This is a genomic window from Pseudooceanicola nanhaiensis (genome assembly GCF_020171315.1).
Taxonomy (GTDB): Bacteria; Pseudomonadota; Alphaproteobacteria; order Rhodobacterales; family Rhodobacteraceae; genus Pseudooceanicola; species Pseudooceanicola nanhaiensis_A.
Map to the genome: position 1 here is coordinate 225262 of NZ_JAIUZP010000008.1, position 57671 is coordinate 282932.

General features: G+C 67.8%; 43 protein-coding genes (2 of these 43 only partly in view). 17 read left to right on the forward strand and 26 right to left on the reverse strand.

Annotation, left to right across the window (positions count from 1 at the left end; all coding sequences use genetic code 11):
* From LCM32_RS15095 to LCM32_RS15125, 7 genes are all read right to left on the reverse strand, one after another.
* Positions 1 to 840, reverse strand: partial view of an ABC transporter ATP-binding protein gene (locus tag LCM32_RS15095; RefSeq protein WP_224821908.1) — the 5' portion only. The gene continues 171 nt to the left of window position 1, outside the view; the window shows 840 of its 1011 coding nt (coding positions 1-840); its start codon is at positions 838 to 840; the stop codon falls past the left edge of the window.
* Positions 837 to 2012 (reverse strand): ABC transporter permease, encoded by a 1176-nt coding sequence (locus LCM32_RS15100; protein WP_224821909.1) that lies wholly within the window; start codon positions 2010 to 2012, stop codon positions 837 to 839. Before LCM32_RS15100 ends, LCM32_RS15095 begins: the two co-directional genes overlap by 4 nt.
* Complete coding sequence (locus LCM32_RS15105; protein WP_224821910.1) at positions 2009 to 2179, reverse strand: hypothetical protein; 171 nt, start codon at positions 2177 to 2179, stop codon at positions 2009 to 2011. The genes LCM32_RS15100 and LCM32_RS15105 overlap by 4 nt, the downstream gene beginning before the upstream one ends.
* Before the next feature lie 178 nt (positions 2180 to 2357).
* Positions 2358 to 3368 carry an ABC transporter permease gene (locus tag LCM32_RS15110; protein WP_224821911.1) on the reverse strand — a complete coding sequence of 337 codons (1011 nt, stop codon included), beginning with the start codon at positions 3366 to 3368 and terminating at the stop codon, positions 2358 to 2360.
* 95 nt (positions 3369 to 3463) lie between these two features.
* On the reverse strand, positions 3464 to 5503 hold the full coding sequence (locus LCM32_RS15115) for an ABC transporter substrate-binding protein (RefSeq protein ID WP_224821912.1): 2040 nt from the start codon (positions 5501 to 5503) through the stop codon (positions 3464 to 3466).
* Positions 5504 to 5733: 230 nt separating this feature from the next.
* A complete protein-coding gene (locus LCM32_RS15120; RefSeq protein ID WP_224821913.1) occupies positions 5734 to 6888 on the reverse strand; it encodes an acyltransferase family protein in 1155 nt (384 codons plus the stop codon).
* 2 nt (positions 6889 to 6890) lie between these two features.
* Positions 6891 to 7769, reverse strand: coding sequence for a glycosyltransferase family 2 protein (locus LCM32_RS15125; RefSeq protein WP_224821914.1), 879 nt, complete (start codon positions 7767 to 7769; stop codon positions 6891 to 6893).
* A gap of 138 nt (positions 7770 to 7907) precedes the next feature.
* On the opposite strand from LCM32_RS15125, the gene LCM32_RS15130 reads away from it, so the two are divergent.
* The gene (locus LCM32_RS15130) at positions 7908 to 8048 is read left to right on the forward strand and encodes a hypothetical protein (protein WP_224821915.1); all 141 of its coding nucleotides are present in this window, start codon (positions 7908 to 7910) and stop codon (positions 8046 to 8048) included.
* A gap of 307 nt (positions 8049 to 8355) precedes the next feature.
* Here LCM32_RS15130 and LCM32_RS15135 read toward each other — a convergent pair whose 3' ends face one another.
* Entirely contained in the window at positions 8356 to 9060 is a 705-nt protein-coding gene (locus LCM32_RS15135) for a sugar transferase (RefSeq protein ID WP_224821916.1), read from the reverse strand.
* Positions 9061 to 9416: 356 nt separating this feature from the next.
* Between LCM32_RS15135 and LCM32_RS15140 the strand changes: the two genes are divergently transcribed.
* From LCM32_RS15140 to LCM32_RS15160, 5 genes are all read left to right on the forward strand, one after another.
* Positions 9417 to 10904 (forward strand): oligosaccharide flippase family protein, encoded by a 1488-nt coding sequence (locus tag LCM32_RS15140; protein WP_224821917.1) that lies wholly within the window; start codon positions 9417 to 9419, stop codon positions 10902 to 10904.
* Positions 10901 to 11689 carry a methyltransferase, TIGR04325 family gene (locus LCM32_RS15145; RefSeq protein ID WP_224821918.1) on the forward strand — a complete coding sequence of 263 codons (789 nt, stop codon included), beginning with the start codon at positions 10901 to 10903 and terminating at the stop codon, positions 11687 to 11689. Before LCM32_RS15140 ends, LCM32_RS15145 begins: the two co-directional genes overlap by 4 nt.
* Before the next feature lie 351 nt (positions 11690 to 12040).
* Positions 12041 to 12190: a hypothetical protein gene (locus LCM32_RS15150; protein ID WP_224821919.1), complete on the forward strand. Its 150-nt coding sequence runs from the start codon at positions 12041 to 12043 to the stop codon at positions 12188 to 12190.
* A complete protein-coding gene (locus LCM32_RS15155; protein WP_224821920.1) occupies positions 12190 to 21981 on the forward strand; it encodes a non-ribosomal peptide synthetase/type I polyketide synthase in 9792 nt (3263 codons plus the stop codon). The genes LCM32_RS15150 and LCM32_RS15155 overlap by 1 nt, the downstream gene beginning before the upstream one ends.
* The gene (locus LCM32_RS15160) at positions 21978 to 24746 is read left to right on the forward strand and encodes a condensation domain-containing protein (protein WP_224821921.1); all 2769 of its coding nucleotides are present in this window, start codon (positions 21978 to 21980) and stop codon (positions 24744 to 24746) included. Before LCM32_RS15155 ends, LCM32_RS15160 begins: the two co-directional genes overlap by 4 nt.
* A gap of 29 nt (positions 24747 to 24775) precedes the next feature.
* Here LCM32_RS15160 and LCM32_RS15165 read toward each other — a convergent pair whose 3' ends face one another.
* Entirely contained in the window at positions 24776 to 25489 is a 714-nt protein-coding gene (locus tag LCM32_RS15165; RefSeq protein ID WP_224821922.1) for a 4'-phosphopantetheinyl transferase family protein, read from the reverse strand.
* A 77-nt stretch (positions 25490 to 25566) separates the two neighbouring features.
* On the opposite strand from LCM32_RS15165, the gene LCM32_RS15170 reads away from it, so the two are divergent.
* The gene (locus LCM32_RS15170; RefSeq protein ID WP_224821923.1) at positions 25567 to 27333 is read left to right on the forward strand and encodes a CocE/NonD family hydrolase; all 1767 of its coding nucleotides are present in this window, start codon (positions 25567 to 25569) and stop codon (positions 27331 to 27333) included.
* 434 nt (positions 27334 to 27767) lie between these two features.
* On the opposite strand, the gene LCM32_RS15175 is transcribed toward LCM32_RS15170, so the two are convergent.
* From LCM32_RS15175 to LCM32_RS15185, 3 genes are all read right to left on the reverse strand, one after another.
* Entirely contained in the window at positions 27768 to 28877 is a 1110-nt protein-coding gene (locus LCM32_RS15175) for a glycosyltransferase (protein ID WP_224821924.1), read from the reverse strand.
* Positions 28870 to 31065 (reverse strand): GumC family protein, encoded by a 2196-nt coding sequence (locus LCM32_RS15180; protein WP_224821925.1) that lies wholly within the window; start codon positions 31063 to 31065, stop codon positions 28870 to 28872. The genes LCM32_RS15175 and LCM32_RS15180 overlap by 8 nt, the downstream gene beginning before the upstream one ends.
* A gap of 341 nt (positions 31066 to 31406) precedes the next feature.
* Positions 31407 to 32810: a hypothetical protein gene (locus LCM32_RS15185; RefSeq protein WP_224821926.1), complete on the reverse strand. Its 1404-nt coding sequence runs from the start codon at positions 32808 to 32810 to the stop codon at positions 31407 to 31409.
* Positions 32811 to 33168: 358 nt separating this feature from the next.
* On the opposite strand from LCM32_RS15185, the gene LCM32_RS15190 reads away from it, so the two are divergent.
* Positions 33169 to 34812, forward strand: coding sequence for a hypothetical protein (locus LCM32_RS15190; protein ID WP_224821927.1), 1644 nt, complete (start codon positions 33169 to 33171; stop codon positions 34810 to 34812).
* Positions 34813 to 34881: 69 nt separating this feature from the next.
* On the opposite strand, the gene LCM32_RS15195 is transcribed toward LCM32_RS15190, so the two are convergent.
* Complete coding sequence (locus LCM32_RS15195) at positions 34882 to 36039, reverse strand: polysaccharide pyruvyl transferase family protein (RefSeq protein WP_224821928.1); 1158 nt, start codon at positions 36037 to 36039, stop codon at positions 34882 to 34884.
* Between the two features lie 158 nt (positions 36040 to 36197).
* On the opposite strand from LCM32_RS15195, the gene LCM32_RS15200 reads away from it, so the two are divergent.
* The gene (locus LCM32_RS15200; protein ID WP_224821929.1) at positions 36198 to 37496 is read left to right on the forward strand and encodes a glycosyltransferase family 4 protein; all 1299 of its coding nucleotides are present in this window, start codon (positions 36198 to 36200) and stop codon (positions 37494 to 37496) included.
* Positions 37497 to 37508: 12 nt separating this feature from the next.
* Here LCM32_RS15200 and LCM32_RS15205 read toward each other — a convergent pair whose 3' ends face one another.
* Positions 37509 to 38384, reverse strand: a complete 876-nt coding sequence (locus LCM32_RS15205; RefSeq protein ID WP_224821930.1) for a LysR substrate-binding domain-containing protein — start codon at positions 38382 to 38384, stop codon at positions 37509 to 37511.
* Positions 38385 to 38489: 105 nt separating this feature from the next.
* Here LCM32_RS15205 and LCM32_RS15210 point away from each other — a divergent pair, with 105 nt between their 5' ends.
* From LCM32_RS15210 to LCM32_RS15225, 4 genes are all read left to right on the forward strand, one after another.
* Entirely contained in the window at positions 38490 to 39662 is a 1173-nt protein-coding gene (locus tag LCM32_RS15210) for a 2-aminoethylphosphonate--pyruvate transaminase (RefSeq protein ID WP_224821931.1), read from the forward strand.
* A gap of 118 nt (positions 39663 to 39780) precedes the next feature.
* Positions 39781 to 41040: a phosphonoacetate hydrolase gene (phnA, locus tag LCM32_RS15215; protein WP_224821932.1), complete on the forward strand. Its 1260-nt coding sequence runs from the start codon at positions 39781 to 39783 to the stop codon at positions 41038 to 41040.
* Positions 41037 to 42485, forward strand: a complete 1449-nt coding sequence (gene phnY, locus LCM32_RS15220; RefSeq protein ID WP_224821933.1) for a phosphonoacetaldehyde dehydrogenase — start codon at positions 41037 to 41039, stop codon at positions 42483 to 42485. Before phnA ends, phnY begins: the two co-directional genes overlap by 4 nt.
* A 203-nt stretch (positions 42486 to 42688) precedes the next feature.
* Positions 42689 to 43237: a pseudouridine synthase gene (locus tag LCM32_RS15225; RefSeq protein ID WP_224821934.1), complete on the forward strand. Its 549-nt coding sequence runs from the start codon at positions 42689 to 42691 to the stop codon at positions 43235 to 43237.
* Positions 43238 to 43391: 154 nt separating this feature from the next.
* On the opposite strand, the gene LCM32_RS15230 is transcribed toward LCM32_RS15225, so the two are convergent.
* The 9 genes from LCM32_RS15230 to phnG all read right to left on the reverse strand — a co-directional run bounded on the left by LCM32_RS15230 (position 43392) and on the right by phnG (position 50407).
* Positions 43392 to 44570 carry an alpha-D-ribose 1-methylphosphonate 5-triphosphate diphosphatase gene (locus LCM32_RS15230; RefSeq protein ID WP_224821935.1) on the reverse strand — a complete coding sequence of 393 codons (1179 nt, stop codon included), beginning with the start codon at positions 44568 to 44570 and terminating at the stop codon, positions 43392 to 43394.
* Positions 44557 to 45129 (reverse strand): phosphonate metabolism protein/1,5-bisphosphokinase (PRPP-forming) PhnN, encoded by a 573-nt coding sequence (gene phnN, locus LCM32_RS15235; RefSeq protein ID WP_224821936.1) that lies wholly within the window; start codon positions 45127 to 45129, stop codon positions 44557 to 44559. Before phnN ends, LCM32_RS15230 begins: the two co-directional genes overlap by 14 nt.
* Positions 45126 to 45809 carry a phosphonate C-P lyase system protein PhnL gene (gene phnL / locus LCM32_RS15240; protein WP_224821937.1) on the reverse strand — a complete coding sequence of 228 codons (684 nt, stop codon included), beginning with the start codon at positions 45807 to 45809 and terminating at the stop codon, positions 45126 to 45128. Before phnL ends, phnN begins: the two co-directional genes overlap by 4 nt.
* A 157-nt stretch (positions 45810 to 45966) precedes the next feature.
* A complete protein-coding gene (gene phnK, locus LCM32_RS15245; RefSeq protein ID WP_224821938.1) occupies positions 45967 to 46797 on the reverse strand; it encodes a phosphonate C-P lyase system protein PhnK in 831 nt (276 codons plus the stop codon).
* A complete protein-coding gene (locus tag LCM32_RS15250) occupies positions 46794 to 47675 on the reverse strand; it encodes an alpha-D-ribose 1-methylphosphonate 5-phosphate C-P-lyase PhnJ (protein WP_224821939.1) in 882 nt (293 codons plus the stop codon). Before LCM32_RS15250 ends, phnK begins: the two co-directional genes overlap by 4 nt.
* Entirely contained in the window at positions 47672 to 48283 is a 612-nt protein-coding gene (locus LCM32_RS15255) for an HAD family hydrolase (RefSeq protein ID WP_224821940.1), read from the reverse strand. The genes LCM32_RS15250 and LCM32_RS15255 overlap by 4 nt, the downstream gene beginning before the upstream one ends.
* Positions 48280 to 49374, reverse strand: coding sequence for a carbon-phosphorus lyase complex subunit PhnI (locus tag LCM32_RS15260; protein ID WP_224821941.1), 1095 nt, complete (start codon positions 49372 to 49374; stop codon positions 48280 to 48282). Before LCM32_RS15260 ends, LCM32_RS15255 begins: the two co-directional genes overlap by 4 nt.
* Complete coding sequence (gene phnH, locus LCM32_RS15265; protein WP_224821999.1) at positions 49374 to 49937, reverse strand: phosphonate C-P lyase system protein PhnH; 564 nt, start codon at positions 49935 to 49937, stop codon at positions 49374 to 49376. The genes LCM32_RS15260 and phnH overlap by 1 nt, the downstream gene beginning before the upstream one ends.
* Complete coding sequence (gene phnG, locus LCM32_RS15270; RefSeq protein WP_224821942.1) at positions 49937 to 50407, reverse strand: phosphonate C-P lyase system protein PhnG; 471 nt, start codon at positions 50405 to 50407, stop codon at positions 49937 to 49939. The genes phnH and phnG overlap by 1 nt, the downstream gene beginning before the upstream one ends.
* A gap of 97 nt (positions 50408 to 50504) precedes the next feature.
* Between phnG and phnF the strand changes: the two genes are divergently transcribed.
* The 3 genes from phnF to LCM32_RS15285 all read left to right on the forward strand — a co-directional run bounded on the left by phnF (position 50505) and on the right by LCM32_RS15285 (position 53273).
* Positions 50505 to 51254: a phosphonate metabolism transcriptional regulator PhnF gene (gene phnF / locus LCM32_RS15275; RefSeq protein ID WP_224821943.1), complete on the forward strand. Its 750-nt coding sequence runs from the start codon at positions 50505 to 50507 to the stop codon at positions 51252 to 51254.
* A 145-nt stretch (positions 51255 to 51399) separates the two neighbouring features.
* The gene (locus LCM32_RS15280; protein WP_224821944.1) at positions 51400 to 52581 is read left to right on the forward strand and encodes an alpha-D-ribose 1-methylphosphonate 5-triphosphate diphosphatase; all 1182 of its coding nucleotides are present in this window, start codon (positions 51400 to 51402) and stop codon (positions 52579 to 52581) included.
* A 188-nt stretch (positions 52582 to 52769) separates the two neighbouring features.
* Positions 52770 to 53273 carry a c-type cytochrome gene (locus LCM32_RS15285; RefSeq protein ID WP_224821945.1) on the forward strand — a complete coding sequence of 168 codons (504 nt, stop codon included), beginning with the start codon at positions 52770 to 52772 and terminating at the stop codon, positions 53271 to 53273.
* Between the two features lie 3 nt (positions 53274 to 53276).
* Here LCM32_RS15285 and LCM32_RS15290 read toward each other — a convergent pair whose 3' ends face one another.
* Positions 53277 to 54182, reverse strand: coding sequence for a LysR family transcriptional regulator (locus LCM32_RS15290; protein ID WP_224821946.1), 906 nt, complete (start codon positions 54180 to 54182; stop codon positions 53277 to 53279).
* Between the two features lie 97 nt (positions 54183 to 54279).
* Here LCM32_RS15290 and metF point away from each other — a divergent pair, with 97 nt between their 5' ends.
* Positions 54280 to 55146: a methylenetetrahydrofolate reductase [NAD(P)H] gene (metF, locus tag LCM32_RS15295; RefSeq protein ID WP_224821947.1), complete on the forward strand. Its 867-nt coding sequence runs from the start codon at positions 54280 to 54282 to the stop codon at positions 55144 to 55146.
* A 218-nt stretch (positions 55147 to 55364) separates the two neighbouring features.
* On the opposite strand, the gene LCM32_RS15300 is transcribed toward metF, so the two are convergent.
* Positions 55365 to 56426: a DUF2235 domain-containing protein gene (locus LCM32_RS15300; RefSeq protein WP_224821948.1), complete on the reverse strand. Its 1062-nt coding sequence runs from the start codon at positions 56424 to 56426 to the stop codon at positions 55365 to 55367.
* Positions 56407 to 57671 carry the 3' portion of a xanthine dehydrogenase family protein molybdopterin-binding subunit gene (locus LCM32_RS15305; RefSeq protein ID WP_224822000.1) on the reverse strand. Its footprint extends 1030 nt past the window's final position, so only the last 1265 of its 2295 coding nucleotides appear in the window; its start codon lies off the right edge, out of view; the stop codon is at positions 56407 to 56409. The genes LCM32_RS15300 and LCM32_RS15305 overlap by 20 nt, the downstream gene beginning before the upstream one ends.

Sequence of the window (57671 nt, forward strand, 5' to 3'; positions counted from 1 at the left end):
GTCGCCCGGCACCGGCGTCAGCGGCGCGTCGAGGTCCGACAGCTTGGGCAGCGCGTCGATCAGGCCGCGGGTATAGGGATGCCCCGGCGTGCGGATCACCTGCCGCACGGTCCCGGTCTCCACCAGCTTGCCAAGGTACATGACCGCCACCTTGTCCGCCGTCTGGGCGATGACGCCAAGGTCGTGGGTGATGAAGAGGATGCCCATGCCGAATTCGCGCACGAGGTCCTTCATCAGGTCGATAACCTGCGCCTGGATCGTCACGTCCAGCGCGGTGGTGGGCTCATCCGCGATCAGCAGCTTGGGCGAGGTCGAGAGCGCCATGGCGATCATCGCCCGCTGCCGCATCCCGCCCGAGAACTCGAAGGCATATTGCTCGAACCGGCGCGCGGGATCGGGGATGCCGACACGGTCCAGCATCTCGATCGCGTGTTTCCGGGCCTGCGATTTGGTCATCTTGGTGTGGATCAGCAGCTGTTCCACCATCTGCTGGCCCACGGTGATCGCGGGGGCGAAGGAGGCCATCGGCTCCTGGAAGATCATCGAGACGGCACCGCCCCGGATCGGCCCCATGTCACGCTCGCGCTTGAGCGAGAGCACCTCGACCGGCGCCTCGCCCGGCACGCCAAGGGTGATCGTGCTGCGCTCGTCATAGCGGGTGTTGCCGCCGTTGAGGCGCATCAGCGCCTTGGCGGTCACCGATTTGCCCGAGCCGCTTTCGCCCACCAGCCCGAGGATCTCCCCCGGTGCGATGTCGAAGGAGACATCCTCAACGGCGGTGATCAGGCCTTCGTCGGTGGCAAAGCGGATGGTCAGGTCCTGGACGGAGATCAGGCTCATTTCTTCGTCCCTCCGTAGGGATCGGCGGCATCCCTGAGCCCGTCACCCACGTAGACGAAGGCCATCACGAGGGCGATGAAGAAGAGCACGGGGATGAAGTACCATTGATAGTTCAGCAGGACATCGGCGGAGGTCGTATTCTGCAACATGACGCCAAGCGAATTGACCGGGTCCTTCAGCCCCAGCCCGATGAAGCTGAGCGCGGTTTCGGACAGCACGATGTAGGGGAAGGAAATCACCAGATCGACGATGATGTAGCTGGTGAAGGAGGGCAGCAGGTGCTTGCGGATGATATGACCCGCAGGCGCGCCGCAAAGCTGGGCCGCCAGCACGTATTCCTGGTTCCGCTCCACCAGCAGGTGCGTGCGCACCCGCCTTGCCAGCGTCGGCCAGTTGATGAAACCGATGATGATCGAGATGAAGAAGAACCGGGTTTCCGAGGACCATTCCTGCGGGATGAAGGCGGCGATCGCCATGAAGAGCGGGATCACCGGCACGGTTCGGATCGCATCCGTGACCATCTGGATGATCCCATCCGTCACGCCCCCGAAATAGCCGGACACCCCTCCGATCACGAGGGCGAGGACAAAGCTGATCAGCACCCCCAACGTGCCGACCGCCAGCGAGGTGTAGATCGCGTGCAGCGTGCGCGAGAAGATGTCCTTGCCGGTGTCATCGGTACCGAAAAGGTGGATGAAGCCCTTGTCCACGCCGAAGAGGTGGCGGTTGAAGGTCAGCGGCCCGAGGTCGTATTCCCAGCCTTCGACGAAGAAGTGGACATAGCGCCGGTCGGTCGGATCGACCTTGGTCACCCAGCGGAAGTTCGTCGCAAGCGACCGTTCGCGGGTCACGCCATAGATGAAGGGCCGCATGGAACAGCCCTGCTCGTCACAGAATTTCGGGATCTGGGGCGCGCCGTTGGTGTAGTCCTTGTCACGCCCCGCAACCGTCGGGTTGTAGGGCGACAGGAAGGGCGCGAAGAGCCCCATGAGCACCAGCACGATGAGGATCGTGGCGGCGACCATGGCGGTGCGGTTCTTCTTGAAACGGGCCCAGATGAGCTGTCGCTGCGAGGCGGTGAAATAGGCCTCGCGGGCGCGGCGGGCGACGGCGTCCTCGGTCTCGACGATCTCGACGTTGGGGCCTGTGGTGGCGGGGATTTTCTCGCTCATGTCGGGGCTCCCTTGGTCGTGTCGCAGGCCTTGGTCGGCGGGGTGGCGCGCTGCAGCGGCAGGTAGAGCGCCTCGGCGCGGGTCATCATGGTGTGCATCACGCGGCCCTCGCGATCCGGCAGGCGGGGCCATGGGTTGCGGTGCGCAGGGGACCGGTGCGATTGCATTCACGCAGTGCCGTCGCACGGCTCACCGTCTGCGGGCCATCAAAGTGGCTCTTCAGCGCAGGGCCAAGGCCCTGCGCCGCGCCCGACCCTCCCCCCAGGGAGGGCGCTCTGCGCCCCCCCTCGGGTCGGGCGCGCGGCGGCAGATGAACGGTGATCTCGCATGGCTTCAGGCGCATCCTCATCCCCCCATCACCGATTTCCGGACCCGCGGGTCGATCAGCGCAAGCGCGATATCGGTCACGAAGTTCAGCCCCACGATGGTCGCCGTCAGCAGGAAGATGATCGCCCCCGCCAACTGCTGGTCATTGGACCGCGCCAGCGACTCCAGCAGGAGCGAGCCCGCCTCGGTCAGGGTCAGGATCATCGCCACGATGGGCAGCTCGTTGAAAATCCGGTTCAGGTCGAAGCCGAGCGAGTTCACGATCGGCCCGAGCGCATGGCGCGCCGGATAGCGCCAGAGCAGCCGTCGGCCAAAGAGCCCGCGCGCCCGGGCCGCAGTGACATAGAGCTTGTCGTTCTCGTCCAGCATCAGCGCCCGCACGGTCTGCAGCGCAAAGGCCGTGGCCGACCAGCCGAGGATGAAGACCGGTAGCCAGGCGCGGCTCAGGAAATCGCCCAGCTTGGCCAGGCTCCAGGGCGCATCCCGGTAGGCGTTGGAGAAGAGGCCGGTCATGGAATCCCCGAACATCACCGTCGAGAAGAGCATGATCATGAGCGCCAGAAGGAAGTTCGGCATGGCGAGGCCGAGGTAGCTGACAAAGCGCAGCGAGCCGTTGAGGAAGGCCGACCTTGATGAGGCCGACAATATCCCCACGGGTATCGCGATCAGGTAGGCCAGGATCAGCGAGGCGAAACAGATCGCCGCCGAGATCAGGAACTTGTCGCCCAGCAGGTCATTGATGTTGAGCCGCAGGATACAGCTGTCCCCGAACTCGCCCTTCAGGAAGACATTGCCGACCCAGCTGCCCCAGCGGATCAGGAACGGCCGGTCGAGGCCGAGACGACGTTCCTCCGCCTCGATATCGGCGATGGAGATGCCCGACCCTTGGGTGTTCTTGAAGGCGAGGTAACGTTCGGCACATGTCCCCGGCACAAGCTCCATGAGCGAGAAGACGATGAGCGAGACAAGCAGCAGCGTGAACAGCGCCATGGCGGCGCGCACGGCGGCGAAACGGGCGAATTGCAGCATGGGCTCCGATCCGGCTGGGGGCGGCACGCGTGCCGCCACGTGGCGGAGGCCCCGGGCGGTGACGCCGCCCGGGGTCGGGTCTTACGAGGTCCGGATCACTCGTCCAGCCACCACTGGGCGGCAAGATAGGGATAGGTCCGGTAGTATTCGTAGGACTGGGTCTTGAACTCGGCCATGTTTTTCAGGGCGTTACGCGAATAGATCACGTTGGGCGCCTGAACCGTGCCGATGAAGAGCAGGTTCTCGGTCATGGTCTTGGCCATCTTGGCGCCGATCGCCGCCTGCTCTTCCGAGCCGGGGGTTGCACCCTGGAAGGCGTTCACGTCGTCCATCAGCTCCTTGACGAAGGCCGGCGGCTCGACACCGCTGGCGCCGCCGCTTTCGACCCATTCGGCCCACAGCATGCCGGTGCGGTGCGCAAAGTAGTTCTCGAAGGGCGGCACCCAGAGCTCGTTGTTGCCCAGAACGATGGCGACCGGCTGGCCCTTCTCCCACATGCCCACGTCGAGCTGGTTGGAGGATTGCGCCGAGCGGTATTCGTCCGGGGTGACTTCCTTGACCGCGGTCTGCACGCCCACGTCGGCCCAGTACTGGGCGACCAGTTCGACAACCTCGCCGCCGATGCCCTGCGTGGCGAACTGCATGTTCAGCACGATCTTCTCGCCGTTGGGCAGCTCGCGGTAGCCGTCCCCGTCGGTGTCGACCATGCCGATGCCGTCCAGCATCGTCTTGGCGCTCTCGGGGTCATATTCGGCATAGAGCGAGGTCAGCTCGGGGTCGACGAAGCTGGGCGTCGGCGAGAAGCCGATGAACTGCTTGGGTTCGCCCTGACCGAAGAAGGAGGTCTCGTTAAGCTCGTCGCGGTTGATGGCGATCGACATCGCCTTGCGGAACTCGAGATTGCCGAAGACCTCGCGCTTGCCCTCGTCGGCCGAGGTCACGTTGAACGAGAAGGTCGGCATCGCGATGGTCGGCTTCAGCTGGATCGCGTAATCGCCTTTTTCCTGGCTTTCCAGAAGGATAGGCGCCGCAGCTAGCGTAAGGGATTGAGATTTGTAATCCACTTCGCCGTTGACCAGCTTCAGGATCCGCACCTCGTTGTCGTTGGCGTAAAGCTCATCCTGACGCGAGATGTAGGGCAGCTGCTGGCCGGTGGTGTCCACCATGAAGAAGTAGGGGTTGGCCACCAGCTTGCGGCCCTCGGTGGTCTCCGAGACGTAGATGTGGCTTTCCAGCGTCGGATAGGTGTCCTTGGCCAGTTTGCCCACCTTGTCGGGGCTGTTCAGCATCGGCGTCGGCGTGTCGGTCCAGTCCGAGTTGCCGAAGTAGGCGGTGATCACGGCAAGGCCGTTCTCGAAGCCCGCTTCCTGCGCCAGCTTGTCCGCGTCGGGGTTGATGTCGGGGTGATACTGGCCAAGGAAATGCTTGGGCAGGAAGGCCTGCGCGAAGGTGGTGGCGAAGTGTGCCAGCAGGCCCGGCTTGGGCGACGGCAGGTTGAAGATGACGGTTTCGTCGTCGGGCGTTTCCAGCGTCATCGGCTCGCCGGCCACAAGGACGTAGTCCTTGGGCTTCTCGATCACCTTGGGATCGAGGGCGATGTTGTCATACCAGAACTTCACGTCGGCCGAGGTGAAGGGCGCGCCGTCCGACCACTTGTGGCCCTTGCGCAGGTGGAAGGTCAGCTGGGTGAAATCCGCGTTCCATTCCCACGACTTGGCCACGCTCGGCACGATGGTCTGCAGGTCGTCGGCATAGCGCACGAGGTTCACGTGACGCACCGACAGGAAGTCGGAGGTGCCCGCCTCGGTCGCGTTGGAGAGCGCGCGCAGCGTCCCGCCATAGCTGCCGACGGAGGCATAGGGCACGACCACCAGCGGCTCTTCCGGCAGGCGCTCGGCCAGCGGGGGCAGCTCGGGGTTGCCGCGGATCGCGGCGTTCAGTTCGACCATCTCGGGGTTTTCCGAGAAGGTCATCTCGCAGCTTGCGGCGGCGGTGAAATCCGCCAGTTCCATCTGCTGGCTGAAATCGCCGGGCGTGACGCCCATCATGTCAGCCTGGGTGACCGCAGGACATTCGGCAAATGCCGTGCCCGCCATCAGCGAACCGGCAGCTGCCGTCAGCAGCAGAGTCCTCATGCGTGTCGTCATTGGATTTATTCCTCCATTCCGTGGGATCATGGCCAGGTTTGTCCCGGTCCTTGATGTCACTCGCGTGACACGGGTGATCTGTGTACACCTCGCGAGGATGTTGCGAGGGCCCGCGCCCACGCGTCAAGCATCACGCGAATGAGAGCGGCGGAATGAAGTTCGTGCGCGAACGAATTGGGCAGCAAGACGGTTGACCCTGCGGCAGGTCCACACGGGCGTCAGCGACGCGGCAGAAGCACCCGGCGCAGCCGGCCCTGAAGCCAGGGTTCCGGCCCGCGCGTAATGACATAGGCCAGCCCCAGCGTGGCGGCCAGCGTTACGCCGATCACGACGAGCGACTGGTCCGTGTAGCGCTCCAGCAGCGGCACGAGATACATGCCGAGCGTGAAGTGACACAGGTAGATCGGGTAGGACATCAGCCCCAGCAGCGGCGAAGTCCGGGCCATCGGCAGGGCCGCGATCCGCCGGTTGGCCACCACGCTGACTTGCAGCGCCAGCACCATGGCCAGGAAGATCGTCAGCGGCACGAGGGAGCCCTGCCCCATGCCCGACTTGGCATAGATCTCGCCCATGCCGAAGATGATGGCGATGCGGAAGGTCGCCAGCCGCAGCGGCGTCTCGCCCAGCCGGTGCATCGCGGAAAGCGCCATGCCCGCGGCGAAGAACACCCCGTGATGGAGCAGGACAAGCTTGAAGCCGAACCAGCTGAGCTGTGCCTGAAGCGCCGGGGCCTTGATCGCGCTCAGGACATAGAGGCCGAGGAAGGCCGCACTGAACAGCGTGAGCAGCAAGGCCCCGACATCCAGTGTGACCCGCCGTGCGATCCCCATCTTGCCGGTCAGCCAGATCGCGGTGCCGATGAGGATGTAGAACACGCCCTCCACCACCAGCGTCCAGACCACCCCGTCAATGTAAGGGCCCTTGGGAGAGAGGAAAAACGCCCGCAGCCAATCCGCGAGGCGGGCGTCCAGCGGCTCCCCCCAGGCGAGCCGGATGAAGAGCGCCAGCGTGGTGCAAATCCAGAGCGTCGGCAGGATCCGCACCGCCCGCTTGCCCGCGAAACGCGAGACACTGCCCTGCCGCAGGCTGGCCGAGATCACGTAGCCGGAGATCACGAAGAAGACCTGCACCCCGACCCAGCCGGCCCATGTCAGCTGCGACAGGACCGGAAAGGCGCGCTCGTCGATGGGCGGATCGAAAACCGGCACATCGGCGCCATAGGTGCCCATGTGGTAGAAGACGACCATCATGGCCGCCGCAAAGCGCATGAGGTCCATGCCATAGATATGAGACTGCGCCGCCGTCCCGGCCGTCGCGTCAGGCCCGCTCAGGGAGCCGGTACCGATCGTCTGGACGTCACTGCGCATCGTCATCTTTACATCTCCAGCACTCGGGTCGGATCAATCCGGCCCCGCGCGACATCCGCGAGGGCCAGAAGGTTGCCTTTGAGCCGCCCCCAGCGGTCGACCCAGGGTTCGGGGAACGGGGTCCGCAGGATATTCTTGCCGAGGTTCCCCAGCATCAGCCGGAAGGCGCGGCGCGGGGCCAGCGTGCCCTTGCGGATCATGTAGACGGGGTTGATGATCTGCGAATAACCCAGCTTCTTGCCCGGCGAGCGCCCGGTCTTGGTGCCCAGGTGGACGCCGCGCGTGGCCTCTGCCTTCACGATCCGGCCATGGGCCGCCAGCCGGCGCGAGAAATCCACGTCCTCCAGCCAGCCATAAAGCGGCAGGTCCTCGTCAAAGCGCAAATCGTGGGCAAGCGCCGGGCCGGTGCGGAAGGCCATATTGCAGCCATAGCCGTTGTAGGCCTCGCTCAGCCCGCTGCCCGCAGGCTGGCGCAGCCCCTCTGCAAGGCGATCCCGCCCCATTTCATGGTCGAAGCCCGCCCCGCCGATCCCGTCGGCCAGCACCGTGCCGGTCAGCATCACCACATCGGCGTTGGCGGCAAAGATCTCCTCGCAGCGGCGCAGGTAATCCGGGGCCAGCAGGAAATCGTCGTCGATCATCATCACGACATCCTCGGGGCCGCAGGCCTCGATCATGCGATTTCTCTGCTTTGTCAGCCCCTTGGGCCCTTCCAGCACCTCGACCGGGAACGGCAGGCCCAGCACGGCCTCCGGCTCCAGATCGCCCTCGCCGCCGACGCTCAGCAACAGCGCATCGGGCAGCCGCTCCTGCAGGGTCAGGGCGCGGATCGTCTCCGTCAGGATGGGCGCACGGCCCGTGGTGGCGATGCCGACAAGCAATCTCATTTTGAACACATTCCGGTCAACCTTACGCTCCGAATCGTCTGCTTTAAGGAGGCTACCAACGAAGCGGCCCTGCTTCCGACCCAAAGTTCCTCAAGTGGCCCCCACCACCGGAACCCAAAGACCGAAGGACAGACCCAGATGGCATATGTTGCTGATCTCACCTACAAGGCCTCCTCCGAGAAACGCTCGGACGCGTCGACCGGTCGTCTGATGCGGCTGGCCGTGGTTGCGGGTTGCGCCGTCTTCTGGGGCGGCATGGCGACGGTCGTCTTCGGCTGACACAGCCCTCCGGAGGGCCCTTTCAAGGGCAGGCTCCGGCAGGCCCCGCGCGGCGGGGCAACGCCTTTGAGGCACGACGGTCTCAGAGGCAGAGGTGCAAAGGCGGATCACCGCGGCGCACCGAGGAAGCAAAGGCTTCACCGCCAGACATGGCGACAGAGGCATCCGGACTTGGGATCGGCCCGAATGAAAATGGGCAGAGGATCGTGAGCCCCTGCCCTGATCTTCAGACAAATTTGATAGATTGCGAGACCCGGGGCCGGATCAGCTGCCGCACGTCAAAACGCGCAGCCTGTGTCGGGATGGGTCAGCGGGCGCCAACCTGGAACAGAACGATGATGGCCGTCTTTGCCATGATCCGCAGATCGCCGACGAACGTGCGGTTTTCCACGTAATCCACATCGAGGTCCACACGTTCAGCGTAGCTGGTGTTGGAGCGGCCGGAGACCTGCCATGCGCCGGTCAGGCCGGGACGCACGGATTTGTAGGCTTCGAAGTGATCGCCGTAGAAGCGGGCCTCTTCAGCCACCACCGGGCGCGGGCCAACGATCGACATGTCGCCGCGCAGCACGTTGATCAGCTGGGGCAGTTCGTCGAGCGAGCTCTTGCGCAGGAAATTTCCGAGGACGTGCAGACGCGGATCCTTGGTCAGCTTCCGCTGGGTGAGCCATTCCTGACGAATGACCTCGTCCTCTTCCAGAAGCTTGGCAAGACGTGCGTCGGCATCGCGCACCATGGTGCGGAACTTGAGGCATTTGAACGGCTTACCGTTCAGACCCACCCGCTCATGCGCAAAGAGGATCGGGCGACCGTCGGCAATCCAGATGACAAGCGCCACGCCCAGAAGGAACGGAGCAAAGAACAGGAGTGCGGCCGCAGACAAAACAACATCAGTCAGGCGCTTCGGGTCGAGTTTCCGCGACCGGGCCTGCCCGCTGGTCGGCACAGGACGGAGCATCCCGAAGGGACGCTTCGCCTCGAACGCCGTGAGGTGATAATCTTCAACAGACATGAGCAGCTGGTCGCCGAAACGACCCCTTCCTATCAAATGTGCCCCCACACACCGAACTGGATAACGACGAGTTAACCTGTTGGGACGATTCACGCGACCGTTTCGAGATGGACAAACTGTTCACGTCACAAAAACAATCCGTTTAGGTCACCCTGCCAACACATTCTCGCCATGTTTCAGGGAGCTTAAACATAGTCGCTTTGTAATATGTGCCGCCACTGCTCTTCGGTATAGGTCAGCTACCCCGTTGAACACATTGACAGCTCGCAACCGCAAACGTTACTCCGGCTGCATCTACAGGCCTTCCCTAAACAAAACAAGGACTCTGGCGATCAAGCCCGAGTGAGCAACGCAACGTGACGAGCGCCAAAGGTTCTGCCCCGTCCCGCCGCAAGGGGCTGATCGGGTCCGGTGTGATGACCGCGCTCGAGCGGGTGATTTCCCAAGCCTGCCAGCTGGCCATTTTCATCATTGCGGCGCGGCTTCTGTCGCCTGCCGAATTCGGCGCCTTTGCCCTTGTGTCCGCCATTGCCATCATCCTGCTGCGCGTGGCCGAGGTCGGATGGGCACCCTACATCATGTCCTGGTCTGGCGATTCCCGCGTGCCCCGGCAGGTGCTGGCGCTTGCGATCCTCGCCGGTCTCGTCGTCGGCGCGGCTGGCGTGGCGATCGGCTATGCCCTGCCGCTGGCCGGGCTGGCGGTGGAGACGGGCCACCTCTTCTCCCTCTTCTCGTTCTGGGTCTTCCTCGCCACGATCTCCTCGGCGCAGAAGGGCGTGATGATCTGGGAGAGCAAGCTGAAGGCCTCCGCCATCTGCGAGATCACCGGGGAACTGGCCGGGCTGGTCGTCGCGGTCACGGCGCTTCTGCAGGGCGCGGGGCTCTTCTCGCTGGCCTTCGGGCGGCTTGCCTATCAGAGCACCCATCTCGCGCTCAGCTTCGTCTTCACCCGCATGGCCCCCAGCCTGGGGATGCCCAAGGCCGAGCGGCGCGATCTCTGGGCCTTCTCTGCCCGGATGTTCACCAGCCGGCTGATCATCAACGTGCGCCTCTACGTGGCGACCTTCATTATCGGCGGGTTCCTCGGGCCGGCGGCCGTCGGCTATTACCGCGCGGCGGAACGGCTGGTCGGCGCGGTCGGAGAGATCGTGTCGGTGCCAACGCAGGTGCTGGCGTGGAACCTCTTCCGTCAGGCCCGCGATGCCCATGACGGCACAACCGCCGGGTTCCAGTCCGCGGCCAACATCTTCTTCAAGATCCTCGCCGCCATCGCCCTGCCCGTCTTCATGTGGGTGGCCGTCATGGCCGGGGACATCGTGCATGGCCTGCTGGGCGAGGAATGGTTGCCCGCGCTGCACGTGGTCGCCATCCTCTCTGCCGCCCGGGCGATCGCCCTCGTCGGTGTCGTGACCGAGCCGGTGCTGACCATCGCCGGAGAGGTCGGGCGCCTGCCATGGCTCACCGCGCGGCTGATGATCGTCACCGTCGCCCTGACCCTTGGCGCCGCCACCACGGGCGGGCTGCTGGCCGTGGCCTGGGCTCAGGTGGCGATTGCGGCGATCACCCTTGTGATCACCCTGCCGATGCTGCGCCGCTATGCCGGGATCGACGGGCTGGAGGTCGCGGGCCATTGCACCCGCCTGCTGCTGCCCCTGGCGGCCGCGGCGGCCATCCTGCTCTGGGAGCGCGAGGCCGACCTGCTGCCGCAGATCAATCCGCTGCTCCATGCCTTCGTGGTGGCCCTGCCGTCGCTCGTGGTCTACGTTGCCCTGACCTTGTTGGTGGAACCCGCGCTGCGTGCCCCGATCCTCGCACGGCTGCGCCGCAGGAAGGGCGCGGCATGAGTATTTTGGGACAGATGAAGCGCGGCGCAAAGCGCGCCGCCGAACCGGTGACGGCCGCCCTCGCGCGGGCCTCGGTCCATGGTCCGCGACCGCCGCGCTTTGCCGGGGCCTTTGACAGCTACGAGGCCGCTCTCGCCTCGCTCCCCGCCCGGACACTGGCCGGATACGACCACGACGAGGTGGCCGAGATCTCCTTCGAGGCGATGACGCGGGTCGAGCTTTGGGATTATCCCGTGTTCCACTGGATCGGCGCCCTGCTGCCCGAGGGCGGGTCCCTAGTCGATTTCGGCGGTCACATGGGGACCAAGCATATCGCCTTCGCCCCCTACCTCGACATGGCGCGCTATGACTGGACGGTCTGCGACCTGCCCGCGATCATCCGGGCGGCGCGGCGCGCGCAAGCCGCCGGTCGCCTGCCGGAAGCGATCCGCTTCGAGGATGACCTCGCGGCCTGCCCCGCGCCCGATCTCTTCCTCGCCTCCGGCGTGATGCAGTATTTCCCCGGCGGCCTCGGTGCCGTCCTCGCCCCGCTGGCCGCCCTGCCCGCGCGGGTGATCCTGAACAAGGTCGCCCTGCGCGACGGCCCTCAGGTGGTCACGCTGGAGAAGATCGGCGCCGCCCGCGTGCCCTATCAGATCCGCTCCGAGGCGGCCTTCGTTGCCGAGATCGAAACGCTGGGCTACCGCATCGCCGACCGCTGGGAGATCGAGCCCCTGTCGCACCGCATCCCCACCCATCCGCGACTCGGATCCAGCCGCAGCACCGGCTTTGTTCTGACACGGTAAGGCCCGGTTCCCGGCGAAACGCCGCCGATTGCCCGGACGAATTTCAACAGACCGGCAATTCAGGCGGAACTGTGCAGAACGGGGTCAACCAAGGCGAAAGTGTGGCGACGGTATGGCCTTTGCCCGACACCTGCCTGAACAATTTGTTGATCGGCGTGAAATTCCCTCGATTACACATACTTATGCCCTGATCCCAGGGAATGATCATCACCTGTAACTATCTGTTTGCCCGGGTTTCGGGTATAAGGTGACGAATTGATTAAACCGCGCTCCCCAATTGTTTCCCAGATCGCGCCGCGACGGGCTTTCCCCCGACCAGCGACGGGTCATCAACCCGCTATGAGGTCTCCCATGACCGTGAAGATCGACCACAAGCCGGACACGGCAAGAAAGATTGCTGCCCAGATCAAAGCAACCTCCGCGTGTGCGGCGGCCTATAATTTCTCCTTTGCCTTCAAACCCGCGCACAAGCCGGTGCGCGCCCCGTCCAGGAAGCACTGATGGCCCCTGACATGGACCTGCGGCTGGCCTTCGACCCTGCCGCCCCGATCTATCCGCAGTTCGCCCGGATCGCCGCCCTGCGCGGTGAGGCGCCCGCGCTGCTGACCAGCGCCGGTCCCGTCTCCTATGCCGACCTCGCGGCACGGGCCGAGGCGGCGGCAGGCTGGCTGGTGGATCAGGGCGTCACCCGGGGGGCCTTCGTGGGCTTCCTCGGCGGTCGCTCGGTCGAGGCCGTGGTTGCCATGCTGGCCTGTTTCCGCGCAGGCGCCGCCTGCGTGCCGCTGGACCCGACCCATGCGCCGGAACAGCTGTCCTTCATCGCGGGCGACTGTGGGCTGGCGGCCTGTTTCCTCTCCACCGCCCATGCCGATCTGGCCGGTGAGACCCTCGCGCCCGACACCCCACGCATCGCGCTGACCGAGGCCGCGGCCCTGCCGCGCACGGCCCGCGACTGGCCCGAAGGGCACGGCGATGACGTGGCCTATCTCCTTTATACCTCCGGCACCACCGGCACGCCCAAGGGGGTGCTGACCCCGCAGCGCGCGGTGACGGCGCTCGTCCTCGACCAGACGCTGACGCAGGTGCAGCCTCAGGACGTGATCCTGCACGCCTCCACCATCGCCTGTGACGGCGCGATCTACGACATCTGGGGCGGGCTTCTGACCGGGGCACAGGTTGCCGTGGTCGAGGCGGCCTTCCCCTCGCTCGACGACGTCGCCGCGGTGATGAAACGCAACCATGTAACCGTGGCGGGCTGGTACGCGGGCGTGCATCACCTGATGATCGAACATCACGTGGATGCCTTTGCCACCATGCGGCTGTCCATTGCCGGGGGCGACGTGATGTCGCCACCCCATGCCGCCAAGCTGGTGAAGGCCTGGCCGCAGATCACGCTGTGCAATGTCTTCGGGCCCACGGAATGCACCACCGACAGCCTCGGGCTGAAGGTCACGCCCGAACTGGCCGCCGCAGGGCCGCTGCCCATCGGCACGCCGCTAGCGCAGACCTTGGCCTTCGTGGTCGATCCCGAGGGTGTGCCCCTGCCTGCGGGTGAGGTGGGCGAGCTGGTCATCGGCGGCCCCGGTGTAGCGCTCGGCTATCACGGGCGGCCCGAGAAGACCGCAGAGGTCTTCATCCCGGATCCGCGCCCCGGCCATGACGGCATCGTCTATCGCACCGGCGATCTGGCCATGGAACGCGCCGACGGTGTCTTTGAATTCCACGGTCGCGCCGACCGTCAGGTCAAGCTGGCCGGTCGCCGGATCGAGCTGGACGGGGTCGAGCATGAGATCCGCACCGCCCCCGGCGTGGCCGATGCCATCGTCGACGTGACGGGCAGCGGCGAGGCGAAACATATGATCGCCTTCCTGCGCCCCGAGGCCCCCGTCACCGACGAGGCCGCCTTCACCCGCGCCGTGCTGGCCCATGCCGCGCAGAGCCTGCCGGAAACCACGCTGCCCCGCACGCTGCACCTGCGCGAGAGCTTCCCCCTGACGCCCGCGGGCAAGGTCGACCGCCGCGCCCTGCGTGAGAGCCTGCCAAAGGCCACCGCCCCCGCGCCCCACGCCAAGGCGCAGGGCATCCGCGCCATCGTCGGCGCGGTCTGGGACGAGATCCTGCACTGCGGCCCGGTCGCGGACGATGTCACCTTCTTCGAGGCCGGTGGCACCTCCATGGACCTGATCCGCGCCCATGCGGCGCTGGAAAAGCGGCTGGATACGAAATTCTCCATCACCCTGCTCTTCGAAGTGCCCCGCTTCGGCGCGCTCTGCGAGCGGCTGGCGAAGGCCGCGCCCGAGGTCTCGGGCCCGCTGCGCACGCGGGTGAAGGCCAACGAGCCCATCGCCATCATCGGCATGGCGGGCCGCTTCCCCGGCTCCAAGGACATCGCCGCCTTCTGGGAGCACCTGAAGGCGGGCGACAACCTGATCCCGCATTTCTCGCCCGAGGAGATCGAGGACAATTATTCCCCCGCCGAACGCGCCATGGCGGCCTATGTCGCCGCGCGCCCGTGGCTGCCGGATGTGGACCTCTTCGACGCGAAGTATTTCAACATGCTGCCGCGCGAGGCCAAGGTGACGGACCCGCAGGGGCGCATCTTCCTTGAGGTCTGCCACGAGGCGCTGGAACAGGCCGCGCTCGACCCCACCCGCTATCGCGGCGCCGTGGGGGTCTATGCCGGGTCGACCCAGTCGACCTACCTGCTCAACAACGTGCTGCAAAGCCGCGCGGAACTGGATCGCTTCCTCACCGGCTTCCAGGTCGATGACTACACCCAGCTGACCGGCAACGACACCGACAGCATGGCGACGCGGATTTCCTACCGCCTTGGCCTCACCGGGCCTGCGCTTTCGGTGAACACCGCCTGCTCCACCTCGCTGGTGGCCATCGGTCAGGCCGTGGCCGCCCTGCGCGGCGGGCAGACCGACGTGGCGCTTGCGGGCGGGGTCTCCATCACTTTCCCGCAAAAGCGCGGCTACATGGCGATCGAGGGCGGCATGGCCGCACCCGATGGCGTCTGCCGTCCCTTCGATGCCGAGGGCGCAGGCACGGTCTTCGGCCATGGCGCCGGAGTGATCGTGCTGAAACGGCTCTCCGATGCGGAGGCCGATGGCGACACTATCCTCGCGCTGATCAAGGGCGTGGGGCTGAACAACGACGGCGCGGACAAGATCTCCTACACCGCGCCCTCGGTCACCGGGCAGGCCATGGCGATCCGCATGGCGCATCAGGATGCCGAGGTCGAACCGGGCTCGGTCTCCTTCGTGGAATGCCACGGGACGGCCACGCCGCTTGGCGACCCGATCGAGATCGAGGGGCTGACGCAGGCCTTTGCGGGCTCCACCACCCCCTGCGCCCTTGGCGCGGTGAAGGGCAATATCGGCCACATGGATGCCGCTGCCGGCATCATGGGCGTGATCAAGACGGTGCTGGCGCTGCAACACAGGCAGATCCCGCCGGTGGCCAACTACCGCGCACCGAACCCGCGCATCGACTTCTCGCAGGGGCCGTTCTTCGTGGCCGATCACCTGATCGACTGGGACAGCGACGGCCCGCGCCGCGCCGGTGTCTCCTCCTTCGGGGTTGGCGGCACGAACGCGCATATCCTGATGGAGGAGGCCCCGGCCCCCGCCGTTCAGACGCCCGCGATGGACCGGCCGCAGGTGCTGCCGCTCTCCGCGAAATCGCCCGAGGCGCTCTCGCAGATGGCCGCCGAACTGGCCACTGCGCTGGAGGCCGAGGACGCGCCCGCGCTCTCCGCCGCCGCCTTCACGCTGCAGGAGGGCCGCCGCGCCCATCCGCTGCGCCTGACCGTGGCGGCCAGCACCAAGGCCGAGGCCGCGAGCGCCCTGCGCGCAGCACCCAGCCCCCGCAAGCCCGCGCCGCAGCAAGCACCGCAACTGGTCTGGATGTTCCCCGGCCAGGGCTCGCAATTCCCCGGCATGGGCCGTGGCCTCTACGAGAGCGAGCCGGTCTTCCGCGACACGATCGACGAGGGCGCCGCCCTGCTGGAGCCCCTTCTGGGCCTCGACATCAACCAGCTGCTCTGCTTCGGCGAGGTCTCGGATGCCGAGGCTGCCCGCGCCCTGCGCGACACCCGCCTGACCCAGCCCGCGCTCTACCTGACGCAGGTGGCGAATGCCCGGCTGTGGCTGTCGCGCGGGATCACGCCGGACCGGATGATCGGCCATTCCGTCGGGGAATTCGCCGCCGCCACCGTGGCTGGCGTCATGTCCTTCGCCGACGGGCTGCGGATCATCGCCGAACGTGGCCGCCTGATGCAGGACCTGCCCGGCGGGGCCATGCTGGGCGTGAAGGCCAAGGCCGAAGAGATCGCGCCCTTCCTCTCCGACGCCGTCCAGCACGCCGCGCGCAATGCGCCCGGTCTGCAGGTGCTGGCAGGGCCCTTCGATGCCATCGAGGCTGTGGAGGCGCAGCTGACGCAGGCGGGCCTCGCCTACTCGCGGCTGCACACGTCCCACGCCTTCCACTCGGCCATGATGGACCCGGTGGTGGCCCCCCTGCGCGAGACCGTGGCGAAGATGACCCTCGCCGCACCGCAGATCCCCGTCACCTCCTCGGTGACCGGCGAGGCGCTTGACGCACAGGCCACCGATCCCGGCTACTGGGCCGCGCAGGCCCGCGCCTGTGTCGACTTCCGGGCCGCCCTCTCTGCCGCCGCCGAAGGGGCGGTGCTGATGGAGATGGGCGCGGGCACGACGCTATGCGCCTTCGCCCGCCAGACCCTGGGCCGCGACCATGGTGCAACGCCCGTCCAGACCCTGCCGGATCATTCCCGTGCCGGTCAGGATGCCCTCGTTTCGGCGCAGGCCGCCGGCCAGCTCTGGTCGCTGGGCCTGCCGCTCGACTGGGCGAAACTCGGTCCCCGCGATGCCCGCCGGGTGCCGCTGCCGACCTATGCCTTCCAGCGCAAATCCTACTGGATCGAACGGAAGGTGCCTGACGCCGCGCCGGTGCAGGCCGCCGCCGCGCCGCCCGATCCCCTACTGACCGCGCCACCCCCGGTGGCCGCCCCGCAATTCCAAGAGCAGTCCATAGAAACAACCGTTACCAGTGAGCCCCAGATGTCCGCACCGCGTACCGACCGACTGACCACTGACCTGATCGCCCTCTTCTCCACCCTCTCCGGCGAGGATTACACGCCCGAGGATGCGGGGGTGCCCTTTCTCGAACTCGGCCTCGACAGCCTCTTCATGGGGCAGCTGAGCCAGGGGCTCGCCAAGGAATATGGCGTCGAGATCGGCTTCCGCGAGCTGATGGCGAACTGGCCGACGATGGAGGCTCTGGCCGCCCACCTCGACGAGATGCTGCCGCCCGAGGCCGCGCCTGTCGCAGCGCCCGCGCCTGCTGCCCCCGTGGCCGCAGCGCCGGCCCCGGTCGCTGCCGCCACGGCCCCGGCACCCACCGCTGCCCCCGTTACGGCCCCCGCGATGCCCGCCGCCGCCGGTGACATGGCCGCGCTGATGCAAAGCCAGATGGCGACCATGCAGGCGATCTTTGCCGAACAGATGCGCGCCCTCGGAGGTGCCCCGGCTGCTGCTGCCCCGCAGGCCGCGATCCCCGCGCCCGTGGCGGCCCCGGCTCCGGCTCCTGTCGCGGCCCCTGTCGCGGCACCGGCACCCGCCGCCGCAGCACCGGCAGCCACCCCGGCAGAGAAACCGGCCAAGAAAGAGTTCAAGACCGGCCGCGGTGCCTCGGTCACCGGCGGTGAGTTCGACGCCAGCCAGCTGGCCTTCGTGAAGGACCTCTGCGCCCGCTACACGGACAAGCATCCGAAATCCAAGGCCTACACCCAGCAGTACCGCAAGCCGCTGGCCGACCCGCGGACCGCCGCCGCCTTCCGGCCCGAGTGGAAAGAGCTGACCTTCCCCATCGTGGCCGAGATCTCGAAGGGCGCGCATATCACCGACATCGACGGCAACGACTATGTCGACGTGGTGAACGGCTTCGGCCAGACGGCGTTTGGCCATTCGCCCGATTTCGTGGTGGACGCGGTGAACCGCCAGATGGAACGCGGCTTCCCCATCGGCCCGCAGGCCGACGAGGCCGGGCCGCTGGCCGCGCGCCTGTCGGAATGGCTGGGTCATGACCGGATCACCTTCTGCAACACCGGCTCCGAGGCAGTGATGGCCGCCATGCGCGTGGCCCGCACCGTGACGGGCCGCGAGAAGATCGTGGTCTTCGGCAACGACTACCACGGCCAGTTCGACGAGGTGCTGATCAAGGGCAAGGCGCGTTCCGGCGGTGAGCCGACGGCGCTGCCGATCGCACCGGGCATCCCGCGTTCGGGCCTCGCCAACATGGTCGTCGTGAACTACGGCGGGCAGGACAGCCTCGACTGGATCACCAACAACATCAAGGACATCGCCGCCGTGATCGTGGAGCCGGTGCAATCGCGCCATCCCGAACACCGCCCCGAGGACTTCGTGCGTGAACTGCGCCGCATCACCGCCGACGGCGGCGCGGCGCTGGTGATTGACGAGGTCGTCACCGGCTTCCGCACCTCCAAGACCGGGCAGCAGGGCGTCTGGGGCATCAAGCCCGACATGGCGACCTACGGCAAGGTTCTGGGCGGCGGCATGCCCATCGGCCTGCTGGCGGGCTCCTCCAAGTTCATGGATGCGCTCGACGGCGGCGACTGGCAGTTCGGCGACGACAGCCAGCCCGAGGCGATCCCGACCTTCTTTGCCGGCACCTTCGTGCGTCACCCGCTGATCCTCGCGGCGCTGACCGCCACGCTGGATCACATGGAAACGCCCGAGGGCGCGGCGCTCTGGACCGATGTGGCCGACCGCTGCAAGATCCTCGGCGACCGCATGAAACAGGCCATGACCGACCGTGGCCTGCCGGTGCTGGTCGAGCAATATTCCAGCTGGTTCGTCATCAAGGTGACCGAGGAAGACCCGCGTGCCTCGCTGCTCTATCCGCTGATGCGGATGGAGGGCGTGCACATCATGGACGGCTTCTGCGGCTTCCTGACCACGACCCATTCGGCGGCTGACATCGAACGGATCTACACCGCCTTCTGCACGGCGCTGGACACGCTGCTGGACAATGGCATCCTCGTGCACCTGCGCGATCCCAACTGGCAGCCGAAGCTGACCGGCGAGCAGCTGAAGGGCATCCCGCTGACCGAGGGCCAGTCCGAGATCTGGATGACGCACCAGATGGGCGGCAAGGCCGCCGCCAGCTTCAACGAGAGTGCCTCGCTTTTCATGGAGGGCCCGCTGAACCAGTCCGCGCTGGAAGCGGCGCTGAGCGATCTCGTCGCCCGGCATGATGCCCTCCGCGCGCGCTTTGCCCGCTCCGGCATGTCCTTCGACATCCTCGACGCGGCGCCTGTCACCCTCGACCTGATCGACCTCAGTGGCGAGGCCGAGCCCGAGGCCGCTTACCGCGAGGCGCTCGCGGCCGACGTGGCCGAGCCCTTCACCCTCACCGACGCCGACCCGCTGCGCCTGTCGCTCTTCAAGCTGGCCGAAGACAAGCACGTCCTGATCTTCACCGCGCACCATATCATTGCCGATGGCTGGTCCTTCGGGGTGCTCTTCGACGATCTGAACGCGCTCTACACGGCCCATGCCGAGGGCAAATCCGCCAATCTGCCCGCCGCGCCCTCCTTCGCCGCCCATGCGCGCAAGGAAGCCGGCAAGCAACCGGCGGGTGAGACGCTGGCCTATTGGCGCGAGACCTTCGCCGATGTGCCCGCCCTGCCCGAACTGCCCACCGACCGCCCGCGCGGCGAACGGCGGGTCCATGACGGTGCCACCGCCACGGCCTTCGTGCCGCTGGACGTGGCGAAGGCCGTGCGCAAGGCCGGCGCGAAACAGGGCTGCACCCTCTTCGCCACGCTCTTTGGTGCGTTGCAGATGATGGTGGGCCGGATGGCCGGCACCTCGGACGTGGTGCTGGGTGTGCCCACGGGCGGCCAGGCGCTGCTGGCGAACCAGTCGCTGGTGGGACACTGCGTGAACTTCCTGCCGGTGCGCGCCGCCTTCGACATGCAGGCCCCGGTGGCCGATCACCTCAAGGCGCTGTCGTCCAAGCTGCTGGAGGCGTTTGACCATCAGGAGATCACCTATGGCACGCTGGTGCGCGCGCTGGAGGTGCCCCGCACCCTCAACCGCCTGCCCCTGACCGAGATCGAGTTCAACGTCGAACGCTACTCCGACGAGGGCGGCATGGCGGGGCTCACCACCCATGTGGAGCCGAACCCCAAGGCGGCGGTGAACTTCGACCTCTTCTTCAACGTCTGCGAAGTGTCGGAGGGGCTGCGCCTTGACCTGCACTACAACAGCCACCTCTTCGACGCCCAGACCGCCGACCGCCTGCTGGCCCGCTTCCGGGGCGTGATGGAGGCGATTGCCGCCGACACCGCGCAGCCCGTGGCTGCCCTGCCGGTGCAGGATGCCGAGGAAGCCGCCAAGGCCGCCGCGATCAGCGACACGCTGAACGCCACCGCCCGCGCCTATGACCTGACGCAGACCCTGCCTGCGCTGACCCGGGCCACCGCTGCAACCCACGCAGGCAACGTCGCCGTGGAATGCGCCGGCGCACGCCTGACCCATGGCGAGCTGGATGCGAAATCCGATGCGCTTGCCGCGCTGATCCAGTCCCGGCTGGGCGCGCAGAAGACCCGCGTGGGCGTCGCCCTGCCACGCTCGACCGACATGCTGGTGGCGCTGCTGGCGGTGCAGAAGGCGGGCCATGCCTATGTGCCCCTCGACCCGCGCCAGCCCGCCGCCCGCCTGCGCTCGATCCTGGAGACGGCGGAAGCCGCCGCGGTGGTCACGCTGGACAGCGCGCCCGACTATGCCGAGGGCCTTGGCCTGCCGCTGATCTCGCCCGCCGAAGCAACCGCCGGGGCCACGCCCGCGCCGGTCGCCCTCGACGCGCAGGACCCGGCTTACGTGATCTTCACCTCCGGCTCGACCGGCACGCCCAAGGGTGTGGAGATCCCGCATGCAGCCGTGGTGAACTTCCTGCACTCCATGGCCGAGGCGCCCGGTTTCACCGCCGCCGACACGATCCTCTCGGTCACGACGGTCATGTTCGACATCGCGGTGCTGGAGCTTTACCTGCCGCTGATCACCGGGGGCCGCGTGGTCATCGCCACCTCCGAGGAGGTGATCGAGGGCTTCCCGCTGGTCAAACGCATGGCGCAGGGTGACATCACCGTCATGCAGGCCACGCCGACGCTCTGGGACATGCTGCTGGATGCGGGTCTGAAACCTGCTGCCGGTCTCAAGTGCCTCGCCGGTGGCGAACCGCTGCCGCAGGACCTCGCCGACAAGCTGCGCCGGGACGGCGCCACGCTCTGGAACATGTACGGCCCGACCGAGACGACGATCTGGTCGACCGTCAAGCAGATCGACGGCGTGGTCAGCGCAGGCCATCCGATCGCCAACACCACGCTGCACATCCTCGATGAGCAGGACCGCCCGCTGCCCGTGGGCACCGTGGGGGAGCTGAACATCGGCGGCGACGGTCTGGCGCTTGGCTACTACAACCGCCCCGACCTGACCGAGGCCGCCTTCCGCCCTGTCACGATCGACGGCACGGCACAGCGGCTCTACCGCACCGGGGACCTGGCGAAAATCACCGCCGCCGGTGAGGTCGAGATCCTCGGCCGGATCGACACGCAGGTGAAACTGCGCGGCTTCCGCATCGAACTGGGCGAGATCGAGACCCGGCTGCGTGCCTGCGAGGGTGTCGACAAGGCCGCCGTCGCGCTGAAGGCCCGGCCCAACGGGGACAAGCAGCTGGTGGCCTATATCGTGCCCGCAGGTGCCGCTCCCGAGGCTGCCGCGCTGTCGGCCACGCTGGCGGGCACCCTGCCCGACTACATGGTGCCGCGCGCCTATGTGACGCTCGACGCGCTGCCCCAGACGGCCAACGGCAAGCTTGACCGCAAGAACCTGCCCGAACCGGTCGAGGCCGTGCAGGCCGCCCCCGCCGCCGCACAGGCCCCGGCCACCGAGACAGAGACCCGGCTGGCCAAGATCTGGGCCGATGTGCTGGGGCTGGAAAGCGTCGGCGTGACCGACACGCTCTATGCCATGGGTGCCGACAGCCTGATGGTCTTCCGCATCGCCGCGCGCATGCTGGACGAGGGTCTGAACCTCGAGGCCAAGGACATGCTGGCCCATCCGACGATCCGTGAGCTGGCGGCCTTTGCCGACAGCCGCGGCGATGCGGAAGCCCCCAAGCGGCCCTCCCTGCGCGACTTCCGCAAGGGTGCCCGCCGGAACGAGGTGAAAGCATCATGAGCACGCCCACCGCAAAGACCCCGCAGGGGATCGTCGCCGAATTCCCGGCCTCGGCCACGCAGAAGCGCTGCTGGTTCCTCGACCAGATGCGCCCCGGCAACCCGGCGCTGAACGTCGCGGTCCGCTGGGAGCTGCGCGGCAATGTCTCGGCCAAGGTGCTGGAGGAGGCGTTCCAATACGTCATCGCCCGGCATGAGGTGCTGCGCACCCGGCTGGTCGAGGGCGAAGACGGCCCGGTGCAGCAGGTCGCCGCCTCGGTCGAATTCAAGCTCGACCAGGTGGACATCCGCGCCGCCGTGCAGGGCGATCCGCTGCTGCGGGTCGATGCCATCGCCCGCGAGAATGCCGAGCGGCCCTTCGATCTCTCCAAGGCCGGGCTACTGCGCGCCACGCTGGTGCGCTTCGAGGCCGACCGCGCCATGCTGCTGATCGTGGCGCACCAGAGCTGCTTTGACGGCTATTCCATCGGCGTGCTGGGCCGCGAGATCGGCATCGCTGCCGATGCGATCAACCGCGGGGTGGAGCCCGATCTGCCTGAACTCCCGCTGCAATACGGCGACTATGCGCTGTGGCAGCAGGAATACCTCTCCTCCGGCGTGCTGGACGAGGAGACGGAGTATTGGACCGCCGCGCTCCATGACATGCGGTATTTCGAGATCGAGCCCGACCGGGCCCGCCCCGCCGTGCGTTCGGTCGAGGGCGCGCAGGTCGACATGGACCTGCCGCCCGACTTCGGCGACCGGCTGGCCAAGGCCGCGCAGGCGCGCGGCATGTCCACCTTTGCCTTCGGCTGTGCCGTCTTCTCGGCCGCGCTGCAGCGGATGACCGGCGAAAGCGACGTCAGCTTCGGCAGCCAGATCGCGGGCCGCAACGATGTCGACCTCGAGCCGCTGATCGGCGTCTTCATCAACAACCTCGTGCTGCGCTTCGACGTGGACCCGGCGAAACCCTTCGCCGCCCATCTCGATCAGGCCAAGGAGGTCGTCACCGGGGCGCTCAGCCACCAGACGATGCCCTTCAACCAGCTGGTGCAGGTGCTGAACCCGGTCCGCGATGCAGGCCGCAATCCGCTGATTTCGATCAACTTCAACCTCCAGACCGTGTTCATGAAGACGCAGGAGTACGAGGGCTTCGCGCTGCGCTCCTCGCCCAGCCATGCGCCGGGCGCGGTCTATGACATGGACGTGGCCGTCATCGGCCGTCCGACCGGCTGGCAAATGAACGCGGAATACCAGTCGCAGCTCTTCGAGGCCGAGACGATCGCCGCCTTCCTCGACCTGCTGGCGCAGGCCTTCGAACAGGCCTTCGCCGAGGCCGAGAAACCGATTGCCACGCTGCCCCTGCCCGAACGGCTCGCCAACCGGCGCGACCGGTCCTCGCGGGCGCTCTCTCGCGTCGAGGAGGCCCTTGCCGCCCATGCCTACGTGGCCGAGGCCGCCGCGATCTCGGACGGGACGGAGACCTATGGCTTCGTCACGCCCGCGCCCGGCACGACCGTGGCGCTGGAGACCCTGCCCGAGGTGCTGATGGATCACCTCGCCCAGAAACTGGCCGAGGCCGACATGCCGCGCGGTGTCTCGGTGCTCGCCCTGTTGCCGCGCAAGCAGAACGGCGCGCTGAACCGCGCCCTGCTGCGCCCGCCCGCGCAGCGCCGGGGCACCGCCCGCGCCGCCCGCCGTGCCGTCGATCCCGAGGTCGCGGCCCGTATTCGCGGCATCTGGCAGGAGCTTCTGGGGCTGGAGACGGTGCCCGACACCGCCAGCTTCTTCGACCTCGGCGGCGACAGCCTGCTGACGGTGCGGATGCTGACCCGCATCCGCGAGGCCTATGGCCTCGAACTGGGGATCGCGACGGCCTATGAATATCCCACGCTGACCACGCTCACCGGCGCGGTCTGGGAGCGGCTGAGCGCGAAGGAAGAGGCCACCCCGGCCGAGCCCGACTGGCGCATCCTGCCGCTGCGCAAGGACGGCGCCGGCGTGCCGCTGATCTCGGTCAACAACGCGGCCACGCCGATGGCGCTTGCGCAGGACGGCACCACGCCGCGCAAGGCCACCTGCGTGCGGCTCTTCGAGGGCGATCACGGTCTCGACCAGACCGACCGCAGCTTCGAGGAGGTGGCCCGCGAATATGCCGACCTCGTCCGCGAGGCGCAGCCCGAGGGGCCCTATCTCTTCTACGGCAACTGCGTGCACGGCAACCTCGCGCTGGAGACCGCGCGCATCCTCCATGCCGAGGGCGCGGAGATCGCAGGCGTGACCATGAAGGACGTCTGGGAGCCGGGCTATGCCGAGGCGCTCCTGAAGGACCCCAAGATGCGCAAGGCCGAGAAGTGGCAGGCGCTGCGCAACCGCATCCGTATGGTGCGCGAGGGCGAGATGTCCTTCTGGGCGATGCTGGACATGTACCGCGCCGCCCGCAAGACCGGGATCGTGCATATGGCCGAGGCGCTCGGGCTCTACAACCGCGCCCATGCCTCCGACCTGGAGGAGGAGCAGCAGCGCGCGATCAGCTACCTCTCCAAGGCGCGCGATGCCTACCGGCCTGCGCCGGTGGACTTCCCCGTGCTCCACGTGGTGACCGAGATCACCCCGCAGGGCAGCGGCTTCTCTCCCTCCATCGGCTGGGAAAAGGTCGTGGCGGAGGGCCAGCTGAAGACGGTGCATATCCCCAAGGTCAGCGTCGTGGGCAACAAGCGGTCCGGAACCGAGGCCTTCGCGCAGGAGATCGAGACCTTCCTCGCGGAGCGGGACGCGGCCCGCTGAGGCCCGCGATGGGGCACGCGCTGAAGCCCTCAACGGGGCAGCGGCAGCGCTCCCTCACGGATCGTGAGGCGCGGCTGGGGATGCCCCCGTCCGCGCCCGGCGCAGAGGGCCAGTGCGCCCGCCATCCCGGTCCCGGTGTCGAGGTCGGTCAAAGACCAGTCGGCAGCCCCGCCCGGGGCCAGTGGCGTCTCGATCCGGGTGATCGCCGCGCCTTCGCCCGGCGCCTGCGTTACATCGAAATCGGTCAATGGCATCGAGAGGCCCGGCCCCACGGCCTTCACCACCGCTTCCTTGCGGGTCCAGATCCGGAAGAAGGCGCCCTGCCAAGCGGCGCTGCCCACCTCGGGCATGGCCGCCACCTCGTTGGGCGAAAAGAAGCGCGCGGCGACCATGGGTTCCACCTCGCGGTGCGCCTCGATGTCGAGGCCCAGCAAAAGCCCCTCGGGCGGCGCGGCACATATGGCAAGCGCGGCCCATCCGCCCGCATGGCTGAGGTTGAAGAGCGGCCCGCCCGCCAGCGAGGGCTTGCCCTCGGCGTTGTAGTCGAAGCGCAGCGCATCGGCGGGCTGGCCCGTGTACTGGCCGAGGATCTCGCGCAGGCGCCCACGCCCGATGGTGAAGGAGGCCCCGTGCCCGGGTCGCAGGAACCGGTCCGCCCGCGCCACCTCGTCGGGCGAAAGACAGGCGCGGTAGCCGCCCTCGTCCCCGGTCAGCCGCCAGAAATACAAGTCGATGTCGATCACGTCCGCCATTCCCCTCGGCCCGGCCCGCAGGATAAACTGCGGGGCAAAGGCGGGTCGAGAGCTAGATGAAGAAGCGCATGATATCCATAGCCTTGCTGGGCCTCGGGGCCCTTGCCGCCGGTGCCGTCGCCTATGCGACGCTCGGCGATCCGCGCGGTGACCTGTGGCGCCTGCGCCAGTCCCAGAAACAACGCGCCTTCCTGAAGGAGCTGAGCCCCGCCACCCGGCAGAGCGACCTCATGATCCCGATGCGCGACGGGATGCGGCTGGCGACGGATCTCTACCTGCCCGCGGACGGGGCCAAGACCCGCGCCGCCGTGCTGCTGCGCCTGCCCTACAACAAGAACGCCTTCGGCTCGGTCCGGCATTACGTGCCGATCTACCTTGCGCGGGGCTATGCCGTGGTGGTGCAGGACATGCGCGGGCGCTACGGCTCCGAGGGGGTCTTTGCCCCCTATCCCAACGCCGCCACCGATGGGGCAGACACGCTCGACTGGATCACCCGGCAGGACTGGTCCGACGGTCAGGTCGCCGCCATCGGCTGTTCCGCCCTGGGTGAGAGCCAGATCGTGCTGGCCGCGCACCGTCTCCCCGCGCTGAAGGCCATCGTGCCCATGGGCGCGGGCGGCGCGATCGGCACGGCCTTCGGCACCTATGGCGCCTTCGGCTTCTTCGAGGGCGGGATCTTCGCGCTCGCCTCCGGGTTCGGCTGGTTCGCCACCGAGGGCGGCAAGAGCAGCGCGCATATGGGCAGCCCCCGGATCGACTATGCCACCGCCCTGCGGACCCTGCCGCTGCGCGATGCCGTGGCCGCCGCCCGGCCCGATCCGACGGATTTCGAGGCCTTCCTCGACCATTTCGAGGAGCCGGAGTTCTGGAACCTCGAAGGCTTCATTTCCGATCAGGACCGGTTCGAGACCCCCGCGCTCATGGTGGACAACTGGTATGACGGCGCGCGCGAGACCCTGCTGATGAGCCGCCAGATGCGCCGCACAGCCCCCGATCAGCACGTGATCATCGGCCCCGGCACCCACTGCGAGGCCGAGGCGCCCTTTGATCGTGGCCGGGTGGGCGACCTGCCGGTGACCGGCGAGGCGCTGGATTTCGACGAGATCTTCGCCCGGTTCATCGACGCCCAGACCGGGCGCGGCCCGGGGCCCGACCTGCCGCCCTACCTCGTCTACGTCCTTGGCGCGGACGAATGGCGCGGGGCCGAGGACTGGCCGCCGCCGGACACGACCGCGCGGGTGTTCCACCTCGCCGGCGACCGGCTGGCGGCGGATGGCGCGCCGATGGCGCCGCGGTCCTTCGTCTCCGATCCCGCCGATCCGGTGCCGACTTTGGGCGGCGCGATCTGCTGCACTGGCGATCCGGACCTGAAGACCGGACCCATCGACCAGCGGCCCATCGAGGGGCGCGCGGACCTGCTGCTTTTCACCTCCGATCCGCTGGAGGCGCCGCTGGTGCTGGCGGGGCCGATGCGGGCCGAGGTGACCGTGGCGGTGGAGGCGCCCGACGCGGACCTCGTGCTGCGGCTGACGGATGTGGCGCCGGACGGAATGTCGCGGACGATCCAGGAAGGCGCCCTGCGGCTGCGCTATCGCAACGGCTTCGATGCGCCGGAGCTGCTGGAGCCGGGCGCGCCGGTGACCGTCTCGGTGGACCTGCGGGACATCGCCTACCGGTTGGAAGCGGGGCACCGGCTGCGGCTGCATGTTGCGGGATCGTCCTTCCCGCGGCTGGCGCGGAACCCGCAGACCGGCGGCGATCCCTATCGCGAGACGGAACTGCGCAAGGCCCGGATCTCGGTGCTTGGCGGGCGGGTGATCTTGCGGGAGTGGTGAAGGCCGCGTCGCGGTCGGCTGGTCAGAACCGCTTAGGATAGCGCTGTCCTGTAAGCCGAGCCGGGCGCACTCTTATGAGACTGGGTAAAACCGTAGCCCCGACACGCTCTGCGCTCGCGATCTACCACGCAGGGCAGCGCCGTCCCGCGGGGTGGCGCGATAGCGCCGCCCCAGGGGAGCGGGTCGGCGCTGCCCGGCCTCTCGGCCGGGCGGGTGGTGGATGGAAAGGGCAGCGCTGAAATGGCTTGCGCAAAGCGGTGTGCTTTGGGCCAGCACTATGCGGGGTATTTGGGATTACAACTTTGCGGGGGAGGCATGTGCAAAGGCGCCGGCGATCCCTGAAGCAGCCCCGATTGGCGCATGGAAACACGCCACGGGGCGCGTTGCTTCCCTCTCGCCTACCGTTCAGCGGAAAGCAGACGACGACAGCCCGCTCACGCCCCGATCTTCGCAAGACTCGCCCGGATCCCCGCCTGGAACGTCGCCTCGTCGAACTTCGCCGCATGGGCCACTAGGGCTGCCGGGTCCAGATCGACCTCCAGCTCGCGCTCGAACCGCTCGACCGCGTCGATCAGCCCCTCGACGCTCTGCTCGCGGTAGAAGACACCCGTCTGCCCCTCGACCACCGTGTCGAGAATGCCGCCGCGCCCATAGGCGATCACCGGGCGGCCCGAGGCCATGACCTCGACCGGCACGATGCCGAAATCCTCTTCGCCCGGGAAGATCAGCGCACGGCAGCGCGCCATATGCTCCTTCAGCACCGAGAACGGCGCCTTGCCGAGGAAGGTGACATTGTCCCCCGCCTTGGCCTTCAGCGCGTCGCGGGTCTTGTCCGGGCCGCCGATGACCACCAGCTTGCGGCCCATGCGGGTGAAGGCCTCGACCGCCTGATCGGGCCGCTTGTAGGGTGCCAGCTCCCCGGCCCAGAGGTAGAAATCGCCCAGTTCCTCCTTGGGCACGGGCGCGAAATCCTGCACCGCCACGGGGGGATGCACGATGTCCGACTCCCGGCGCCAGTATTTCTTCACCCGGTTCGCCACATGGGTCGAGTTCGAGGCAAAGCCATCGACCCGCGCGGCCGAGGTCACGTCCCAGCCGCGCAGCCCGTGGATCAGCGGCGGCATCAGCGTGCGCGTCAGCAGGCCCGAGCTGTTCCGGTAGGCGTGGTACTGGTCCCAGAGATAGCGCATCGGCGAATGCACGTAGCACAGGTGCGGCGCGTCGGGCGGCGCGATGACGCCCTTGGCCGGGCCGGACTCGGAGGAAATCACGAGGTCGTAGCCGGTGAGGTCGATCTCCTCCAGCGCCCGCGGCATCAGCGTCAGGTACTTCTGATAGAGCTTCGGCGCCATGGGCAGCCGCCCGATCCGCGTCTGGGTGATGCGGTGGGCGTTCAGCAGGTCACTGGTCTGCCCGGGCACGTGGACATGGGTGAAGATGTCGGCCTCAGGGAACATGCGGCAGAGGGATTCCAGCACCCGCTCGCCACCGCGCATTCCCACCAGCCAGTAGTGGATCAGCGCCACACGACGGGTCTCAGGCATATTCCGCGTATTCCCAGCTGTAGCTTTCGGGGCTGTTGTTCACATCCACCAGCGTCATCACGGTGCCGGTCACGGCAATGCCCTGATCGGCCAGCACACCCAGCCCCTGCCGCACGGCGGGCTTCGGCGTGTCGTTCCACTTCACGAGGTAGATCGCGCTGTCGGCCACCTTGCCGAGGACAAGCGCATCGGGCACCGAGAGCAGCGCCGGGCTGTCGATCAGGATCAGGTCATAGACCTCCTTCAGCCCGTCAATCACCGGCTTCATCCAGCTGACCTGAAGCTCGTCCGCATCCGCGGGCGTGGGCTTCTTCATCGAGATCACGTCGAAGCTGAAGCGCGCATCGGAATGCACCGCCTGATCCAGCGTGCAGCGATCGTGGATGAAATCGCCGAAGTCGTGCTCCATCCGCAGGCCAAAGCTGCGCTGCACCGAGGCGTGGCGCAGGTCGCCGTCGAGGACGAGCACCTTGCGCCCGGCCCGCGCGGCCATCTCGGCAAGGGCCATGACGGTGGTGGTCTTGCCCTCGCCGGGCAGCGAGGACATCACGAGGATCGCCTGCGCCCGCTTGGAGGATCCCAGAAGCGTCGTGCGCAGGTAGCGGATACGCTCGGCATAGGCGCCGTTCGGGTTCTGGCGCAGCTCGTTCACCGCCGCGGCGGAGGAGACCCAGGGCCCGGCGGGCAGCGTGGCGAGGATCGGCAGCTCGGTCTCGCGCTCCAGCTCGTCGGGACGGCGGAAGGCGTTGGAGGTCAGCGCCATGTAGAGCACGACGGCCAGCCCGCCCAGCATCCCCACCATGCCGCCCATGATGGTCATCAGCTTGGGCCGCGGTGCGGAGGGCGCGCCGGGAATGGTCGCCCGCTCGATCAGCTTGGCGTCGGGTTCCTGCAGCTGTTCCTGCGTCTGGGTCACGGTCAGCCGCGACAGCAGCGTCTCGTAGGCGGTGCGCGCGGCAGAGGCCTCGCGTTCCAGCTGGCGCAGGCCGATGGTGGTCTGGGACATCTCGGCCGCCTTTGCCTCGGTCTCGGCGACCTGATCGCGCATGGTCTGCTCGCGCAGGCGGGCCACTTCCACGTCCGAGCGCATCTGCTCGACGATCCGCAGCACTTCCTTGTCGAGCTGGTCGTTGAACCGGTCGATCTGGTTCTTCAGGCGCACGCGTTCGGGATGCTCGGGGCCAAAGCGTTCGGCCCAGACGGCATCGTCGCGCATCAGCGGTGCCCGTTCGGCGATCAGCTGTTCGATCAGCGGCGAGGTCACGACCTCGGCCACCGCGTCGACGCCGCCGGTGTCCATCAGCTGGGTCACGCGGTTCAGCTTGGCTTCCGCCGCGACGCGGTCGGTGCGGGCAAGGGCCAGCTGGTTGTTCAGCTCGGTCACCTGCTCCTGCGTGGTGGCAAGGCTGCCGCCCTCCGCCTGCAGGGACTGGGTGCGGTATTCTTCGACCTTCTGTTCGGCTACTTCCACGTCCTGACGCAGCTGGTCGACCCGGGCGCCGATCCAGTCGGAGGCGCGGGCGGCCTTGCCCTGACGGCTTTCCAGCTGGTCGGCGAGGTATTCATTGGCCAGCGAGTTCGCCAGCAGCATGGAGAGTTCCGGGCTCACCGTCTCGACCCAGATGCCGATGACGTAGCTTTCGCCCTCGCGGGCCACGGAGGTGGCGCGGCGGATCGCCCAGACGAGCGATTCCATATGCGCCTGTTCCTGCGCCTCGGGCGACAGCGGCGGCGGGCCCTCGGACCCCAGCAGGCCCTTCACGGTCGACTTGGCGCGGCTCATCAGCGAGGGCGTGGCAAGCGCGGGGTCGATCGGGGCGAGCTTCTCCATCCCGACGTCGCGGATCACCCGCTCGATCAGCAGGTTGGAGCGCAGCACCGCCACCTCGGAATTCACCACCTGATCGGTGAGGTCGAGGTTCGAGACCACCTCGGTATCCGTGACCATGCGGCTCTTGCGCGGGTCGAGCATGACCTTGGACAGCGCCGTATACTGCGGCGTGATCTGCGAGGTCAGCAGGAAGGCGATGATCATCCCGCCCAGCATGGCGCCGATAATGATCTTCTTGCGCTGCCAGACGGCGCGCAGCAGACCTTTCAGGTCAACGTAATCGGGTTCCTGCTCCGGCGATTTCGGAGAGCGGAACACAACGGGATCGGCATTCAGGTTCATGACCCTGGGGCTCACGGCAGGCTTCCTTGCTCGACAACGGACCCAACCGGCGCGTGCGCACCGGCGGCTCCCCCGACTGTGTTTCCGGTCCTATTGGCTGGACCTGTGGGGCCTGTGGCCCGGTGACCTTTGCGGTCCTTGTGCCCGGGACCGGATGACCCGCAGGCGAAGGAGTTACATCCAGTTACGGAGCAACCCCGCGAAGAGTTTCACTTATAGGGGCGTTTCTGTCAGAAAAATGGCATGTCGTCAAAGAAAACGCCGGGCAGCCCGCGGTTTCGTGAACGTTCGATGACAATCAACGGGAGAGCAGTGGATTGCGCTGACAACCCCAGCTAATCCGCCACAAAATGGCCTCAATCGACCGGATCGATGTGCCCATAGCGCACCAGCATCCCGCCACGCGACAGGCCCGCCGCCATCCCGGCCATCAGGAAGAACGTGATTCCCAGATCCGGCGTGGCCAGCGTCAGCATCCCCGAGACCAGCATTGCCAGCCCGCCCGCCTTCAGCCCCTTGATCACCGCATCGCGGCGCGGATCGCCCGTGCGCCGTGACAGCCGCAGCGTCGCGCCAAGGAACAGCGCCCAAAGCGCCGTGCCGATCACCCCCAGCGAGGCCAGCACCGCCAGCAGCCAGTTCGACGCCCGGACCGAGCCGAGCCCCGCCCCCAGCATGCCGGTGTCGATGAAGTTCTCCCAGGCCTGCGCGTTCCAGCTCATCCGCTCCACCCCGGACTGGCTGTCGAGCTTGTCGAAGAGCGTCCGGTCGAGGTAGGCGGTCACCGGTTCGACCATGTGGTAGGCCGCAAAGATCGCGATGGCGAGGAACCACGCCGCCATGGTGCCGAAGATCAGCGCCGTGGCCGCCCGGCGCGGCACATCGGGCTTGAGCCCGGCCACCATGTGCCAGAGCGCCAGCGTCATCAGGAAGGCCACGAGCGCCACGTAGGCCGAGGAGGAGGTCGAGCGCAGCAGCACGATCCCGGTCATGATCAGCGCAAAGCCCGCCCGCTTGGAATGGGTGCCGTTGATCCAGTAGAGCAGCCAGAATCCGAACAGGCCGAGCGAGAAATACCCGAAGGACGACGCCTCGGGGAAGCCCCCGACCATGCGCTTGATCCCCATCAGCCGATGCTCGAAGAGCATCGCGTAATTGGCTGATCTCAAAGGCTCCAGCAGGAAAGTCGTCCCGGTCATGCCGGTCAGGATGTCGAGCCACCCCATGCCCACGTGCACCACCGTCGCGGCCCCCACGGCCTTCAGCGCCAGATCGGCGGAGGGGCGCATCCGGAAGAGCACCGCCATCGCATAGAAGGCCATGCCCCCCAGCAGGATGCGGAAGAGCTGTGTCAGGTTGCCATTGGTCGGCCGCAGCGGGACCGAGATGATCCCCCCGTCATTGGCCGCACGCGAGAGCGAGAAGACCTCGGTCTGGCCTGCAAACAGACGCGGGAAGAAGAGTGTGGCGACGATGGAATAGACCAGCAGCAGCAGCAGCCAGAACCCGGGCTGCCACGGCCGCATCGCCCCGGCGATCCGTGCCAGCCCGTAGGGCGTCAGGCACAGCAGCGCAAAGAGCGTCAGCGTGGCAAGGTCGAGCAGCAGGATCGAGGCCCCGCCCGCCGCCGGCAGGTTGAAGGCCGCAGCCGCCCCCAGCGGTGTCATTGCCCAGAACAGCGCCATGCCCTTGTAGGGCCCGCGCCAGATCAGCACCCCGCAGACGATCAGGGCAATCAGGGTGCTGGATACGAACTGCAATCAAACCTCCGCGCGCGATGGCGCGACCATAACGGCGATCCCCCGGGATGGGCAGCGAATTTCTCACCGCCGGGTGTGTGCGCCACCTGCCCCTGTGCCATGCTTGCAGCACCCCCTGTTGCGCGGCAGTCTCTCAAGGCCGGTCCCGCCGGAGAATCGCCACACCCCACTCACGGGTGCAGGCGAACTCCGGGGCCCGGTTCAGAAGAGGGCCAGACAGCCCATGGGGAGAACCTGACGCATGATGTTCGGCGAAGAGCGCGTGCTGCTGCCCGATCCGCAGCCCCAGCGCCGCGGACCGGGACCTGTCTCCCGTGCGCTGCGGGGATTGGCGCCCTATCGGTGCGCGCAGAGGGCGATGCTTTGCCTGACGATCGGTGCGGCCCTGCCCGCCGCCCTTTCTGCCGAGACCAGCCCGCCGCGTGTCGGCCCGGACCTCGCCGCCGCCTCCAACTTCGGTCAGGGCTGGCGGCCCGATCTCTATGATGCGGCCATCTCCCTCGGCATCCGGGACTTCCGCGATGCGGTCTACTGGGACCGAGTGGAACGGGACGGCGTCTACAATTACGCCGCCGAGCGCGACAGCTATCCCCGGCTGATGCCCCACACCGGCGCGCGTATGAGCCTTACAGTGAACAACGGCCACCCCGACCACGAGGACGGCCTCACCCCCAGCACACCCGAGGCGATCTCCGCCTTCGCCCGCTTTGCCGCGCGCACGGCCACGCGCTATCCCGCGATCCGCGCGGTCGAGGTCGGCAACGAGGTGAATTCGACCAATTTCATCGCGGGCCCGATGGCAGACGCCCCGCTGGCGGACCGCCCGGCCTATTCGCTGGCGCTGCTGAAGGCGACCCATGATGCGGTGAAGGCCTCCCGGCCCGAAGTCGAGATCCTCGGCGGCGGGCTGCATTCCATCCCCACCGCCTGGCTGGCAGAGCTCTTTGCCCTCGGCGCGGGGGATTACATGGATGCGCTTGCCCTGCATCCCTACGACACCGCGCCCGAGCAACTGGTGCGGCAGGTGGACTGGATGCGCCGCATCCCGGGGCTGGAGACGATGCCGCTGCAGATCACCGAGTTCGGCACCACCGATGCGCAGGCCGCGCCGGGGCTGCTGCTGCGCTCGCACTGCCAGATGGCGCTTGCCGGGGTGACCCGCGCGGCGTGGTATCCGCTGCATCCGCGCGGCGACGGGCTGGAACCGCTGCTGACCGATGCCGCAACCCCGACCCGCACGGGCCGGGTCTTCCATGTTGCGCAGACCCGGCTCTCGGGCCGCGCGGTGACGGACATCGCCCCCGATCCCTTCACCTATGGCTGTCTTTACGAGGGCGGTACGCTGCTGCTCTGGGGCGCCCGGCGCGAGGTGGTCCCGGCCGCCGGCATGCAGCGGCTCGATGCGGAGGGCCACCCGCTGCCCTCCGGCCCGATCCTGCTGAGCGAGACAGAGCCGCTGATCCTCGTCCCCCGGCCCGGTCAGCCCGCGCCGCGCAGCCTCGCCGCGGCCGCCACGCTGGCCCCGCAGACCCGCCTTGCCGACAGTTTCGACCAGTTCGACCTGCGCAACGGCGGCGCCTTCGAGGTGCTGGCGACGAATTGGACCGGCACCCCGCCGCTCTCAGCGCGCGAGGGCCAGTGGCGCGAGGGCGTGCCCTGGGTGCCCTACCTCGGCCTCGACAGCGACCCGGAGGTGCGGGTGCTCCCCGAAAGCCTCTATCCCGGCGGTGCCGAGGCGCTGATCTTCCGCCACGTGGCCGCACATGACGGCCCCGCGACGTTGCATATCACCCTGCGCCCGGCAGAGCGCAGCGAGGACGGCGTGACCCTTGCGGTCACGTTGAACGGCGCGGCTGTGCTGGAAACGCCGGTTCCGGAGGGGCTGGATCAGGCGCTGCCGCTGACGCTCGCCCCCGGCGATGTGCTGGAAATCGGGATCGGCCCCGGCGCGACGGTGCGCGGCGACGTGACGGCCTATCGCTTCACCCTGACGGCGGGTTGATGGGGGGCTGACTGCACCCTGATGGCGGGCTGAGGCGCGCGCCCTGCCCGCCTGCTCAGACGCGTCTGCTTAAACGCAGGCCAGCAGCCGGTCGATCGCCTCCCAGGCCTCGGCCTGAACGCGGGCGTGGCGGTCGGGGTCGATGCCCCGCGCCATGGCGGCCTCCAGCACCTCGGCCACCGAGGCGCCACCGGCCTCTGCCGCGCCGACGAAGGCCGCCTCCTGCCCGACGGAGGCAAAGAAGCTCTCCACCTTGCGGTCCCAGCCAAGGCCGACGACCGGCAGGCCATAGGAATGGGCGATGATGCAGGCGTGCAGCCGGTGGGCCACCACCGCGTCGAAGCCCGCCACCAGATGCGCCAGACCGCCCGGCCGGGTCGGCACCGCGGCCATGGTCAGCGCGCCGGAGGAGACGAGATCCGCCATCTCCTGCCCCAGCCGCTGCTGGAAGGCCGCGTCTTCCTCGGCCCCGTTGCTGAACAGCGTGACCCGGTGGCCCGCCGCGATCAGCGCCAGCACGAGATCCTTGTGCAGCGACCCGCCGCCCGCGACCTCGGCATCGGCGTGATAGGCCAGCAGCGCGGGATCGGTGCAGCAGATGCCGATCCCGCCGGGGCGCTGCGCGGGGGCGCCGTAGCAGGCGGCGGCCAGCAAGCCCGGATCGCGGGTCAGCACCGCCTGCGGCGCGGGATTGCCCGTCTGGCTGCGCCAGGCCTCGATCGAGGGCGCGTCGCGCAGGCCCACCATGCGCAGGTCCGTGGCCAGCAGGTCGAGGAAAAGCGCGCGGCCTTTCGCGGTCCAGTTCTTCGACACGCCCGCGGCAAAGATCGCGGCAGGCACGTCGCCCGCCCGGATCGCCCGCGCGGCGGCAGAGAGCTTGATGCAGAAGTTCAGATCGGCGTCCGAGAGGATCTGCCCGCCGCCCACCACGGCAAGGTCCGCGCCCTCCAGCTCCTGCTGCCAGCCTTCCGCGAAGCGCGCGACCATCGGCCCCAGCTTGGCCAGCACGACCCGCTGGCGCAGGGCCAGCGGCATCAGCCCCAGCACTTTCATCACCAGCTGGCGGTTCTTCACCACCACCTCGTCAAAGCCCTGCCGGCCTGAGATGTCGATTGTCACCACCTCGGCCCCCGGCGCGCGGGTGGCGATCCCGTGGGCAAGACATTCCGCGATGATCCCGTCGCCGAGGTTGGGGCTGTAGTGCAAACCGAACTGAACGACTTTCATCTCACCCTCTCGACACAGGCCCTCGCAATAAGGGACCGCCACAGGCTTACCGCAAGGTCACAGATGCTGCCCCGTCTTGCGTCCCCCCCTTGCGGTTCTTTTGCGAAAGGTTGCAACATCGCCACGCATGGCCCCCGCGCCGCCGCCAAGGACCCCCGATGCCCGACACCACGCTGACCGACGACGCCGAGCGCGCGCCCCACGCCGCGCAGCCCACGGGATCGCCCGGCGCCCGCCCTCGTATCGTCATCCTGAACGATTCCAGCGTGGCCAAGGGCGGCGCGACCGGGCTCGCCGTCTGGTCGGCCAAGCTGCTGGATGCGGCGGGCTGCGACGTGACCTATCTTGCGGGCGATGACGGCAACGCGCCCTCGCTGGAGGGCACCGGCGTCACCTGCATCGGGCTTGGCGGTGCGCGGCTGATGGAGGCCGGGCGGCTGACGGCGCTGACCAAGGGCCTGCACAACGCCCCGGCGCAGCGGGCACTGGCCGACTACATCGCCAAGACCGACACGCCCGACACGGTCTATCACCTGCATGGCTGGGCGCAGATCTTCTCTCCTGCCGTCTTCGGTGCCCTGCGCCCCGTGGCGCCGCGCGTGGTGATCCACGCCCATGACTATTTCCTCGCCTGTCCCAACGGCGCCCATTACGACTACCGCAACATGCGCAACTGCGACCGCATCCAGCTGAGCGGCAGCTGCCTGCTGGCCAATTGCGACAAGCGCAACGCGATGCAGAAGGGCTGGCGCGTGCTGCGGCAGGTGAACCTGATGCGCCTGCTGGACAAGACCGCGCCGTGGGGCGCGATCGCGCTGATCCACCCCGGCCTGCGCGAGGTCATGGAACAGGCGGGCTACCCCTCCGATATGCTGCGCGTGGTGCGCAACCCCGCAGCCCCCCTGACGCCCGAGCGCATCCGGGTGGAGGAGAACGACCAGATCGTCTTCATCGGGCGGCTGACCGAGGAAAAGGGCGTGCCGGAGCTGGCGCAGGTGTGCGACGCTCATGACCTGCCCCTGACCCTGATCGGCGACGGCCCCCTGCGCGAGAAGATCGCCGCGCGCTATCCGCAGTTCACCATGCCCGGCTGGGTGGCCCACGACCAGATCGGCCAGCACCTGACCCGGGCGCGGATGCTGGTGATGCCGTCGCGCGCGCCGGAGCCCTTCGGGCTGGTGGCGGCCGAGGCCTCGGCCTCGGGCCTGCCGGTGGTGATCCCCGACCTCGCGCTTCTGGCCGGAGAGATCGACCGGCGCGGGCTGGGGCTGACCTATCACCGCACAGATGGGTCGATGCTGGCGGCGGCGCTGAAGAAACTCTCGGCGATGCCGGCCGAGGAGATCCGCGAGATGTCGCTGCGCTGCACCGATCCCGAGAATGCCATCGCCATGACACCCGAGGCCTGGACGCAGGCGCTGCTCGACCTCTACGGCGTGCTGCTGCGCCGGGGCTGACCTGCGCAGGCCCTAAGCGCCCGCCGCCTGCGCCTGAGCGAGGCTGAAAAGCGCCCGCACCAGCTTGCCGCCGCGCCGTTCGCGCAGGCAGACCAGCGCCTCGTCCATCTGGAGGCCCTGCGCGCCCGTGATCTCCAGCGCGTGCAATCTCTCGTCCGGCGTGAACTCCGCCGCCGAGACGACACCGACCCCCAGACCGGCCGCCACGATCTCCCGCACCGCCTCGCGGCCCTCGGCCACGACGGCGGGATCGAGGCTCAACCCAAGCACTGCTGCGGCCTCTTCCAGCTTGCGGCGGGTGCGCGATCCCGGCTCGCGCAGGACCAGAGCTTGTTCCGGCAACGCACTCATATGGATGAATTTTTCTGAGGACAGAGGATGGTCTTTCGAGACGAAGGCCACCAGCGGCGCGGAATCCAGCGGCACCCAGTCCAGCGTGCGCACCTGCGGGAATTCTCCCAGCACGCCGACGTCGGCCTCATAGCGGTGCAGCCGCTCCACCACCTCGGTCGCATTGCCGACGCGGAGCGAAACCTTCACCCCCGGATGCTGCGCCCGGAAGCGGGTCAGCAGGCCGGTGACGTGATGCGCGCTGTCCGCCACGATCCGCAACGTCCCTGCCCGCAGCGCGCGGCTTTCCGACAGAAGCTCCAGCGCCTGATGCTCGGTCTCGAACAGCCGCCGGGTGATCTCTAGCAACCGTCGGCCCTCCTCGGTCAGAGTGACCTGCTTCTTGCGCCGGTCGAAGAGCAGGATGTCGTATTCCTCCTCCAGCTTGCGGACCTGATCGGAAATTGCGGGCTGGGTCAGGAAAAGCGCCTCCGCCGCACGGGAAAATCCGCCGTGCAAGGCCACATGGTGAAAGGCACGAAGCTGGGTATAGCGCATGTCCCCTCTCTATCCATCAGTTAGACTTATGGAAAGATACAAAGGAACGATTTTTCATATGATCAACCCCGTGCCACAAGGGGACAACCCACGACGAGGTGCGCCATGACCAACCTGCCCGATCCCCACGAGGGAGAGCCCTTCCTCCTCACCCCCGGCCCGCTGACCACGGCCTACGAGGTCAAGCAGGCGATGCTGCGCGACTGGGGCAGCTGGGACGGCGATTTCCGCGCCATGACCGCACGGGTCTGCTCGGAGCTGGTCACCATGGCCAACGGGGCCGACGAATACGTCTGCGTGCCGATGCAGGGCTCCGGCTCCTTCGGGGTGGAGGCGATGCTGGGCACGCTGGTGCCGCGCCACGGCAAGGTGCTGGTGCTGGCCAACGGCGCCTACGGCAAGCGCGCGGCCGAGACGCTGGCCTACCTTGGCCGCGACCACGAGGTGATCGACAAGGGTGATTACCTGCCGCCGCGCGGCGAAGAGGTCCGCGCCGCCCTGAAGGCCGATCCCGCCATTACCCATGTGATCGCGATCCACTGCGAGACCTCCTCGGGCATCCTGAACCCGCTGGAGGAGATCGCCAAGGTCGTGGCCGAAGAGGACTGCCGCCTGCTGATCGACAGCATGTCGGCCTTCGGTGCCCTGCCGGTGGACGTGAAGGCCCTGCGGGCCGAGGCCGTCGTCTCCTCCGCCAACAAATGCATCGAGGGCGTGCCCGGCTTCTCCTTCGTCATCGCCCGGCGCAGCGCGCTGGAAGAGGCCAAGGGCAACGCCCATTCCCTCGCCCTGGACCTCTATGCGCAGTGGGCCTACCTCGAGAAGACCGGCCAGTGGCGCTATACGCCGCCGACCCATGTCATGGCCGCCTTCGACAAGGCCCTGACGCTCCATGCCGCGGAGGGCGGCGTGGCGGCCCGGGGCAAGCGCTACCGCGAAAACCGCGATGTCATGGTCGAGGGCATGCGCGATCTCGGCTTCGAGACGCTGCTGAAGGATGGCTGGCTCTCGCCGATCATCGTCACCTTCTTCTGCCCCGCCGATCCCCGCTTTGCCTTCAACGCCTTCTACGAGGGGATGAAGGCGCGCGGCTTCATCATCTATCCCGGCAAGCTGACCGTGGTGGAGAGCTTCCGCATCGGTTGCATCGGGCAGATGGACGCCGCGATCATGCGCCGCGTGGTCGCCGCCGCCAAGGAGACGCTGGCGGACATGGGCGTCGAAAGCGCCGCCCCGCCAGCCGAGGCCCTTGCCGAACGCGCCCGCCTCGCGGCCTGAGCGCGGAAGACGCCAGCAAGACCCGGGGGCGCGCGTCTCGCAGCGCCCCTTTCGCCTGACACCCGGCCCCTGCGGCCACCGCTGACATCCGGCCCAGAGGGCCACCAGACAGACCCGAATGGAAGAGACCCCGATGACCCATCCCATCGCCGTGACCGTGAACGACCGCAGCTATCCCTGGCCCAAGGTGCCCGCCATCGCCATCTGCCTTGACGGCTGCGAGCCGGAGTACCTCGACGTGGCGATCGCCAAGGGGCTGATGCCGACGCTGGAGCGGATGCGCAAGGACGGCACCTCGCGGCTGGCCCATTCGGTGATCCCCTCCTTCACCAACCCCAACAACCTCTCCATCGCCACCGGCCGCCCGCCGGCGGTGCATGGCATCTGCGGCAATTACCTCTATGAGCCCGAGACCGGCGAAGAGGTGATGATGAACGACGTGCGCTTCCTGCGCGCGCCCACGATCTTCGGCACCTTCTACGATGCCGGCGCCCGCGTCGCCGTGGTGACGGCCAAGGACAAGCTGCGCGCCCTGCTCGGCTCGGGCCTGAAGTTCGACGAAGACCGCGCGATCTGCTTCTCGTCCGAGAAATCCGACACCGCCACCAAGGCAGAGAACGGCATCGACAAGGCCAATGAGTGGCTGGGCCGCGACGTGCCGGAGGTCTATTCGGCAGAGCTGTCGGAATTCGTCTTCGCCGCGGGCGTCAAGCTGCTGGCCGAGTGGAAGCCGGACGTCATGTACCTGACCACCACCGACTACGTGCAGCACAAGTACGCCCCCGATGAGCCCGAGGCACAGGCCTTCTACGAGATGTTCGATGGCTACCTCGCGCAGCTCGACGCCATGGGCGCGGCCATCGTGGTGACGGCGGATCACGGCATGAAGCCCAAGCACCTCGCCGATGGCTCCCCCGCCGTGGTCTATGTGCAGGACCTGCTGGACGAATGGCTGGGCGCGGCTGCGGCCCGTGTCATCCTGCCGATCACCGATCCTTACGTGGTGCACCACGGCGCGCTCGGCTCCTTCGCCACCGCCTATCTGCCCGAGGGCGCGGACGAGGCCGGGATCATCGCCAAGCTGGCCGCCACCGACGGGATCATCGAGGTGGTGAACAAGGCCGAGGCGGTGGAACGCTACGAGCTGCCCGCCGACCGGATCGGGGACATCGTCATGATCTCGGGCGAGAACATGACGATCGGCACCTCCGCCCACCGCCACGACCTCGCCGCGCTGAAGGAGCCGCTGCGCTCCCACGGCGGGCTGACCGAGCAGGAAGTGCCCTTCATCTCGAACCGCATCCTCGACCTGCCCGGCGCGCCCACCCTGCGCAACTTCGACGCCTTCTTCTGGGCCACCACGGCAGCGGCGCAATGACCGCCCCGATCCCCTTCCGGAAGGAGCAGATGCGCATCGCGGGCCGCAAGGTCGATTGCGATGACCATATCCCGGTGATCTACCCCTACACGGGCGAGACCATCGGCTCGGTCCCCGCGGGCCGGGCCGAGCACGCGGCAGAGGCCTTCGAGATCGCGGCGGGCTATACGCCCACGCTCACCCGCTACGAGCGCCAGCAGATCCTGTTCAACACCGCGAAGATCATCTCGGAGCGCAAGGCGGAACTGGCGCCGATCATCACGGCGGAGCTTGGGATCTCGCTGGCCGATGCGCTCTATGAATGCGGCCGGGCCTATGACGTCTACACGCTGGCGGGCCAGCTTTGCATTCAGGACGACGGGCAGATCTTCTCCTGCGACCTGACGCCCCACGGCAAGGCGCGCAAGATCTTCACCCTGCGCGAGCCGCTGCGGGCGATTTCGGCGATCACGCCGTTCAACCACCCGCTGAACATGGTCAGCCACAAGATCGCCCCCGCCATCGCCACCAACAACTGCATCGTGGTGAAGCCGACCGAGCTGACGCCGCTGACCGCGCTGTGGCTGGCGGATGCGCTCTACGAGGCCGGGCTGCCGCCGCAGATGCTTTCCGTGGTGACCGGCCTGCCGGGCGACATCGGCGATGCGATGATCACCGATCCGAACTTCGACCTGATCACCTTCACCGGCGGCGTGCCCGTGGGCAAGATGATCGCGGCCAAGGCGGTCTACAAGAAGCAGGTGCTGGAGCTTGGCGGGAACGATCCGCTGATCATCTGCAACGACCTGTCGGATGCGGACCTCGCCAAGGCCGCCGACCTTGCCGTGGCCGGGGCGACCAAGAACTCCGGTCAGCGCTGTACGGCGGTGAAGCGCATCCTCTGTCAGGAGAGCGTCGCGGACCGTTTCGTGCCCCTCGTGCTGGAACGCGCCCGCGCCCTGCGGTTCGGCGATCCGATGGACCCCGCGACCGAGCTTGGCTGCGTCGTCTCGGCCCGCGCGGCCGAGACCTTCGAGGCCCGCGTGATGGCCGCCGAGGCCGAGGGCGCGCAGATCCTCTACCACCCGGGGCGCAGCGGCGCGCTGCTGCCGCCCATCGTCGTCGATCACGTGAACCACGGCAGCGAGCTGGTGCAGGAGGAGACCTTCGGCCCCGTGGTGCCGATCATCCGGGTGCCGGACGACGACGCGGCGGTGATGGAGATTTCGAACTCCACCGCCTTCGGTCTGTCCTCTGGCGTCTGTGTAAATGCCTTTCAGCGGATGCAGGCCTATATTGCGGGTTTGCAGGTTGGAACGGTTAACATTTGGGAAGTTCCCGGCTACCGTATCGAAATGTCGCCTTTTGGCGGCATCAAAGACAGCGGAAACGGCGAGAAGGAGGGCGTGATGGAAGCGATGAAAAGCTTTACCAACGTCAAGACCTTCTCCCTCCCATGGGGATAAGATTTGGGAGATTTCCGCTGAGTATCAGTACCTTGCACGATCAATTTCAGATTGGGCAAAAAGTGTTAATCCGGCGTTAACCCGCGAGGCAAAGCTTTCGCTTTCGCGGCTATACGATTGATATTGCATGCGAATTCCGCATCGCGATAAGCACCACTCACGAACACTTGCCATGGCGCCCGGGGCCGCGTACCCCGGGCGCCATGGCCCGCACGATCCTCTTCAACAAGCCCTTCGATGTCCTGTCGCAGTTCACCGACCGCGGCACCGAAGGCACGACCCGCGCCACGCTGAGCGATTACATCGACCTGCCCGGGGTCTACCCGGCCGGGCGGCTCGACCGTGACAGCGAGGGGCTGATGGTGCTGACCGATGACGGACGGTTGCAGGCCCGTATCTCCAATCCGAAGCACAAGCAGCCCAAGACCTACTGGGCGCAGGTCGAAGGCGTGCCGGATGAGGCCGCGCTCGACGCGCTGCGCCGGGGCGTGACGCTGAAGGACGGCCCGACCCGGCCCGCCAAGGCGCGCCTGCTGGGAGAACCGCCGAACCTCTGGGACCGGGTGCCGCCGATCCGGGTGCGCCAGTCGATCCCGGACACCTGGATCGAACTGGTGATCACCGAAGGGCGCAACCGGCAGGTGCGGCGGATGACGGCCCATGTGGGCCACCCCACTCTACGGCTGATCCGGGCGGGCATCGGTCCATGGCACCTCGACGGGCTGAAGCCCGGGGAGTGGCGCGCGGTCTGAGGCGAGAGTACGGGGCCGGCCTTCTGGCGAGGGCCTGCGGCCCTTCGCCGGGGGTTGGGGGCGCTGCCCCCCCCTTGGCCTGCGGCCAATTCCCCCCGGAGTATTTTTGGAAAGATGAAGCGAAGGGCGCGGCCGTGGGGACCGAGCCCTTGGTTTACGCCACGCGGGTGCCGGCAACCCAGGTGCCCCGGTGGGTGGGCACGCCCTGCAGCGGGCGGTAGCGGGTCAGGTCCGCGCGCAGGCCGGGCAGCAGGCGGCCGCGGTCCGTAAGGCCGGAGGCCCGGGCCGGGTTCGCCGTGACCGTGGCAATCGCGCGCGGCAGGTCGCCCCAGAGATCGGCCAGCTGCGTCGCCGCCAGCAGCAGCGAGGCAGGCACGTAATCCGAGGAGAGGATGTCGAGCAGGTCCGCCTGCGCCAGTTCGGCGGCCGAGACGTTGCCCGAGTGCGAGCCGCCGCGCACGATGTTGGGCGCCCCCATGATCACCGCGATATTGTTGGCGTGGCAGGCGCGCGCCGCCTCCACCGTGGTGGGGAACTCCGCCATGGTGATGCCATGCCCGGCCGAGGTCTCGACCTGCGCGGTGGTGGTATCGTCATGGCTGGCGAGCCGCGCGCCGAAACGGGCGGCGGCGGCCACGGCCCCGGCCTCGTGCTGGGCGCCGATCCGGTCGTAGAGCCCCTTGAGATAGGCGGAGTAATCCGCAAACTCCTGATCGGTGTAGCCGTGCTTGCCCTGCAGGTAGGCCTTGAACTTGCTCTCGTCGCGGAACTGCCGCTGGCCCGGGGTGTGATCCATCAGGGAAACGATGCCGATCCGGTCGTCGGGGCCGAATTCCGCCAGCTCCTCCAGCAGGGTTTCCGAGCAGGTCTCGGCCCGGACATGGAGCCGGTGGGAGATTTTCAGAAGGCCCGCCGCGCGCAGGGCAATGATCTCGTCCGTCACCTCGCGGGCGTATTTGCGATAGCCCTTGGACTGGCCCGAGACGATGGAGCCCACCCGCACCGCGTCGAAGACCGTGGCGATGCCGCAGCCCGCAAGCTCTGCGTCATGGGCCGCGATGGCGGCGGCATGGGGCCAGTGGACGCCGGGGCGCGGGGTCATGTGGCGTTCGAGGTTGTCGGTGTGCAGTTCGATCAGCCCGGGGATCAGCATGTCCCCGTCGAGGTCGAGCGCGCCCGGGGCGTCGCTGCCGCCGGTGCCGATCTCGGCGATCAGCCCGTCGCGGATCACGAGGTGGCCGACGATGACCTCGTCCGGCAGGACGAGGCGGGCGTTGGTGAGGATCTGCTCTGTGGTCCCGGTTTGGTCCGGGCGCTGGTTATCGCGGGGCATCGAGGGGCTCCTGCTGAGGGTCAAGCACCGCGCGGGCGGCGCGGATCGTATCTGGGAGGGCGCCGCCGTTGTCGACGGTGCGGATGTCGAGGCCCTGCGGCAGGGCGAGATCGGCGCGCGCAAGGCGGCGGGCGATGTCCTGCGGGGTTTCGCGGCCCCGGGCGGCGAGGCGCGCGGCGAGGACCTCGGGCGCGGCCGTGAGGTTCAGGACGATGAGGCCGGGGAAGCGCCGCGTGGCCTCCACCAGCACGGCGCGGGAGAGGTTCACGAGGAGGTCGGTGCCCTGCTGCAGCTTGGCGGTTTCCGTCTCGGGGATCCCGTAGCTGAGGCCATGGGCCTGCCAGTGCAGCGCAAAGGCGCCCTGCCCGGCCATCCGGTCGAACTGCGCCTGCGTCACGCCGTCGAAGTCCTCGCCGCCCGCGGCGGAGGGCCGCGTGATGACCCGGCGCACGAGCGCGAAACCGGGCGTGGCGGCGAGGCCTTCCATGACGCTGTCCTTGCCAACGCCGGAGGGGCCGACGACCGCGATCAGGCGGCCCTGTGTCGGGGCGCGGCTCATGCGGCGCGCGGGGGCGTGAAGACGCCCACGTCCACCTGCCGGTCACAGAGCCGGTCCCGCGCGGCCTCGTCGTGGAAGATGCCGATGATCGCGGCGCCGCGGGCCTTGGCCTCTTCCACGAGGCTGAGGACCACCTCGCGGTTGCCCGCGTCGAGCGAAGCGGTGGGTTCATCGAGCAGCAGCGCCGGGTACGGATGGACAAACCCGCGCGCGATGTTCACCCGCTGCTGTTCGCCGCCCGAGAAGGTCGTGGGGCTGAGCGACCAGAGCCGTTCGGGCAGGTTGAGCCGCGCCAGCAGCGCATCGGCCCGGGCGATGGCCTCCTCGCGAGGCGTGCCAAGGGCGAGGAGCGGCTCGGCCACCACCTCGCGCGTCGGCACACGGGGCACCACGCGGAGGAACTGGCTGACATAGCCCAGCGTCTCGCGCCGCAGGGCGATGATCTGGCGCGGCTCGGCCTGCGCCACGTCGACATGGCCGATGCGGATATGGCCCGAGGCGGCGAGGTAATTGCCGTAGATCAGCCGCATCAGCGTGGACTTGCCCGCGCCCGAGGGGCCGGTGAGCGCGACGCATTCGCCGGGGGCGACGGAGAAGCTGGCGCCGGTCAGCACGGGGATATCGGCGCTGCCCTGATTGTGCAGCGTGAAGGTCTTGGAGAGGTTCTCGATCTGGATCATGGCTTTGCCTTCGAATGTGCGGAGCAGCGCGTGTGGCTCTCGAACGCCCGGGCCGACGGCCCGGGCCGCGCCCGACCGCCCCCCCGGGCGGGCGCGATTGCGCCCCCCCGCGGTCGGGCCCGGCCCTGATGTGGTGCGGTGGTCTGCGGGAAACGGCTCATACCTGCAGCACCGAAGAGACGAGCAGCTGCGTATAGCCATGCTGCGGATCGTCGAGGACCTGATCGGTCAGCCCGGTCTCGACCACCTGCCCGTCCTTCATCACCATCAGCCGGTCCGCCAGCAGGCGCACCACGGCAAGGTCATGGGTGACGATGATGGCGGAGAGCCCCATCTCGCGCACCAGCCCGCGCAGCAGGTCCAGCAGACGCGCCTGCACGCTGACATCGAGGCCCCCGGTGGGTTCGTCCATGAAGACGAGCCGCGGCCCGGTGACGAGGTTGCGCGCGATCTGGAGCCGCTGGCGCATGCCGCCGGAGAAGGCCGTGGGCCGGTCGTCGATCCGCTCGGCCGCGATTTCCACCCGGCCCAGCCAGTCGATGGCACGCTCGCGGATGTCGCCGTAGTTGCGCGCCCCCACGGCCATCAGCCGCTCGCCCACGTTGCCGCCGGCGGAGACGTTCATCCGCAGCCCATCGCTGGCGTGCTGATGGACGAAGGCCCAGTCGGTGCGGCCCAGCATCCGGCGCTCGGGCTCGGACATGGTGACCGTGTCCTGCATCCCATTCGCCCGCGTATCGAACAGCACCCGGCCGGTATCCGGCGCAAGGTGCCCGGCAAGGCAGTTGAGCAGCGTCGTCTTGCCCGAACCGCTCTCGCCCACGATGCCCATGACCTCACCAGGCCAGAGATCGAAGCTCACATCCGCACAGCCCCGCCGCGCGCCATAGAACTTCGACAGCCCCTCGACCTGCAACAACGGCTGCGGGGTGCCCCCAAGATTTTTCGAAAAATCTTGGGAAAATTCTGCGAAGACTTTTCCGCTCATCCTCTCGCCCCCTGTGCGCCTTCATGGCCGGCATCGCGCCGCGCCAGGCAGTAATCGGTATCGGAACAGACGAACATCCGGCTGCCCGCGTCATCGGTGATCACCTCGTCGAGGTAGCTGTCCTCGGCCCCACATAGATCGCAGGGATGCTCGGCCTTGGAGGGATCGAAGGGGTGATCCTCGAAATCGAGGCTGACCACCTGCGTGTAAGGCGGCAGCGCATAGATGCGCTGTTCGCGGCCCGCGCCGAAGAGCTGGATCGCGGCCATCTCGAGCTTGGGGTTGTCGAACTTGGGGATCGGGCTCGGGTCCATCACGTAGCGCCCCTCCACCTTCACCGGATAGGCATAGGCGGTCGAGATCGCCCCGTGGCGGGCGATGTCCTCGTAGAGCTTCACATGCATCAGGCCGTATTCCTCCAGCGCGTGCATCTTGCGGGTCTCGACCTCGGAGGGTTCGAGGAAGCGCAGCGGCTCGGGGATCGGCACCTGGTAGACCAGCACCTGATCCTCGCGCAGCGGCTCTTCGGGGATGCGGTGGCGGGTCTGGATGACCGTGGCCTCGGCGGTGTGGGTCGTCGTCTCCACCTGCGCGGTCCGCTCGAAGAACTTGCGGATCGAAACCGCGTTCGTCGTATCATCCGCGCCCTGGTCGATGACCTTGAAGCAATCCTCCGGCGTCAGCGTCGCGGCCGACACCTGCACGCCGCCGGTGCCCCAACCATAGGGCATCGGCATCTCGCGGCTGGCGAAGGGCACCTGGTAGCCGGGCACGGCCAGCCCCTTGAGGATCGCGCGGCGGATCATCCGCTTGGTCTGTTCGTCGAGATAGGCGAAGTTGTAGGCGCTCTGGGTCGCCTCTGCGGTCTGCGTGGTCACAGCAGCCCCCTTTCCATCAGGTCGCGTTCCAGCGTGGCGGGATCGGTGAAGAGCACCGCCTCCATCCCCGCCGCCTGCGCGCCAGTCACGTTCTTGAGCGAGTCGTCCACGAAGAGGCACTGCCCCGGCTCCAGCCCCGCGCGGGTGCAGAGCAGATCGAAGATCCGCGCCTCGGGTTTCAGCATCTTCTCGCGCCCAGAGACGACGAGCACCTCGAAGGCCGCGTCGAGTTCCGGATGCACCCTCAGGCCGATCGGCCATGTCTCGGCGGACCAGTTGGTGATCCCGTGCACCGGCACGCCCGCGGCCTTCAGCCGGTGGAGCAGCGCCCATGTGCCCTCGATCTTGGCCGGCACGGCCTTGTGGTAATGCGCCACATAGGCGGCCAGATGCGCGCTGTCCTCCGGGTCCGAGATCTCGGCGGCGAGGTCGGCGAAGGTCTCGCCGCCATCGCCGCGCAGGTTGCGGGCCGGGAAATCGACGCGCTCCATGAAGGCCGCAACCGCCTCGCGCGAGCCCATCTGGTCGAGCCAGGCGAGATGCGCATCCCAGTGGATCAGCACACCGCCGATGTCGAAGACGACCGCCTTCACCGCTGCGCCGCTCATTCCGCTGCCTCCTTACGGCTGGCCGCCTGCGCCTCGCGCCGCAACTTGCGTATCAGTTCAAGTTCGGACTGGAAGTCCACGTAATGTGGGAGTTTTATGTGCTCAAGGAAGCCCGACGCCTGGATGTTGTCGGCGTGGTAGAGGACGAATTCCGTGTCCTGCGCCGGGGCGCCCACGTTGTCCTCTCCCAGCTCTTCCCACCGGAGCGCCCGGTCCACGAGCGCCATGGAAATCGCCTTGCGCTCGGAATGCCCGAAGACGAGGCCATAGCCCCGGGTGAACTGCGGCGGCTCGGTCTTCGAGCCGGTGAACTGGTTCACCGTCTCGCATTCCGTCAGGGTCATCTCGCCGATCTCGATGGCGAAGCCCAGTTCGGGGATCTCCATCTCCACCGGCACGGTCCCCACCCGCAGCTCGCCCACGAAGGGGTGGTTGCGGCCATAGCCGCGCTGCGTCGAATAGGCCATGCCGAGGACAAAGCCCTCGTCCCCCCGGGTCAGCGCCTGCAGCCGCAGCGGCCGGTCGGCGGGCAGCTCCAGCGGTTCGCGGGTCAGGTCGCGGGGGGTATCGTCCTCGGGGCGCAGGTCGGGCTGCAGCAGCCCCTCGCTGTCGAGGAACTCGGTGATATGCGGCGTGGGCTCGCGGCGCGGCGTGGCCTGCGCGGCCTGCGGCGCCTCCAGCCCCTCGGCCTCCAGCGCGAAATCCAGCAGCCGGTGGGTGTAGTCGAAGGTCGGCCCCAGCACCTGACCGCCCGGAGCATCCTTGAAGGTCGCGCTGATGCGGCGGTCGCAGGCCATGGCGCCGGTCTCTACCGGGGCGGAATGGCCGAAGCGCGGCAGGGTCGTGCGATAGGCCCGGATCAGGAAGATCGCCTCGATCAGATCGCCGCGCGCCTGCTTGATCGCAAGCGCCGCGAGGTCGGGATCGTAGAGCGAGCCCTCGGCCATCACGCGGTTCACCGCGAGGGCCAGCTGCTCGCGGATCTGCGCGATGGAGAGCTCGGCCACCGCAGGGTCGCCCCGGCGCTCCTCGGCCAGCCAGTCATGGGCGTTGTCGATGGCGCGTTCGCCGCCTTTCACTGCCACGTACATCAGGACACCTTCGTCGATCGGGGCAGCGCCGCGAGGCGGTCGCCGCAGGTGAAATAGGCATCCCACCCCAGCGGGAAGCGGGCGGCGTTGGCGGCAAAGACCTCCGGCTCCGGCAGGGAGAACGTCGCGGTTTCCTTGATGCCGGGGCCGGTGAGCGTGCTGCCCGCCTGCTCCAGCGCCGCGCTTTCCACGATCAGCGTGGCGGCGCGGTCGGGGTAGTCCGAGGTGCCGATGGCAAAGGCCGAAACGGGCTGCAGCGCCTCCCAGCCGCCCACGGCGAACATCGCCTCGGAGGCCCCCACCAGCGGGGCGCCGGTGTGGAAGGTGACCCAGTCGCGGACCGCCTGCGTGTCATGGGCGCCCGCGAGGTAGAGCGGCGTTTCCGGATCGCAGAGCGTCAGCAGCAGCGTGGCGGCGGCGGGCGACAGCGGCGCCGGTCCCTGCCCGCCGGTGATCGGCTGGATGCGGCCCGGGAAGGCCATGGCGTTCATCGCGGCGCGGAAGGCGCGCGCGGCCTCGGTGGGCGCATCGGCGAACCCGCCGGTGAGAGCGTCGGAAGCCATCATTTGTTTTCTCCCCGGACCATGGTGAAGAATTCGACCTTGGTGGCGGCGGCACGGGCCGCGCGGCCCTCGGCCCGGTCAGCGGCCGCGCCCTTCAGCGGCGCGAGGATCGCGGCGCTGATCGTCTCGGCCGCGCCGGTCTGCATCAGCGCATCCACCAGCGCCGCCTGCTCTGCCTTCCGGCGGCTGCGGCCCTGCACGTAGGCATGGCCAACGGTGCCATCTTCCAGCCGCAGCGAGGCGCGGGTCACGCTCATCTCGCCGAGGTTGAAGGCGGCCCCCACGGCCCCGGCCCGGCCGCGCACCATGACGGCGCCCACCTCGGGCGCGCGCAGCCATGTGAAGGCGGGCGCGCCGCCATGGGCCTGCCACAGCGCGTCGAGATCGGCCGCGGGGGCCTTGGCGAGGACCGACATCCAGTCGCGCCTTGCATCTGTATCGGGGGTTTCCGGGGCGGGGCTCGGGCTCATCTAGACACCTTGCGAATTTGTCGAGATTACTATACAACTAGACAAATCATTAGACAGCCTGCCCGAGTCGCACAAGGCCTATCGAGGTGAAGATTTCATGACAGACAGCCCCGCCGCCGCGCAGGACACGAAAAAATCCGCGATCTGGCAGAGCATTCGGGACCGGCTGACAGAGGACCTTGCCGCGGGCCACTACGCGCCGGGCGACAAGTTGCCGACCGAGGCCGCGCTCTCTGCCCGCTTCGGGGTCAACCGGCACACGGTGCGCCGGGCCCTGGCAGAAATGGCGGAGGACGGGCTGGTCCATGCGCGGCGTGGCGCCGGGGTCTTCGTGGCGCAGCGGCCCACGGATTATCCCATCGGCCGCCGGGTCCGGTTTCACCACAACATGCGCGCCGCGGGCCGCCTGCCCAGCCGTCAGCGGCTGAGCTTCGAGACCCGCGCCGCCGATGCCGAGGAAGCCGCAGCACTGCACCTCTCCCCCGGGGCGATGGTGCATATCTCGGAAGGCATCTCGCTCTCCGACGATCAGCCCATTGCGGTTTTCCGCGCCATATTCCCGGCACAGCGTTTCCCCCAGATGGGCGAGGTGCTGGAGCGGATCGGTTCTGTCACCGAGGCGCTGCGGGAACAGGGCGTGCCGGACTATACGCGCACGTCCACGCGGATCACCGCCACCTCTGCCGATGCGGTTCAGGCCCTGCACCTGCGGCTGCGCGAGGGCGCGCCGCTGATCTACGCCGTCTCCATCAACGTCGACCCGGAGGGCGTGCCGGTGGAATTCGGGCGCACATGGTTTGCGGGCGAACGGATCACGCTGACACTGCACGAGGACGAAGCGCGCTGAGCCACCCCCCGGACATGCCGCAGCCGCATTGCCGCAGCGCCGCGCGAATTGCCATGAAAATAAGCCTCTCTTGTCACTCAACCGATACATGACTCGTTTATCCACAGCGAAAATCACCAGCGAAAACCACTGACCCGAGCAGACGATGCCCATGTCCTATCCCTCCCTGCGCCTGACCGGCGCCACGATCCTGCGCGACGGTGAGTTGCAGCAGCGCTCGCTGGCCTTCAGCGAGGGCCGGATCATGCGCGGCCCCCTGCCCGAGGTGGATCTGACCGGCTACCTGATCCTGCCCGGCATCATCGACCTGCATGGCGACGCCTTCGAGCGCCACCTCGCGCCGCGGCCCTCTGCGCCCTTCCCCATCGCCACCGCCCTGCGCGCGACCGATGCCGATGCGGCGGCGAACGGTGTGACCACCGCCTACATGGCGCAGAGCTGGTCCTGGGAGGGCGGCTTCCGCAGCCCGGATTTCGCGATCGAGATGATGAAGGGGCTGGCCGCCTACCGGGGCATGGCCCTCACCGACCTGCGCCTTCAGGTCCGCTGCGAGACCCATACGGTGGCGACCGGCGCGCGCCTGCTGGAGGCGGTCGAACGGTACGGTATCGACTACGTGGTCTTCAACAACCACATCGAAGAGACGCTGAACACCGCCCTCCTCAAGCCCGAGGACGTGGCCGCATGGGCCCGTAAGGCCGGGCAAACGCCCGAGTTTTTCCTCGCCACCGTGCATGAGGCCAAGCGCCAGTCCCGCGACGTGCCGCGCTATCTGTGCAAGCTGGCCGAGCAGTTCGATGCGCTTGGTGTCAGCTATGGCAGCCACGACGATCCCGATGGCGAAACCCGCGAGATGTTCTCGATGATCGGGGCCAAGATCTGCGAATTCCCCACCGCACGCCCGGCGGCGGCGCTTGCCCGTGCGGTCGGCGACCCGGTGCTGATGGGCGCGCCCAATGTTGTGCGCGGCGGCTCGCAGTCGGGCAATGTCTCGGCGCAGGACATCATCGCCGACGGGCTCTGCGACGGGCTGGTGTCGGACTATTATTACCCCGCGCTCGCGCAGGCGGCCTTTGCCCTCGTGGATCGCGGCGTGATGGACCTGCCCCGGGCCTGGGCGCTGATCTCAGAGAAGCCTGCCGCGATCCTGCGCATGGCCGACCGGGGCCGCCTCGATCCCGGCCGCCGGGCAGATCTGACCATCGTCAACGCCGAGACCCGCGCCATCGAGGCCACGGTCGTGGCAGGCCGGATCACCCATCTGGCAGGGGAAGCCGCCCACAGGTTTTTCCACAGCCCCCAGCCGCGTGCACTTGCAGCGGAATAAGGGCTGAGCCCGCCCGGCCCCGTCGCATCGGCCCTCCGCCACGCGAGACGCCCCACCCCGGCCCGCTGATCGCCGGAGAGGCAGCTGCGCGTTTCTCAGGCCCGGGACAGCCGCCCCCCGGCGCCCGGCCATTGGCCTTTGGTCTGTCAGCCCATAGTCTCTCGGAAACCGCCGCTGAGAGGCCCCGCATGACCCGCGCCTTCGCCCTGACCGCCACTGCCATCGTGCTCATCGCCCTTGGCGCCACCGGGGCCGTCGTTCTGCGCAGCGCTCAGAGCCGCGCCGCCCCGGCGCCCCTCCTGCCCTGGACCGACAGCGAGATCGTCGCGCGTGGCGAGGTGCTCTACGAGGCGCAATGCACCGCCTGTCATGGCAGCCTCGCCGCCACGGCCCCGGTGCAGGAGACCTCTGCCCCGCCGCACGATGAAAACGGCCACAGCTGGGAGCATCCGGACTATGCGCTCTTCCAGCTGACCAAGTCCGGCGAGGTGGCCGAGCTCTGCCGCTCGGTCGAAGGCAGCGACATGCCGCAATTCGCCGATGCCCTGACCGACCGTCAGATCGTCGACGTGCTGTCCTACATCAAGTCCACCTGGCCCGAGGAGACGCGGCAAAAGCAGGAGGCGGTGAACCTCCTCTATGCCACCCAGAACGCCGCCGTGCGGGAGATCGTCGCCCGTTCGGGCGAGTGAGGCTCAGCTCCGCTGCAACTTCAGCGGCTCGGTCCGGGCCAGCCGTATGAAATGCGCCACGAAGGGTTTCGAGGCGTCTTCGCTGCGCACCGCCGCGTAGAGCCTGCGGGTCAGGCCGCCCTCGGTGATCGGGCGCGTGACGTAGTCGGAGTGATACTTCACCTCGCGCACGACCCAGTCGGGCAGCACCGCCACGCCCCGGTTCGAGGCCACCAGCAGCAGGATCACCGCCGTCAGCTCCACCTGCCGCACATGGGCGGGCTCCACTTTGGCGGGGCTCAGCAGCTGGCTGAAGACATCGAGGCGCGAGCGCTCCACCGGGTAGGTGATCAGTGTCTCTCCGCGGAAATCCTCGGCCTCGACGAAGGCCTTCTGCGCCAGCGGATGCTGCGAGGAGGCCACGAAGACCGGCGCGTAATCGAAAAGCGGCACGAATTCCACGCCCGGCAGGTCCTCCGGATCGGAGGAGATGACCACGTCGACCTCTTCCTTCTGCAGCGCGGGCAGCGCGTCGAAGGCAAGGCCGGGGCGGATGTCCACGTCCACGTCGGGCCAGGCCTTGCGGAAATGCTCCAGCACCGGGAACAGCCATTCGAAACAGGCGTGGCATTCGATCGCGATGTGCAGCCGCCCAGTCTTGCCCGCGCGCAGGCCCTTGAACTCTTCTTCCAAGGCTTCGATCTCGGGCAGGATACGCTCCGCCAGACGCAACAGGCGCTGCCCCGCGGCAGAGAGCTTCAGCGGCTTCGAGCGCCGGGCAAAGAGCTCCACCCCGGCCTGATCCTCCAAGCCCTTGATCTGATGCGACAAGGCCGACTGGGTGATGTGCAGCTGCTCTGCCGCACGGGCCAGGCCGCCCGCCTCATGGATCGCCTTGATGGTCCGAAGATGACGAAACTCGATGTGCAACCTTGAACGCCCTTCATGTTGTGAATGAATTTTATGAAGTTGTCTCACGAACGTCCCAATGCGACAAGGGATCAACTTCAGAGATGGACTCCGACCGATGACCGCACCCACGATCTCCTTCGAATTCTTCCCGCCGCAGTCGCTGGAAGCCTCCTTCCGGCTCTGGGACACGGTGCAGGTTCTGGCCCCGCTGGCCCCGCGCTTCGTCTCCGTCACCTATGGCGCGGGTGGCACGACCCGCGACCTGACCCGCGACGCCGTGGCGACGCTGCACAAGAACTCCGGCCTCAACGTGGCCGCCCACCTGACCTGCGTGAACGCCACGCAGGAAGAGACCCTCGCCATCGCCGACAGCTTTGCCGAGGCCGGCGTGAAGGAGATCGTTGCGCTGCGGGGCGATCCGCCGAAAGGCGCGGGCAAGTTCACCCCCTATCCCGGCGGCTTTGCCAATTCGCTGGAGCTGATCACCGCGCTGAAAAACCGTGGCGATTTCCTGATCCGCGTCGGCGCCTATCCCGAGAAGCACCCCGAGGCGACGGATCACGCCGCCGACGTGGAGTATCTCAAGCGCAAGTTCGACGCCGGTGCGGACGAGGCGATCACCCAGTTCTTCTTCGAGGCCGAAACCTTCCTGCGGTTCCGCGATGCCTGCGCCAAGGCGGGGATCGAGGGCAAGATCCTGCCCGGCATCCAGCCGATCGGCAACTGGAAGGGCATCCGCAACTTCGCCAAGCGCTGCGACGCGACCTTCCCGGCCTGGCTGGAAGATGCCTTCGAGAAGGCCGACCGTGACGACCGCGCCGACCTGCTGGCCACCGCCCTGTGCACCGAGATGTGCTCGGAACTGATGGCCGAAGGCGTCGACAGCCTGCACTTCTACACGCTGAACAAGCCCGAGCTGACCCGCGACGTCTGCCATGCGCTTGGCGTGACTCCGCAGGCCAAGCTGGAGAAGGTGGCGTAAGCCTCAAGGCGGGACCCGGAATTTTCGAAAATTCCGATCCAAATTCTTCGAAGAATTTGAATACGGCGCCCCTCGGGGCGCCGTTTCGCGTTGGCCCTCAAGGGAGCAGACCGCCCGCGGCCCGCGCGCCCTCTCCGGCCCGCATTCAAGATTCTTCGAAAAATCTTGGGAAAATTCTTCGAAGAATTTTCTTGCCCCACCTCGGGGGCAGCGCCCGGTCAGACGGCCTGCAGCTCAGGCACCACCAGCCCGCGCGCCAGGGCGGTGCCGTGCAGCCGCTCGGAGGGATCGCGCCCGACCACCCGCTTGCCACGGATCAGGAACATCTTGCCCACCCCCTGCCATGTCCCGATGGAGGGCGCCGTGACGTCGCGCGGAAAGCGCATGCGCCAGCCCTCGGGCAGCGTCAGGTCATGGGCCTCGGCCTTCTCCAGCATCCAGACCAGCGGGATATTCGCCAGCGGACGCGCAGCCGAGATGCCGCCCAACTGTCCGCCCACGTCGCCATGGGTGCCCGCGAACCAGACCTGCTCCAGCCGCCCGGGCCAATGGGGATCGCTCTGCCAGAGCACCGGCTCGAAGACCGAACGCGTCTCCTCCAGCGCAAGCGCGTGATAGCCCGCCTTCACGCATTCCGACAGCGCGTGGTTGTGGAAGGCGTGCTGGGGTTCGGTGATCTGCCACAGCAGCGGCAGCCGCAGGCCGAGCGCCTTCACCGTGTCCCAGACGCCGATCATCTCGATATCCACCATGTCGTGGCAATAGAGCCGCCCGAAGTCGTGCAGCACCTCGCCCCCGGTGTTGGACTGGTAGTGGCGATAGGCCTGAAGGATGTTCCGTTCCGTCGCCTCATGGGCGCGCAGCAGGCCGACGCGGTCGATGATCCCCGCCAGCGAGCGCACCGCATAGGCGCCCCGGGAATAGCCGAAGAGGAAGATCCGATCCCCGGGATGGTAGCGCGAGGCGAGGTAGCCATAGGCCCGGCGGATCTGCCGGTTGATCCCGCGCCCCATCAGGACGTCGGTGGTATGGCCCCAGCTGTCCCACTGGATGCCCGCCTCGTAGTAGAGCGAGAGGTTGCCCGCGCTGCCTTCGGACAGCAACCGGTAGGTCAGCCCGGCATTGGTCTCCTCCCCCGGATCGAGCGAGGACATGGTGCCGTCGAGGATCACCACATGGGTGACCGGCCCTCGCCTCCCCGCATAGCCGGGTTTCCGGCGGCCCTCTCTCCAGGTGGGAAAGAGCCGCCCGAGGACCGCCTTAGAGAGCTGCCGCAGCATCTTCCAGCATCGCCCAGACCCGCTGGGGCGTGAAGGGCATATCCGCCTGTCGGACGCCCTTGTCCCAGAGCGCGTCCATCACGGCATTCGAGGTCGCCGCCATGGAGCCCACGGTGCCCGCCTCGCCGCAGCCCTTCATGCCAAGCGCATTGGCGGTCGAGGGCACCGGGTTCGAGGTGAAGGAGATCATCGGGATATTGTCCGCCCGCGGCATGGCGTAATCCATGAAGGTCGCGGTCAGCAGCTGGCCCTCGGCATCATAGACGCAATTCTCCATCAGCGCCTGGCCGGCGCCCTGCGCGACACCGCCATGGACCTGCCCCTCGGCCAGCATCGGGTTGATCAGGTTGCCGAAATCATCGACCACCGTGTACCGCTCCAGCGTGACCGCGCCGGTGCCCGGGTCGATCTCCACCTCGGCCACATGGGCGCCGTTGGGATAGGACCGCCCCGGCAGGGTCGCCGTCTGCTCGTGGGTCAGCAGGTCCGTGCGGCCGTCCTCCCGCGCCATCTCGGCAAGGTCGAGGAGCGTCGGCGCCGCGTTGGAGCCCTTGATGCGGAAGCTCTCGTCATCGAAGGAGATATCGCCCGCCTCGACGCCCATGCGCGCGGCGAGGTAGTCGGTAAAGCTCGTCACCATGGCACCCACCGTGGCCAGCGTCGCGTTGTTCTGCGTGGTGACGGAGCGCGACCCGCCGGTGCCTCCGCCCTTGGCGATCCGGTCGCTGTCGCCCTGCACGACCGAGATCAGATCGACGGGAATGCCCGTCTGATCCGAGAGGAACTGCGCATAGACCGTCTCATGTCCCTGCCCGTTCGACTGGGTGCCGACGTAGATCGTCACCGTCCCATCCTCGTTGAACTCCACCTTCGCGGTCTCGGAAGGATCGCCCAGAATGCTTTCGATATAGTAGCAGAGCCCGAGCCCCCGCAGACGGCCCGCCGCCTCCGAGGCCGCACGGCGCCCGGCGAAGCCCGCCAGCCCGCTTTCCTCGGCGGCGCGGTCCAGCAGCGTGGCGAAATCGCCCACGTCGTAAAGCTCGCCCGTGGCCGAGCGATAGGGGAACTGATCGGGCTTGATGAAGTTCCGGCGCCGCAGCTCCCAGCCATCGGTCCCAAGCTTCCGCGCGGCGAGGTCCATGCAGCGTTCCAGCAGGTAGATCGCCTCGGGACGGCCGGCACCGCGATAGGCATCGGTGGGCGCGGTATTGGTATAGAAGCCCTCGACCTCCAGCAGCGCGGGCT

What these genes read in the sequence shown, in the direction of transcription:
- LCM32_RS15100 (WP_224821909.1), bottom strand. Translation starts at nt 2,012, where the DNA reads ATGAGCGAGAAAATCCCCGCCACCACAGGCCCCAACGTCGAGATCGTC.
- LCM32_RS15105 (WP_224821910.1), bottom strand. Translation starts at nt 2,179, where the DNA reads ATGCAATCGCACCGGTCCCCTGCGCACCGCAACCCATGGCCCCGCCTG.
- LCM32_RS15110 (WP_224821911.1), bottom strand. Translation starts at nt 3,368, where the DNA reads ATGCTGCAATTCGCCCGTTTCGCCGCCGTGCGCGCCGCCATGGCGCTG.
- LCM32_RS15115 (WP_224821912.1), bottom strand. Translation starts at nt 5,503, where the DNA reads ATGAGGACTCTGCTGCTGACGGCAGCTGCCGGTTCGCTGATGGCGGGC.
- LCM32_RS15120 (WP_224821913.1), bottom strand. Translation starts at nt 6,888, where the DNA reads ATGACGATGCGCAGTGACGTCCAGACGATCGGTACCGGCTCCCTGAGC.
- LCM32_RS15125 (WP_224821914.1), bottom strand. Translation starts at nt 7,769, where the DNA reads ATGAGATTGCTTGTCGGCATCGCCACCACGGGCCGTGCGCCCATCCTG.
- LCM32_RS15130 (WP_224821915.1), top strand. Translation starts at nt 7,908, where the DNA reads ATGGCATATGTTGCTGATCTCACCTACAAGGCCTCCTCCGAGAAACGC.
- LCM32_RS15135 (WP_224821916.1), bottom strand. Translation starts at nt 9,060, where the DNA reads ATGTCTGTTGAAGATTATCACCTCACGGCGTTCGAGGCGAAGCGTCCC.
- LCM32_RS15145 (WP_224821918.1), top strand. Translation starts at nt 10,901, where the DNA reads ATGAGTATTTTGGGACAGATGAAGCGCGGCGCAAAGCGCGCCGCCGAA.
- LCM32_RS15150 (WP_224821919.1), top strand. Translation starts at nt 12,041, where the DNA reads ATGACCGTGAAGATCGACCACAAGCCGGACACGGCAAGAAAGATTGCT.
- LCM32_RS15155 (WP_224821920.1), top strand. Translation starts at nt 12,190, where the DNA reads ATGGCCCCTGACATGGACCTGCGGCTGGCCTTCGACCCTGCCGCCCCG.
- LCM32_RS15160 (WP_224821921.1), top strand. Translation starts at nt 21,978, where the DNA reads ATGAGCACGCCCACCGCAAAGACCCCGCAGGGGATCGTCGCCGAATTC.
- LCM32_RS15170 (WP_224821923.1), top strand. Translation starts at nt 25,567, where the DNA reads ATGATATCCATAGCCTTGCTGGGCCTCGGGGCCCTTGCCGCCGGTGCC.
- LCM32_RS15175 (WP_224821924.1), bottom strand. Translation starts at nt 28,877, where the DNA reads ATGCCTGAGACCCGTCGTGTGGCGCTGATCCACTACTGGCTGGTGGGA.
- LCM32_RS15190 (WP_224821927.1), top strand. Translation starts at nt 33,169, where the DNA reads ATGCTTTGCCTGACGATCGGTGCGGCCCTGCCCGCCGCCCTTTCTGCC.
- LCM32_RS15195 (WP_224821928.1), bottom strand. Translation starts at nt 36,039, where the DNA reads ATGAAAGTCGTTCAGTTCGGTTTGCACTACAGCCCCAACCTCGGCGAC.
- LCM32_RS15200 (WP_224821929.1), top strand. Translation starts at nt 36,198, where the DNA reads ATGCCCGACACCACGCTGACCGACGACGCCGAGCGCGCGCCCCACGCC.
- LCM32_RS15205 (WP_224821930.1), bottom strand. Translation starts at nt 38,384, where the DNA reads ATGCGCTATACCCAGCTTCGTGCCTTTCACCATGTGGCCTTGCACGGC.
- LCM32_RS15210 (WP_224821931.1), top strand. Translation starts at nt 38,490, where the DNA reads ATGACCAACCTGCCCGATCCCCACGAGGGAGAGCCCTTCCTCCTCACC.
- phnA (WP_224821932.1), top strand. Translation starts at nt 39,781, where the DNA reads ATGGAAGAGACCCCGATGACCCATCCCATCGCCGTGACCGTGAACGAC.
- phnY (WP_224821933.1), top strand. Translation starts at nt 41,037, where the DNA reads ATGACCGCCCCGATCCCCTTCCGGAAGGAGCAGATGCGCATCGCGGGC.
- LCM32_RS15225 (WP_224821934.1), top strand. Translation starts at nt 42,689, where the DNA reads ATGGCCCGCACGATCCTCTTCAACAAGCCCTTCGATGTCCTGTCGCAG.
- LCM32_RS15230 (WP_224821935.1), bottom strand. Translation starts at nt 44,570, where the DNA reads ATGCCCCGCGATAACCAGCGCCCGGACCAAACCGGGACCACAGAGCAG.
- phnN (WP_224821936.1), bottom strand. Translation starts at nt 45,129, where the DNA reads ATGAGCCGCGCCCCGACACAGGGCCGCCTGATCGCGGTCGTCGGCCCC.
- phnL (WP_224821937.1), bottom strand. Translation starts at nt 45,809, where the DNA reads ATGATCCAGATCGAGAACCTCTCCAAGACCTTCACGCTGCACAATCAG.
- phnK (WP_224821938.1), bottom strand. Translation starts at nt 46,797, where the DNA reads ATGAGCGGAAAAGTCTTCGCAGAATTTTCCCAAGATTTTTCGAAAAAT.
- LCM32_RS15255 (WP_224821940.1), bottom strand. Translation starts at nt 48,283, where the DNA reads ATGAGCGGCGCAGCGGTGAAGGCGGTCGTCTTCGACATCGGCGGTGTG.
- LCM32_RS15260 (WP_224821941.1), bottom strand. Translation starts at nt 49,374, where the DNA reads ATGTACGTGGCAGTGAAAGGCGGCGAACGCGCCATCGACAACGCCCAT.
- phnH (WP_224821999.1), bottom strand. Translation starts at nt 49,937, where the DNA reads ATGGCTTCCGACGCTCTCACCGGCGGGTTCGCCGATGCGCCCACCGAG.
- phnG (WP_224821942.1), bottom strand. Translation starts at nt 50,407, where the DNA reads ATGAGCCCGAGCCCCGCCCCGGAAACCCCCGATACAGATGCAAGGCGC.
- phnF (WP_224821943.1), top strand. Translation starts at nt 50,505, where the DNA reads ATGACAGACAGCCCCGCCGCCGCGCAGGACACGAAAAAATCCGCGATC.
- LCM32_RS15280 (WP_224821944.1), top strand. Translation starts at nt 51,400, where the DNA reads ATGCCCATGTCCTATCCCTCCCTGCGCCTGACCGGCGCCACGATCCTG.
- LCM32_RS15285 (WP_224821945.1), top strand. Translation starts at nt 52,770, where the DNA reads ATGACCCGCGCCTTCGCCCTGACCGCCACTGCCATCGTGCTCATCGCC.
- metF (WP_224821947.1), top strand. Translation starts at nt 54,280, where the DNA reads ATGACCGCACCCACGATCTCCTTCGAATTCTTCCCGCCGCAGTCGCTG.
- LCM32_RS15300 (WP_224821948.1), bottom strand. Translation starts at nt 56,426, where the DNA reads ATGCTGCGGCAGCTCTCTAAGGCGGTCCTCGGGCGGCTCTTTCCCACC.